Annotated in this window: 44 protein-coding genes (2 of these 44 only partly in view); 24 read left to right on the top strand and 20 right to left on the bottom strand. The window is 64.6% G+C overall.

Annotated elements, in window-relative coordinates:
- From K1X11_RS15020 to recA, 5 genes are all read right to left on the bottom strand, one after another.
- Positions 1–2,064: the 5' portion of an ABC transporter permease gene (locus K1X11_RS15020; protein ID WP_221031632.1), read on the bottom strand. 300 nt of this gene lie to the left of the window's left edge; only the first 2,064 of its 2,364 coding nucleotides appear in the window; the start codon lies at positions 2,062–2,064; the stop codon falls past the left edge of the window.
- A 128-nt stretch (positions 2,065–2,192) separates the two neighbouring features.
- Positions 2,193–2,912, bottom strand: a complete 720-nt coding sequence (locus K1X11_RS15025; RefSeq protein ID WP_324725995.1) for an ABC transporter ATP-binding protein — start codon at positions 2,910–2,912, stop codon at positions 2,193–2,195.
- A 95-nt stretch (positions 2,913–3,007) separates the two neighbouring features.
- On the bottom strand, positions 3,008–3,481 hold the full coding sequence (locus K1X11_RS15030) for a PDZ domain-containing protein (RefSeq protein WP_324725996.1): 474 nt from the start codon (positions 3,479–3,481) through the stop codon (positions 3,008–3,010).
- The gene (locus K1X11_RS15035; RefSeq protein ID WP_221031635.1) at positions 3,396–4,268 is read right to left on the bottom strand and encodes a tetratricopeptide repeat protein; all 873 of its coding nucleotides are present in this window, start codon (positions 4,266–4,268) and stop codon (positions 3,396–3,398) included. Before K1X11_RS15035 ends, K1X11_RS15030 begins: the two co-directional genes overlap by 86 nt.
- A complete protein-coding gene (recA, locus tag K1X11_RS15040; RefSeq protein ID WP_221031636.1) occupies positions 4,258–5,340 on the bottom strand; it encodes a recombinase RecA in 1,083 nt (360 codons plus the stop codon). The genes K1X11_RS15035 and recA overlap by 11 nt, the downstream gene beginning before the upstream one ends.
- Positions 5,341–5,699: 359 nt before the next feature.
- Between recA and K1X11_RS15045 the strand changes: the two genes are divergently transcribed.
- From K1X11_RS15045 to K1X11_RS15075, 7 genes are all read left to right on the top strand, one after another.
- Complete coding sequence (locus K1X11_RS15045) at positions 5,700–6,035, top strand: glutaredoxin family protein (RefSeq protein ID WP_221031637.1); 336 nt, start codon at positions 5,700–5,702, stop codon at positions 6,033–6,035.
- 149 nt (positions 6,036–6,184) lie between these two features.
- Complete coding sequence (gene gltB, locus K1X11_RS15050) at positions 6,185–10,732, top strand: glutamate synthase large subunit (protein ID WP_221031638.1); 4,548 nt, start codon at positions 6,185–6,187, stop codon at positions 10,730–10,732.
- Positions 10,733–10,899: 167 nt separating this feature from the next.
- On the top strand, positions 10,900–12,084 hold the full coding sequence (locus K1X11_RS15055) for an MFS transporter (protein ID WP_221031639.1): 1,185 nt from the start codon (positions 10,900–10,902) through the stop codon (positions 12,082–12,084).
- A 31-nt stretch (positions 12,085–12,115) separates the two neighbouring features.
- Positions 12,116–12,928, top strand: coding sequence for an amidohydrolase family protein (locus K1X11_RS15060; RefSeq protein ID WP_221031640.1), 813 nt, complete (start codon positions 12,116–12,118; stop codon positions 12,926–12,928).
- Between the two features lie 164 nt (positions 12,929–13,092).
- Complete coding sequence (locus tag K1X11_RS15065) at positions 13,093–14,601, top strand: GH1 family beta-glucosidase (RefSeq protein WP_221031641.1); 1,509 nt, start codon at positions 13,093–13,095, stop codon at positions 14,599–14,601.
- Positions 14,602–14,649: 48 nt separating this feature from the next.
- Positions 14,650–14,982 carry a pyrimidine/purine nucleoside phosphorylase gene (gene ppnP / locus K1X11_RS15070; protein WP_221031642.1) on the top strand — a complete coding sequence of 111 codons (333 nt, stop codon included), beginning with the start codon at positions 14,650–14,652 and terminating at the stop codon, positions 14,980–14,982.
- A 25-nt stretch (positions 14,983–15,007) separates the two neighbouring features.
- Complete coding sequence (locus tag K1X11_RS15075; RefSeq protein ID WP_221031643.1) at positions 15,008–15,472, top strand: DUF5069 domain-containing protein; 465 nt, start codon at positions 15,008–15,010, stop codon at positions 15,470–15,472.
- A gap of 134 nt (positions 15,473–15,606) precedes the next feature.
- Here the strand turns inward: K1X11_RS15075 and K1X11_RS15080 are convergent, their stop codons facing one another.
- Both K1X11_RS15080 and K1X11_RS15085 read right to left on the bottom strand, forming a co-directional pair.
- Positions 15,607–16,638 (bottom strand): WD40/YVTN/BNR-like repeat-containing protein, encoded by a 1,032-nt coding sequence (locus K1X11_RS15080; protein ID WP_221031644.1) that lies wholly within the window; start codon positions 16,636–16,638, stop codon positions 15,607–15,609.
- Positions 16,635–18,554 (bottom strand): hypothetical protein, encoded by a 1,920-nt coding sequence (locus K1X11_RS15085; RefSeq protein ID WP_221031645.1) that lies wholly within the window; start codon positions 18,552–18,554, stop codon positions 16,635–16,637. Before K1X11_RS15085 ends, K1X11_RS15080 begins: the two co-directional genes overlap by 4 nt.
- A gap of 127 nt (positions 18,555–18,681) precedes the next feature.
- On the opposite strand from K1X11_RS15085, the gene K1X11_RS15090 reads away from it, so the two are divergent.
- A complete protein-coding gene (locus K1X11_RS15090) occupies positions 18,682–20,301 on the top strand; it encodes a bifunctional GNAT family N-acetyltransferase/carbon-nitrogen hydrolase family protein (RefSeq protein ID WP_221031646.1) in 1,620 nt (539 codons plus the stop codon).
- Positions 20,302–20,377: 76 nt separating this feature from the next.
- Entirely contained in the window at positions 20,378–20,863 is a 486-nt protein-coding gene (locus K1X11_RS15095; protein ID WP_324725997.1) for a hypothetical protein, read from the top strand.
- 452 nt (positions 20,864–21,315) lie between these two features.
- Here K1X11_RS15095 and K1X11_RS15100 read toward each other — a convergent pair whose 3' ends face one another.
- Complete coding sequence (locus K1X11_RS15100; protein WP_221031648.1) at positions 21,316–21,570, bottom strand: hypothetical protein; 255 nt, start codon at positions 21,568–21,570, stop codon at positions 21,316–21,318.
- A 267-nt stretch (positions 21,571–21,837) separates the two neighbouring features.
- Between K1X11_RS15100 and K1X11_RS15105 the strand changes: the two genes are divergently transcribed.
- Positions 21,838–22,260 carry a hypothetical protein gene (locus tag K1X11_RS15105; RefSeq protein ID WP_221031649.1) on the top strand — a complete coding sequence of 141 codons (423 nt, stop codon included), beginning with the start codon at positions 21,838–21,840 and terminating at the stop codon, positions 22,258–22,260.
- An 18-nt stretch (positions 22,261–22,278) separates the two neighbouring features.
- Here the strand turns inward: K1X11_RS15105 and K1X11_RS15110 are convergent, their stop codons facing one another.
- Together K1X11_RS15110 and K1X11_RS15115 are read right to left on the bottom strand one after the other, a co-directional pair.
- On the bottom strand, positions 22,279–23,265 hold the full coding sequence (locus tag K1X11_RS15110; protein ID WP_324725998.1) for a sodium:calcium symporter: 987 nt from the start codon (positions 23,263–23,265) through the stop codon (positions 22,279–22,281).
- 180 nt (positions 23,266–23,445) lie between these two features.
- On the bottom strand, positions 23,446–24,171 hold the full coding sequence (locus tag K1X11_RS15115) for a lipoyl protein ligase domain-containing protein (protein WP_221031650.1): 726 nt from the start codon (positions 24,169–24,171) through the stop codon (positions 23,446–23,448).
- A gap of 131 nt (positions 24,172–24,302) precedes the next feature.
- Here K1X11_RS15115 and K1X11_RS15120 point away from each other — a divergent pair, with 131 nt between their 5' ends.
- Entirely contained in the window at positions 24,303–25,859 is a 1,557-nt protein-coding gene (locus K1X11_RS15120) for a response regulator (protein ID WP_221031651.1), read from the top strand.
- 34 nt (positions 25,860–25,893) lie between these two features.
- Here K1X11_RS15120 and K1X11_RS15125 read toward each other — a convergent pair whose 3' ends face one another.
- From K1X11_RS15125 to pdxH, 3 genes are read right to left on the bottom strand one after another with little or no spacing between them, the layout of a single operon-like run.
- A complete protein-coding gene (locus tag K1X11_RS15125; protein WP_221031652.1) occupies positions 25,894–26,394 on the bottom strand; it encodes a SixA phosphatase family protein in 501 nt (166 codons plus the stop codon).
- A 9-nt stretch (positions 26,395–26,403) separates the two neighbouring features.
- Positions 26,404–27,972, bottom strand: a complete 1,569-nt coding sequence (locus K1X11_RS15130) for an ATP-binding protein (protein WP_221031653.1) — start codon at positions 27,970–27,972, stop codon at positions 26,404–26,406.
- Between the two features lie 16 nt (positions 27,973–27,988).
- Complete coding sequence (pdxH, locus tag K1X11_RS15135; protein ID WP_221031654.1) at positions 27,989–28,627, bottom strand: pyridoxamine 5'-phosphate oxidase; 639 nt, start codon at positions 28,625–28,627, stop codon at positions 27,989–27,991.
- A 135-nt stretch (positions 28,628–28,762) separates the two neighbouring features.
- Here pdxH and K1X11_RS15140 point away from each other — a divergent pair, with 135 nt between their 5' ends.
- The 7 genes from K1X11_RS15140 to K1X11_RS15170 all read left to right on the top strand — a co-directional run bounded on the left by K1X11_RS15140 (position 28,763) and on the right by K1X11_RS15170 (position 37,935).
- Positions 28,763–30,013 (top strand): M20 family metallopeptidase, encoded by a 1,251-nt coding sequence (locus K1X11_RS15140; RefSeq protein WP_221031655.1) that lies wholly within the window; start codon positions 28,763–28,765, stop codon positions 30,011–30,013.
- Positions 30,014–30,296: 283 nt separating this feature from the next.
- Positions 30,297–31,118 carry a histidinol-phosphatase gene (locus tag K1X11_RS15145; protein WP_225919505.1) on the top strand — a complete coding sequence of 274 codons (822 nt, stop codon included), beginning with the start codon at positions 30,297–30,299 and terminating at the stop codon, positions 31,116–31,118.
- A gap of 81 nt (positions 31,119–31,199) precedes the next feature.
- Positions 31,200–32,306: a dual-specificity RNA methyltransferase RlmN gene (gene rlmN, locus K1X11_RS15150; RefSeq protein ID WP_221031656.1), complete on the top strand. Its 1,107-nt coding sequence runs from the start codon at positions 31,200–31,202 to the stop codon at positions 32,304–32,306.
- 460 nt (positions 32,307–32,766) lie between these two features.
- Positions 32,767–34,650 (top strand): DUF4209 domain-containing protein, encoded by a 1,884-nt coding sequence (locus K1X11_RS15155; RefSeq protein WP_221031657.1) that lies wholly within the window; start codon positions 32,767–32,769, stop codon positions 34,648–34,650.
- A gap of 40 nt (positions 34,651–34,690) precedes the next feature.
- Positions 34,691–36,772, top strand: coding sequence for a GmrSD restriction endonuclease domain-containing protein (locus K1X11_RS15160; RefSeq protein WP_221031658.1), 2,082 nt, complete (start codon positions 34,691–34,693; stop codon positions 36,770–36,772).
- Positions 36,773–36,888: 116 nt separating this feature from the next.
- Entirely contained in the window at positions 36,889–37,383 is a 495-nt protein-coding gene (locus K1X11_RS15165) for an RES family NAD+ phosphorylase (RefSeq protein ID WP_221031659.1), read from the top strand.
- Positions 37,384–37,446: 63 nt separating this feature from the next.
- The gene (locus K1X11_RS15170) at positions 37,447–37,935 is read left to right on the top strand and encodes a hypothetical protein (protein ID WP_221031660.1); all 489 of its coding nucleotides are present in this window, start codon (positions 37,447–37,449) and stop codon (positions 37,933–37,935) included.
- Between the two features lie 193 nt (positions 37,936–38,128).
- On the opposite strand, the gene K1X11_RS15175 is transcribed toward K1X11_RS15170, so the two are convergent.
- Complete coding sequence (locus K1X11_RS15175; RefSeq protein ID WP_221031661.1) at positions 38,129–39,742, bottom strand: cation:proton antiporter family protein; 1,614 nt, start codon at positions 39,740–39,742, stop codon at positions 38,129–38,131.
- Positions 39,743–40,142: 400 nt separating this feature from the next.
- On the opposite strand from K1X11_RS15175, the gene K1X11_RS15180 reads away from it, so the two are divergent.
- Together K1X11_RS15180 and K1X11_RS15185 are read left to right on the top strand one after the other, a co-directional pair.
- Positions 40,143–43,118, top strand: a complete 2,976-nt coding sequence (locus K1X11_RS15180) for a glycosyl hydrolase family 28-related protein (RefSeq protein ID WP_221031662.1) — start codon at positions 40,143–40,145, stop codon at positions 43,116–43,118.
- Positions 43,119–43,283: 165 nt separating this feature from the next.
- Complete coding sequence (locus K1X11_RS15185; RefSeq protein ID WP_324725999.1) at positions 43,284–43,937, top strand: CpXC domain-containing protein; 654 nt, start codon at positions 43,284–43,286, stop codon at positions 43,935–43,937.
- Positions 43,938–44,082: 145 nt separating this feature from the next.
- Here K1X11_RS15185 and K1X11_RS15190 read toward each other — a convergent pair whose 3' ends face one another.
- Positions 44,083–45,135, bottom strand: coding sequence for a 3-deoxy-7-phosphoheptulonate synthase (locus K1X11_RS15190; RefSeq protein ID WP_221031664.1), 1,053 nt, complete (start codon positions 45,133–45,135; stop codon positions 44,083–44,085).
- A 115-nt stretch (positions 45,136–45,250) separates the two neighbouring features.
- Positions 45,251–45,454 (bottom strand): hypothetical protein, encoded by a 204-nt coding sequence (locus tag K1X11_RS15195; protein ID WP_221031665.1) that lies wholly within the window; start codon positions 45,452–45,454, stop codon positions 45,251–45,253.
- 187 nt (positions 45,455–45,641) lie between these two features.
- On the opposite strand from K1X11_RS15195, the gene K1X11_RS15200 reads away from it, so the two are divergent.
- The 3 genes from K1X11_RS15200 (at position 45,642) to K1X11_RS15210 (ending at position 52,245) form a co-directional block, all read left to right on the top strand.
- A complete protein-coding gene (locus tag K1X11_RS15200; RefSeq protein WP_221031666.1) occupies positions 45,642–48,299 on the top strand; it encodes a serine/threonine-protein kinase in 2,658 nt (885 codons plus the stop codon).
- Positions 48,300–48,544: 245 nt separating this feature from the next.
- Positions 48,545–49,213, top strand: coding sequence for an RNA polymerase sigma factor (locus tag K1X11_RS15205; protein WP_221031667.1), 669 nt, complete (start codon positions 48,545–48,547; stop codon positions 49,211–49,213).
- Between the two features lie 104 nt (positions 49,214–49,317).
- A complete protein-coding gene (locus tag K1X11_RS15210) occupies positions 49,318–52,245 on the top strand; it encodes a protein kinase domain-containing protein (protein WP_221031668.1) in 2,928 nt (975 codons plus the stop codon).
- Positions 52,246–52,267: 22 nt separating this feature from the next.
- Here K1X11_RS15210 and K1X11_RS15215 read toward each other — a convergent pair whose 3' ends face one another.
- The 4 genes from K1X11_RS15215 to K1X11_RS15230 form a co-directional block, all read right to left on the bottom strand.
- Positions 52,268–52,966, bottom strand: a complete 699-nt coding sequence (locus K1X11_RS15215) for a hypothetical protein (RefSeq protein WP_221031669.1) — start codon at positions 52,964–52,966, stop codon at positions 52,268–52,270.
- 123 nt (positions 52,967–53,089) lie between these two features.
- Positions 53,090–53,353 carry a hypothetical protein gene (locus K1X11_RS15220; RefSeq protein ID WP_221031670.1) on the bottom strand — a complete coding sequence of 88 codons (264 nt, stop codon included), beginning with the start codon at positions 53,351–53,353 and terminating at the stop codon, positions 53,090–53,092.
- A gap of 58 nt (positions 53,354–53,411) precedes the next feature.
- A complete protein-coding gene (locus tag K1X11_RS15225) occupies positions 53,412–54,950 on the bottom strand; it encodes a hypothetical protein (protein WP_221031671.1) in 1,539 nt (512 codons plus the stop codon).
- 130 nt (positions 54,951–55,080) lie between these two features.
- Complete coding sequence (locus K1X11_RS15230) at positions 55,081–56,445, bottom strand: hypothetical protein (RefSeq protein ID WP_221031672.1); 1,365 nt, start codon at positions 56,443–56,445, stop codon at positions 55,081–55,083.
- A gap of 233 nt (positions 56,446–56,678) precedes the next feature.
- Between K1X11_RS15230 and K1X11_RS15235 the strand changes: the two genes are divergently transcribed.
- Positions 56,679–57,671 carry the 5' portion of a Dyp-type peroxidase gene (locus K1X11_RS15235; RefSeq protein ID WP_221031673.1) on the top strand. Its footprint extends 417 nt past the window's final position, so the window shows 993 of its 1,410 coding nt (coding positions 1–993); the start codon lies at positions 56,679–56,681; the stop codon falls past the right edge of the window.

Consider the following 57,671-nt stretch of genomic DNA (forward strand, 5'->3'; position numbering starts at 1 on the left):
TTCGCGGGCGCGCTCGGAGAGCGCGATGCGGGCGCTGTTGTAGACGATGCCAAAGGCGACGATGGTGGCGAAGGTCGAGTAGAGCACCTGCAACATGCCGATACTTTCGGCGGTGGTGTCGCGGAAGCTCTGCCGCATGGCGTCTTTGATGACGACCCCGGAGGCTTGCGGGGTGTCCTTGAGTTCGCGCATGAAGCGCGGCCAGTCATCGCGGGCGACCGTCATGAAGGCGCCGGAGATGCGATCGCCTTCACCGAGGGCGCGGTTGAGCGCGTCGAGTCGCATGTAGGCGGCGATGCCGGCAAAGTCATCGGCGAAGGCGGCGACTGTAGTGGAAAACTGGCGACGTTTGCCCTGCAGCACTTTGATGGTGATGGGGTCGCCGGGGCGCACCTGCAACGCGTCGCCCAAGGTGCGGGAAATGATCACGCCCTCAGCAGGGAGGGTGAGAGGCTCTTGGTTGGGACCGAGCACGCGGTTGAGGTGGCCGTCGGCGGAGAGACCGTTGAGTCCGAGACGACGGGTGCGATGACCGGAAATGAGTTCCACGGACACGCCACGAAAGGGCTCGGCTCGCACCACGCCGGGGAGTTGGGCGAAATCATGCACGGCGCGCAGCGGACCGGGTTCGACGAGCGAGACGGTGACGGACTGCCGCTGCACGACGTCCCATTGGAAATCGAGCACGAAGCGGATGCCGTCGCGAAAGGCGTTGGGGATGATCAGAATGCCGGTGGCCATGGCGAGCGCGATGGCGGTGAAGCAGGCCTGCCACGGTTTACGCTCCAGGTTGCGCAGGGACATGCGCAGCGTGACGGAGAACCAGCGGGAGATGCCGGCGCGCTCCACGAGAGAGGGGCGAAAGCTCGCGGGCGGCTCGGGACGCATCGCTTCGGCGGGAGCGAGACGCACGACCTTGCGCACCGCACCAGCCACACCGAGCAGGGCGGCGGCGGAGCTGGCGATCAACGCGCCGAGGATGGCGCCGGTGGCGGGCACAAACTCCAGCTGCGGGAAGCGGAAGAACAGGTGATACATATCCACCAGTTGATAGCCGAAGGCGAAACCGCCGAGCGCGCCGAGCAGCGTGCCCACCACCACGATGGCGAGGGCGAATTTGATGAAGTGCCATGCGATGGTGCGGTGGTTAAAACCGAAGGCCTTGAGAACCGCGATCTGTTCGCGTTGCAGCGCGATCTGTCGGCTCATCACCGAGTGGGTCATGAACGCGGCGACGCTGAGGAAGACCAAGGGGAAGCCGAACGAGAGGCCTTCGAGCACGCGGATTTCGTCGCTCACGCGCACATCGGAGGGATGGTCGTCGCGGCCGTAGGCACCGAGGCCGCCGTAGGGTTCGAGGATGCGATCGAGCTCGGCGATGACGCCGGAATCGGACGCTCCCGGAGCGAGGGTGAGGGCGACGGTGTTGAAGGCGCCCTCGAGGTTGAAGGCCTCGGCGAGTTCCTGTTCGCGCATCCAGAAAATGCCGAAGGTTTTGTTGTCGGGCAGAGCGGAACCGGGTGGTGCTTCGAAGACGTATTGCGGGGCGAGCACGATGCCGGCGATGCGCAATTCGAGTCGGCTGCCGTTGAGCACGGCGGCGATGCGGTCGCCGGGCTGGAGGTCGTTGGCTCCGGCGAAGGCTTCGCTGACGAGCACCTCGTGGTGGCTCGTTGTATCCAAAAGTTGGCCACGCCGGAGGTAGAGTTGATGCAAGACCTGCGGGCGTCGGTCAGGGAGGGAGTTGATGAGCCCGGAAGCGGGGGCGACGACGGCCGGGAGATCGAGGGTGACGCGCACCTCAATGCTGGTTTCGAGGGCGGCGACGCCGGGGATGGCTGCGAGTTCGTCGCGCACGCTGTCGGGCGCGCGTTTGAGGGCGGCGAAGACTTCGCCGAAGTGGTGTTGCTCGTAGTAGCCGTCGCGCGCGGTGTTGAGCGATTTGATCAGGCTGCGCGTCATGATCATCATTGCGAGTCCGCAAGCCATGACGAGGGCGACGGCGAGGGCCTGCGATTTCAACGCGCGCAGGTCGCGCAGCAGTTTCAGATCGAGCAGGTCCATGAGCAGAAGACGGGTAGGGCGTGACCGCCGGGCGCGCCGTCGGTGGTAATGGCGTCGGAGGGGCAGGGGGGCGGTCGGCCCGGCGGTCCGACCCTATCTTGGCATTGCGGCGCGTTTGTCGTCATCGGCTACCATTCCAGTTCGCTCACGGGGCGCGGGGAGGGATTGAGGCGCGGTTCGCTGAGGTGGCCGTCGGACATGGTAAATACGCGGTCGGCCATCTCGGCGAGGATGGCGTTGTGGGTGATGACCACGGTGAGGGTGCCGAGCTCGCGGTTGATGCGCTGGATGGCTTCGAGCACGAGGATGCCGGTCTTCACATCGAGCGCGCCGGTGGGTTCGTCGCAGAGCAGGATCTCGGGTCGTTTGGCGATGGCGCGGGCAATGGCGACGCGTTGTTGTTCTCCGCCGGAAAGCTGAGCGGGGAAGTGGTGCGCGCGGGCGCTGAGGCCGACGAGATCGAGCGCCTCGGCCGGGTCCATCGGGTCGCGGGCGATCTCGGTGATGAGGCCGATGTTTTCGCGGGCGGTGAGTGACGGGATGAGGTTGTAGAACTGAAAGACGAAACCGACGACGTCGCGGCGATAGGCGGTGAGGCCGGCCTCATCGGCGCGACCGACGTCCCAGCCGCGGTAGTGGAGCGAACCGCCGGTGGGGGTATCGAGGCCGCCGACGAGATTGAGCAGGGTGGATTTGCCGGAGCCGGAAGCGCCCAGGAGGACAACGAGCTCGCCGCCGGGCAGATCGAGGTCGACCTCACGGAGCGCGCGCACTGCGGCGTGTCCGGTGCCGTAGGTTTTGCTCAGGCGACGGGCCACCAACAACGAAGAGGCGTCAGGCGTGCTCACAAACCTGCAGCCAAGTTGCACTGCGCGTCTGGCGCAAGCGTGACGCCGGGATGGACGCGAGATAGCGAACCGGTCTGGGCGGCGCGACGTGCCGGCTAGTTTGCCGGTGGGGTCTGCAGGATGATGGGGAGCATTTTGTCGCGGCGGCGGATCTCGAGTTTCACCGACTCGTCGTGGCCGAGGGTGAAGGCGGCGGTGATCTGCTTTTGCGTCATGTCCAAGGTCAGTTGACTATTGATCGCGATGATCTCGTCGCGGCGCCGCAGGCCGCAGCGGTCGGCGATGCCACCGCGGGTGATCCTGGTCACGTAAATGGGTTTGTTACTGTCGGCGGGTTGGGAAACCGCGAAGCCGAGCACGACGTGGCGCTCCGTGTTCACGTCGACGCGATCCAGTTCAACGACGGTGTCGTCCTCGCTGGCGCGACCGATGGTGGGCGCCAGGGCGAGACAAAGCGGAAGCAGCAGCGCGAGGGTGAGGCGCTTAGTTTTGGTCGTCGTTGGCCTGAGGGTCCGGCGCGGGGGTCGGAGTCGGCGGAGGAGGAGGGGGAAGCGAGATCGTGGGGACACCGATCGAAGGTGAGGTTGGGGATACGGAGGGGAGGGAAGGGGAGGTCGGACCGCCGATGGTCGGCTTGGGCAGAGTGACCTTGGTCGGAGCCGGGGCAACGGGCGGAGCGAAGCTGCGGTCGGGTTCCGGTGCGGAGGCGGCCACATCGCCACGCGGATCGAGTTTGCCGAGCTCAGCCTTGAGGGTCTCGAGGCGGGCTTCGGCTTTGGTGATGCGGTCGGGATACTTGCGCAGACGGTGTTTAACCTGATCGACGGAGCTTTCGCCGATGCCGTTTTCGGCGCCGAGCATGAGCCAGGCGAGGCCTTCGGTGTAATCGCGTTTCACGCCGCGGCCGCTCACATACATGGCGCCGACGTTGTGCATGGCGGTGTTGTTGCCGGCGGCGGCGGCGCGACGGTAGAGATCGAGGGCCTTGGTGTAATCCTGCGGCTGATTGAGCAGGCCGTCGTGGGCGATCTTGCCGAGGCGGAAGAGGGCCTCGTGATCACCGTCGGCGGCGAGTTCGCGCAGGATGGTGAGGGCTTGGGCGGGGTCGGCGTCGACTTTGCCCGGGTAACCCTCCTCCAGCATGATGGCATAGTGAAGGCGGGCGGCGGGATTGCCGGCCTTGGCGGCGGCGATCATCTCGTCGACGTCGGTCCAGGAGACACCGCCGCCTTCGGTGGAGAGCAGGATGGGTCCGCCGTCGGATTGCGCCGACAGGGGGAGGGCAGGCCACGCCAGCGCGAGGCCGGCGAGGCTGGAAACGGTGACGAGGAAGCGACGGGGAGTCTTAGGACTCATCCTTGTCGGCTTCTTCGCCGGTGACGCTGGTGCCGCCGGTGACATTCACTTTGGCGTAGACGGCGTCCATGACCTCCTTGGCGAGCTCGGGCTTTTCCTTGAGCGTGGCCTTGGCGGCGTCGCGGCCCTGGCCGATGAGGTCGCCCTTGTAGGAGATCCAGGCACCGCGTTTCTCGAGGACCTTGTGTTCGAGACCGAGGTCGAGGACGGAGCCGGTGGTCGAGATGCCCTCGTCATACATGATGTCGAACTCGCACTCGGTGAAGGGGGCGGCGACCTTGTTTTTGACGATCTTGATCTTGGTGCGGTTGCCGATGACCTTGCCGTCGGGCTGCTTGAGCTGCTCACGGCGGCGGATGTCGATGCGGACGGAGGAGAAGAACTTGAGGGCGCGACCGCCGGGGGTGGTTTCGGGGGAGCCGAACATCACGCCGATCTTTTCGCGGATCTGGTTGGTGAAGATGCACACGCACTTGGTCTTGTTGACCACGGCGGTGAGGCGGCGCATGGCCTGCGACATGAGGCGGGCCTGGGAGCCGACGGTGGCGTCGCCCATCTGGCCGTCGAGTTCGGCCTTGGAGACGAGGGCGGCGACGGAGTCGATGACGATGACGTCGATGGCGTTGGAGCGAATGAGGGTCTCGGCGATGTTGAGCGCGTCCTCACCGGAGTCGGGTTGGGAGACGAGCAGGTCGTCGAGGTTCACGCCGACGACGCGGGAGTATTTTGGGTCGAGGGCGTGCTCGACGTCGATGAAGGCCGCGAGGCCGCCCTTGCGTTGGGCTTCGGCGATGACGCTCAAACAGAAGGTGGTCTTACCGGAGGATTCGGGACCGTAGATTTCCACGATGCGGCCGCGGGGCAGGCCACCCACGCCGAGGGCGAGGTCGATGGCGAGCGAGCCGGTGGAGATCGTCTCGACCTGCATGCGGGTGTTGTCGCCCAGACGCATGATGGAGCCCTCGCCGAATTGCTTGGTGATGGCGCTGATGGCGAGGTCGACGTTCTTGCGGGCGGCGACTTCGGTGGTGGGGGCGGCGGCGGTGGTTTTGGCGGGGGCGGAACGGGCCATGGAACAGGAAATAGCGGGTTGATGGTGACGGAAATGCGGCGAAACGATGCCGCTTTGACTAAAGAAACGAACCGTGGCGCGGGAATCTTTCAGCGCAAGCGCGGACGCGGGACGTTTGCGGCGAAAAAAGCACGAAAGGATGCTCGAACCTTGCCTGAGCGGGCGGGGGAAGGACCGTCCTCCGGAGCGGTGCGCTGGATCGGAAAACCCGGTCGGGCCGGTGGCTTAGGAGATCAGCCCTGCTCGTCAGCTCCATTAATGAAGGAAATAAGGGGAACTATCCGCTTGATAGGTCCGAAACCCGCTCTTTATTTCCCGGGACTTTTGTCCCGGTTCACACCCAAGCAAATATCTGTCCTATGAAGATCAAAGCCTACCTTAAGCCTCATTGCGGATGGTCGATGGGCGTCCGCGCCATCATGCAGAAGTATGGCCTCCAGTATGAGGACATCGACATCATCAACAACCGCGACAACTACGCCGAGATGGTCCAGAAGTCCGGTCAGCCGCTCTCGCCCTGTGTCGAGATCGACGGCGTGATGCTGGCCGATGTGTCCGGCGAGGAAGTGGAGAATTACATGCTCTCCAATGAACTGGTGAAACCGACCGAAAAAGGAACCGACGTGGCCACCAACGCCGGCTGCTCCGACGAGGAGCACGAGAAGATGGCCTCCCAGACGATTCGGTTCTTCTAAGCGAGGTCACGCCCAGCTTCCACTCTCCGGGGCCGGACTCGCTTTTAGCGACCGGCCTTTTTTATCCCCACGCGAGACCGCGTCCTCGGCGTGGCTCCTGCTCCTTCTCTCCCCGACTTACTGCCAGTTCACCCTCTCCAGCACTTACTATGGCTCAATTGATTCCGTCCCCGCTCTACCATCCTGACCAAGAGCACGACGCCTGTGGCGTCGGCTTCATCGCTAAAATGACGGGCGAGCGTAGTTACGACGTCATCAGCCGGGCGGTCGCCGCCCTCAAGGCGCTGGCGCACCGCGGGGCGATCGACGCCGATGCCGTGACCGGCGACGGCGCGGGTCTGCTCACCCAGATCCCGGTTGAGCTCCTGCGCGAGCATTTGGAAGGCAAGGGCAAGAACCTCTTCGCCGATGAGGACCTCGGCGTGGGTATGATCTTCCTGCCGCGCAACGACGACTACGCCCAGTCGCACTGCAAGAAGATCGTGAAAGAGGCCGTCGAGGCCGAGGGTCTCGCTTGGCTCGGTTGGCGCAACGTTCCCACCTCCAACTCCTGCCTCGGCCGCAAGGCCATCGAGACGGAGCCGGTGATCGTCCAGGCCCTCGTGGGCCGTCCCGAGGAAGTCGACGCCGACGAATACGAGCGCAAGCTGTTCCTCGTTCAGAAGATGGCCGAGCGAAAGGTCAGCGAGGAGAACGTGAAGGGCTTCTACATCTGCTCCTTCTCGTCGCGCACCATCGTTTACAAGGGCATGCTCACGCCGCAGCAGATCCGGAAGTATTTCCTCGATCTGAAGTCGCCCAAGTTCACCAGCGCCTACGCCATCTTCCACCAGCGCTACTCGACCAACACCTTCCCGATGTGGCATCTCGCCCACCCGTTCCGCATGGTGGCGCACAACGGCGAGATCAACACCATCCGCGGCAACCGCAACCTGATGCGCGCCCGCGAGAACTCGCCCTTCCACGGCGTGTGGGGCGATCGCTACGACGACCTCAAGCCGCTCGTCCAGCCGCACGGTTCCGACTCCGCCACCTTCGACAACGCCCTGCATCTGCTCACCCTCGGCGGCCGCAATCCCCTGCACGCTGCCATGATGATGATGCCGCCGGCGTGGGAAACCGACGACGACCTCTCCGACGAGGCCAAAGCCTTCTTCCGCTATCACGCCACCATGATGGAGCCGTGGGACGGTCCGGCTGCCGTGGCCTTCACCGATGGCAAACTCATCGGCGCCTCCCTCGACCGCAACGGTCTGCGTCCCGCCCGCTACAAGATCTATGACGACGGTTACGTCATCCTCGCCTCCGAGGCCGGCCTCGTCTTCGACTTCCCGGGCAAGGTCGTGGAAGCCGGCCGTCTCGGCCCCGGCCGCATGATCGCGATCGATCTCGCCGAAAAGCGCTTCTACCACGACGACGAGATCAAGGCCAAGTTCACCGCCGACCCGCTCTTCAAGCAGTGGTGCGAGGAACACCTCGTGGACCTTCACACCGCCGCCGGTGCCGACACCGCCGGTGCGCCCGACGCCGCCGACTCCACGCCCGCCCAGATCGCCTTTGGTTACGAGAGCGACGAAATGGAGATGGTCATGGCCCCGCTCGCCGAGGGCAAGGAACCGACCGGCTCCATGGGTGAGGACACCCCGCTGGCCGTGCTCTCCCGCCGCCCGCGTCTCCTCTACAACTACTTCAAGCAACTCTTCGCCCAGGTCACCAACCCGCCCATCGACTCGATCCGCGAAAAAGCGGTCATGTCGATTTCGATGTTCATCGGCGGCCGCCTCGGCCTCTTCGAGGAGCTGCCCAAGACCGCCGGCCTGCTCGAAGTCGATACGCCCGTCCTGCTCGATCACGAACTCGCCGCCATCGATGGCATTGAGTTCATGAAGGACCGTGTCGCCCGCCTCTCGGTGCTCTTCGACGCCGCCGCTGGTCCCGCCGCGCTCGAGCCCGCCATCAAGGCGCTCTGCGAAGCCGCCGTGAAGGCCGTCGCCGAGGATCGCGCCAAGGTCGTCATCCTCTCCGACCGCGGCGTCTGCGCCGAAAAGGTCGCCGCGCCCATGCTGCTCGCCGCCGGTGCCGTGCATCAGGCCCTTGTCCGCGCCGGTCTGCGCACCAAGTGCGACATCATCGCCGAGACCGGTGAGGCCCGTGAGGTCCATCAAATTGCCTGCCTCCTCGGCATGGGCGTCAACGCGGTGAATCCCTACCTCGCGCTCGAGATCGTGGCCAAGCTCGCCCCCGAAGGCATCGAGCCCGCCACCGCCCGCGCCAACTACGTCACCGCCATCGGGGCCGGTCTGCGCAAGATCATGGCCAAGATGGGCATCTCGACCCTCTTCAGCTACCGCGGCGCGCAGATCTTCGAAGCCCTCGGCGTCTCCCGCAAAGTCATCGACGAGTGCTTCACCGGCGTGCCGTCGCCCATCGGCGGTGTGGGTTACGCCCAGATCGCCGAGGCCACCCTCGTGCGTCACAGCCGCGCTTTCCCGCAGCTCGATTCGGCCGACCCGGACAACGCTGGCACCGACACCACCCCGGCGCTCCAAGCCGAGGGTTACTACAAGGTCAACAAGCGCGGCGATGGCGAATACCACGCTTGGAGCCCCAAGCTCATCGCCTCGATGAACAAGTTCAACCGTGCCGGCGACTACGACGCTTACCAGCCGTGGAAGACCGAGGCCGACGAGCATCAACCCGTCGCGTTGAAGGACTTGCTCCAAATCCGTTTCCCGGCCGAAGGCATCGACCTCGACGAGGTCGAGGGCATCGAAGACATCCGCAAGCGTTTCACCACCGCCGGCATGTCCATGGGCGCACTCTCCAAGGAAGCGCACGAAGCCCTCGCCATCGCCATGAACCGCATCGGCGGCAAGTCCAACTCCGGTGAGGGCGGCGAAGATCCCGAGCGCTTCTCGGTGCGCGAGAACGGTGACCTCGCCAACTCCGCCATCAAGCAGGTCGCGTCCGGCCGCTTTGGTGTCACCGCCGAATACCTGGCCAACGCCAAGGAGATCGAGATCAAGATGGCGCAGGGCGCGAAGCCCGGTGAGGGCGGCCAGCTGCCCGGCCACAAGGTCACGCCGATGATCGCCACGCTGCGCTACTCCGTGCCGGGCGTGACGCTCATCTCGCCGCCGCCGCACCACGACATCTACTCCATCGAGGACCTCGCCCAGCTCATCTTCGACCTCAAGGAGGTCAACCCGCGCGCCAAGGTCTGCGTGAAGCTCGTGTCCTCCTCCGGTGTCGGCACCGTCGCCGCCGGTGTAGCCAAGGCCTACGCCGACGTCGTGCTCGTTTCCGGTCACGATGGTGGCACCGGCGCCTCGCCGCTCGCCTCGATCAAGAACGCCGGCTCCGCCTGGGAAATCGGTGTCGCCGAAGCCCACCAGGTGCTCATGCAAAACGGCCTGCGCGGTCGCATTACCCTGCGCACCGATGGCGGCATGAAGACCGGCCGCGACATCATCATCGCCGCGCTGCTCGGCGCCGAGGAGTTCAACTTCGGCACCGCCGCGCTCATCGCCGCCGGCTGCGCCATGTTCCGTGTTTGCCATCTGAATACATGCCCGGTCGGCGTTGCCACCCAGCGCGAGGACCTGCGCGCCAAGTTCCGCGGCAAGCCCGAGAACGTGATCAATTTCTTCAACGCCGTTGCCGAAGACGTGCGCCAATACCTGGCCAAGCTCGGTGCCCGCTCGATCAACGAGATCATCGGCCGCGTCGACCTGCTCTCGCAGATCGACGATCCGGTGAACCCGAAGACCAAGTTCATCAACCTCAGCGGTCTGCTCCACAACCCGGATCCCTCCGGCGAGTCCGAGCGTTACCACACCCGCGAGCGCAACGAGCGTTTCGGCAACGAGGGTTCGCTCGACGAGGCCATCCTGCAGGAAGCCCGCGACGTGATTCTCGGCAAGTCCGCCCGTCTCGTCGCCCGCTACAAGGTCACCAACGTCAACCGCGACGTCGGCACCCACCTCTCCGGCCAGATTGCTTACCAGAAGGGCAACGCCGGTCTCGCCCCCGGGACCATCGACCTCACCTTCACGGGCTCGGCCGGTCAGTCCTTTGGCACCTTCCTGGTCAACGGCGTGCGCCTCACCCTCAACGGCGAAGCCAACGACTACGTCGGCAAGGGCATGGCCGGTGGTGAGATCATCATCCGCCCGCGCCCGACCTCGACCTTCGCCTGGCACCAGCAGTCCATCGTCGGCAACACCTGCCTCTTCGGCGCCACCGGTGGTCACCTCTTCGCGGCGGGTCGTTCGGGTGAACGCTTCGGTGTGCGCAACTCCGGTGCCACCGCGGTGGTCGAAGGCGTGGGCGACCACGGCTGCGAATACATGACCGGTGGTCTCATCGTCGTGCTCGGTCCGACCGGTCGCAACTTCGGTGCCGGCATGAGCGGTGGTCTCGCCTTCATCTACGATGAGGAGGGCAAGTTTGAGGGTCGCATCAACCCGGCCATGATCGGGGTGGAGCGCCTCTCCGACGAAGAGGAAATTGCCAGCCTCGCCCAGCTCGTGAGTGTGCACGCCACCGCCACCGGTTCGCCGCACGCCGCCGCGCTGCTCAAGGATTGGGACAACGTCGTGCCGAAGTTCTGGAAGGTCGTGCCGCACCCGCCGACCCCCGAAACGCCCAAGGCGCTCTACCGCTTCGACGAGGAAAAGATCCCCGCCATCGCCTGAGCTACGCCGGCGTAGTTTAAAAGCCAATACACTCTCCACGGGCGCCCCGCAACGGGCGCCCGTTTTGTTGGGCGGGCACGGTGGCCGGTCCCATCGGACGGTGTGTGGCCGCCCTGGTGTGCGGCCGCGAGTTGCCTCTCCGCCCAAACGACCGCACTGTTCCCGCCATGCCCACGCGTTGGAAATTTGCCCTGCTGTATTTCAGCGAAGGCGCGCCGATTGGTTTCCTGTGGTGGGGATTGCCCACGCTCTTGCGGCAGGACGACGTGGCGGTCGAACGCATCGCCGCGCTTACCGCGACCCTCGCTTTGCCGTGGACGCTCAAGTTCCTCTGGGCGCCGCTGGTCGACGCCTGCCGAAGTTCACGCTGGGGCTTTAAGCATTGGGCGGGCGCGGCGCAGCTGGGCATGGGCGCGTGTTTGTTGCCGCTCATCTGGATCGATCCGGCGACGCACTTCGGTGTGTGGTTTGGACTGCTGCTGACGCACGCGGTGTGCGCCGCCACGCAGGACGTCGCCATCGATGCGCTGGCCATCAACGCGGTCGAATCGACGGAGCGTGGCAGCCTCAACGCTGCCATGCAGATCGGCATGCTCGGCGGCCGCAGTCTCTTTGGCGGCGGTGCGATTGTTTTGGTCGGGTGGGGTGGTTGGCCGGTGCTGTTTGGCGCGTTGCTGACCGCGATCTGGTTGTCGTTGCTGGTCTTGTGGCGCGGGGTGGAGGAGCCACCAAAAGCCGAGGGGGAATCGCGGCGCTTCTGGACGACCTTGCGCGCCGGTTTTTCGCGGCGCACGACGTGGCTCGGACTCGGCTTCGCGCTCATCGCGGGCGCGGGTTTTGAAACGGTGGGCGCGCTGGCCGGACCGTTGTTGGTGGACCACGCGGCGTCGAGTGGCACGGTCGCGACCTTCTTCGCTTTTCCGGTGGTGATCGCCATGGCGATCGGCGGTTGGGTGGGCGGACGTTGGAGTGACCGCGGTCCGCGGCCGGTGCGCGCGGGCATTGCGCTCGTCGCGCTCACGCTGGCGGTGCTACTGGTCGCACTCGCGGCCAAGAGCGGCGCGAGTGTGCCGCTGCTCATCACGACGTTGGTGGTGGTGTATCTCACCATCGGCGCGTTCACCGCGATTTCCTACGCCTTGTTCATGGACCTCACCGATCCCGCACTCGGCGCGACGCAGTTCAGCACCTTCATGGCCGCGACCAACGGCTGCGAAGTCTGGGCGGTGGCGGCGGGCGGCCTCTTGGTCGGCCGACTCGGCTACGGTCCCGGCTTCAGCCTGATGGCCCTGGCCGGACTCCTCGGTTTGGCGGTGTTGTGGGCGCTGACGCGAAAAGCGCGCACCGCTTGAGTCGAACGCGGTCCAACCTTACCACTGCTTTATGATCGTCGACTGCCATACCCACCTCAATCACTACGACGAAACCACGACCTCGCCGCTGCAGGCGCGTTACGAGGAACTGCAGGAGTCGCTCGCGTTCAACAAAGTCGACTACGCGCTCATCCTCACGTCCTACAAAGTGAATGAGCACCGGCCTTCGACGCGGGAGGTGGTGGAGCTCACCGCCGATAACCCGAAGATGGGCGTCGTCGCCGGCGTGAGTTTCCTCAATTACCGCGAGCGGGATCTGCGCGAGTTGGCCGACTACCTGAAAGACGGCCTCGTCAAAGGCCTGAAGCTCTACCCGGGCTACGAACCGTTTTATCCCTACGATTCCCGTTGCCGCGTGCTCTACGATCTGGCGCAGGAGTTTGATGTGCCGGTGATGATTCACACCGGCGACACCTACTCGCCGCGCGCCAAGGTGCGTTTCGCGCATCCGCTCGCGGTTGATGACGTGGCGGTGGATTTTCCGGAGCTCAAACTGGTGATCTGTCATGTAGGGAATCCGTGGATACGCGACGCCATGGAGGTGGTTTACAAAAACAAGAACGCCCACACCGACATCTCCGGTTTCGTGCTCGGGGACTTCACCGAGCGTTTTGAGAAGTTCATGCTCGAGCAGGTGAAGGACATGATCCTCTACGCCGGTGACCCCAACTACCTGCTCTACGGCACGGACTGGCCGATCTGCCGCATGCGCACCTACCTCAAGTTTGTGCGTGGTTTGGAGCTGCCCGAGGCGCACTACGAAAAGCTCATGTGGAAGAACGCGAACCGGCTGTTTAAGCTCGGTTTGGAAGCGGAGGGTTAAGGGCCACCTGTGTAGCAACAAGGGCCGCCGCTTGCGGCGTGCCGTGGGTCCGGTCGGTAGGATGCGGCGCGCCGCAAGCGGCGGCCCTACACGGGCAAGACCCCCTCGAATGGGGGAGAGCGCGGCGGTTGATCCGGTGGCGGCGCACCGTCACGCTTTGCGCCATGTCCCAAACCCCTGCTGCTGCCGCGCTGTCCCGTCGTCGTTTCCTGCAATCCTCCGCGCTCGCCACGGGCGCCCTCGTTGCCGCGCCCGCCGTTCACGGCGCGACCCCGGCCCCGGCCCCGACCGGCGCGGGTGCCGATTGCACGCACTTCCCGGCCAACTTCATGTGGGGCGCAGCGACGTCGTCTTACCAGATCGAAGGCGCTGCCGAGATCGATGGTCGCAAGCCGTCCATTTGGGACACTTTCGCCCGCACGCCCGGCAAGGTGCACAACGGCGACACCGGTGACGTGGCGATCGATCACTACCACCGCTTCCGCGAAGACGTGAAGCTCATGGCCGATCTCGGCGTGAAGCACTACCGTTTCAGCATCGCCTGGCCGCGGGTGATTCCGGATGGCCGCGGGGCACTGAATGCCAAGGGCGTCGATTTCTACAAACGACTCCTCGATGCCTTGCAGGAGCACGGTATCGAGCCGGCCGTTACGCTCTACCACTGGGACCTGCCGCAGACCCTGCAGGACGAATACCGCGGTTGGGAAGACCGTCGCATCGTCGACGATTTCACCGCCTACGCCGAAGCCATGGGCAAGGCGTTGGGCGATCGCGTGCCACGTTGGTTCACGCTCAACGAGGTCAGCACCTTCGCCATGATCGGTTATGGCGTGGGATACCCGGGGCACCACGCGCCTGGCGTCGAGTTGCCTGATCGCGCCGCCCTGCATCGCGGCATCTTTCATGCCGTGCTCGCCCACGGTCGCGGCGTGCAGGCGCTCCGCGCCACCTGCAAAGCCGACGCCCAGATTGGGATCGCGGAGAACTATCACGCCTACGCGCCGATCATTGAAACCGAGGAACACATCGCGGCCGCGCACCGCGCCTTTGCCCTCGATGAGGCCAACGCGTCCATCATCATGCCCATCCTCACCGGTCGCTATAACCCGGAGTGGGTGGAGAAGATGAACGGTGCCGCGCCGCAGGCGACCGACGCCGAGTTGAAGGACATCGGCACCCCCATCGATATTCTGGGCTTCAACTGCTACCACGGCGGTTACGCTCAGGCGGCCGACAATGCCGCCGGCTTTGACGTCGTGCCGACCCCACGCGCCTTCCCGCGGATGAACATTTCCTGGCTCACCGTGACGCCGGAGGCGATCTACTGGGGCATTCGCCAAATCGCCGACGTGGCCGGCCAGCCCGACCTTCCGATCGTGATCAGCGAAAACGGCTGTGCCGACGCCGCCGAAGCCAACAGCGCCGGCCTCGTGCGGGACATCGATCGCATCATGTATCTGCGCCAATACCTCGGTTACGTGCAGCGCGCGGTGCGCGAAGGGTATTCGATCGCCGGATACTTCCCCTGGAGTCTGGCCGACAACTTCGAGTGGGCGGAAGGTTACGCCAAACGTTTCGGCATGGTGCACGTCGACTTCGAGACGCAGAAGCGCACGCCCAAGCTCAGCTACCACTGGTTCCAGGAAGTCATCCGCCAGCGTCGGGTGGTTTAAAACATCACGCTTGCCGCTCCGGTGCGGCTGGCCTCTGTTGGGCCTCCCATGTCGCACCCTGCTTCCTTCTCCGACGTCACCGTCGACACCAAGGCCAATGTCTATTTCGACGGCGCTGTCGTTTCGCACACCGTGCACTTCGCCGATGGCTCCAAGAAGACCCTAGGTCTCATCCGTCCCGGCACCTACCACTTCGGCACCGCCGCCGCGGAGCGTATGGAGATCGTGGCCGGCGCCTGCTCGATCGTCCTCGATGGCACGACCGAGTCCGCCGACTACGCCGGTGACACCTTCTTTGATGTGCCGGCCAACAGCGGCTTCACCATCACCGTCGCCGCGGGCGGTGAGTTTTGCGAATACATCTGCTCTTACCTGAGCTGACCCCGACCCCAATCCCGCTCCCGCCATGGCCAAGTCGAAACCCATTCCCGGTTCCACCGGTGAGGTGCTCACCTCGCTGCCGTCCCCCTACCTGCCGCACCCGGCGACCGGCTTGCTCTACCTGCCGCGCATGATCGCGAAGTGCCGCTACGTGCAGCAGCACGGCGAGCTGCCCAAGAGCTATCGCAAAAACTACAAACGCGGGCTCGATCGTTTCCTGTCGATGCATCTGGGCGTGGATCCGGTCCAGATCGAGGAGGCGGTGCACAGCGCGGCCGACGACGCCGAGCTCGATGCCAAACTCCTCGCGCTCTTCCCCGACGATGTGCGCGCGGCCAAGTGGAATCGCGAGCTGGTGCAAAAGGGCATGACTGAAGCCGGTCGCGAATTCCTCGCCGAGGCGCTGGGCAACATGGGCTGCAACGATCGGGTGGGCGAAATCATCAGCGTGCCCGACCTGATCGATTTCGACGAAGGTCGGATCGAGTAGCCGGCGCGGTGGCGCCGGAAATCCCAATCACCAACGGGTCAAATCCCAAGCTCAGGCGCGGTCGGCCCGGCGGGCCGACCCTACCTTAAACTTAACCTTCGACCTTAAACTAAGGCTCGGTCGGAGGCCCGAGCCTACGGCAGCGGCAGGAAGCCGAGGTCGTTGGTCAGGGCACCGTCGACGCCGCCATCCTGCCAGCCGGCCGCGTCGTTGAGGTCGTTCCAGACGACGCCTTCCTCGAAGGTGCCGGTCCACAGCACGCCGGACTTTTCCGGATGGAAGGTGAGGGTGAGCACGTTGGGGCTGGGCAGGCCGTCGTTGGTCTGGGCCCACGTTTTGCCGCCGTCGCGTGAAACCCATACGCCGACGTCCCAGCCGCCCACGGCGAGGGTGTTGGCATCGGTCGGATCGACGGCCACGGCGTAGAGGTTGGCGTCGGCCAATTGCGGCGCGACCTGGTGCCAGGATTTGCCGTCGTCGGTGGAGAGCCAGGCGCCGGTGCCTTCGGTGCCGACCAGCCACACACCGCTGTCGGGCGCGCCGTGGCGCACGCGCAGGATATTGCGAGCGGGCACGGCTTCGACGCGATGCCAGGAATCGGCGCCGTCGGTGGAGAGGTAGAGCCCGGAGGCGTTGCCCAGCAGCAGGCGCTGCGGGTGGGCCGGATCGAGGGCGAAGGAGCGGGTGAAGTGCTCCGGCAGGCCGGTGTCGACGAAGGTCCAGGTCTCGCCGCCGTCGCGGGAGCGCCAGGGGCCCCAGCCGGTGGCGGCGTAAACCGTGTCGCCGTCGGTCGGATCGATCTCGATCTCGTAAACGTCGCTGATGCGCCAGTCGGTGACCATGCGCCAGGAGCGACCGCCATCGAGCGAGCGCACGATGCCGTTACCGCAGGCGAGGAAGATGCGGCTGTCGTCGGCGGGATCGACCGCGGCGCTGTTGACGGCCTGGATCTTCGGGCCGAAGGAGTGCCACTCGCCGCTGGCGGCGCGCACGAAAACGCCCGCGTCGGTCGGGATGGAGGAGTTCTGCTGCGCCTTGGTGAAGGCGGCGGCCATGAACAGCTTGGGCGAGGTTTCGGCGGCGGCGGTCAACGCCGTGGTGACCGTGGCGGCGGCGACAGCGAGACCGAGGGAGGCGTGGAGTCGGGAGAGAGTGAAACGCTTCATGGGGCCAGCGGGACGATGCGGGTGGTGGTGGCGGAGGCGTCGAAATCGAGCTCGCGGCGTTCGGTGCCGAAGCGGATTTCGAGTTGGTGGCTTTCGCGGGCGGCCTGGGCGAAGGGCCCGTCGAAGAGCGGCCAGGACTCGTAGGGGAGCGGCTCGCCGTCGATCAACGGACGCTCGCCGTAGGTGCCGGAGAGCACCGTGCCGTCGAGACTGGTGAAGGTCACGGTCGGCGTGGGTTCGGTGGCGAAGTCGAGCGGCAGGGCTTTGACCGCCGTTTGGAAGTCGGCAAAGGAGGCGTAGGCCGAGACCGGGGCGACTTGGACGACGTAACCGTTCTTCGGATACTCGCTCACGCGCACCCGGTGGCCGGCGCCCCATTCGTCGTGACGGGCGCTGATCCAGGCACCGGCGCCGCCGGCGAGCAGGCCGGTCCAGTCGGAGGGACGCCACTCGCCGGGTTGGAAGGGACGGTAGGCGATGTAGGTCGGACCGCCGATGGCGAAGATCCAGCCGGAGTCGTCTTCGGTGACTTCCGCGAGGTCGCGGGAGAAGAAGGTGTTGAGGTGTTGGAAGGGCGCGTCGGGCGCGATGTCGTAGAGACCGATGAGGGCCGACTTGGATTGGAAGACCTGCTCGTAGGGCGAGCCGCTCATCATTTTGTCGGGCGACGTATAGTCGACTTTGGAGCGGGCGATGAGATCGACCACGTCGTCCCACTCGGCGCCGAAATACATGGTGCCTTCCTTGGCCGAGTAGTGCGGGTGGAGAGCGAAGAAGGTGTTGGCGATGCCGAGCGGTTTTTCCTCAAACCAGTTGAGGCTCCAGGTCTGTTGTTGGATGGGTTGGAGCAGGCCGCCTTGACTGGAACCGAGCAGATAGTCCGGCGTGACGTAGCTGTATTTGTAGACCGGCGTGGTCATGTGGTCCTCGATCTCAAAGGCGTCGGGACCGGCGTGGCGCATGCGCCAGCGGGTGCGTTTGAGTTCGCGGTGCTCGTAGGGCACATCGCGGTAGGTGGCGATGCGTTGGAGGATGGGCGGCGGGGTCCAACCGCTGAGCGCCACGATGAGGGCGGAGCCATTGAGAGTGAGTTCGTGTTGATCCCAGAGCAACCAGGCGAGGGCGCTCGAGGCACCGAGCGCGGGTTGCATGGCGTGCTTCGGGTAGATGCGGCTGTGGGCGCCGCCGTAAACGCCGCCGATGTTTTCCACCGCGAAGTCGAGCAGTTCATACTCGAGCATCATGGTGGCCTGTTGGCGAAGTTCCGGGTCTTCGCACCAACCGGCGAGCAGGCCGAGGGCGGAGACGTAGGGATCGATGTAGTTGGGCGAGTCGTATTCGCCGCGGCCGTAGGCGGTGGTGATCTTGATCCAGTCGAGGATGTATTCCTTGGCTTCGGCGCGGTTCTCGGCGGAGGACTTGCCGTTATACCAAGCCTCGGGCGGCAGGTCGGACCAGGTCTCGGCGGCGAGGTAGAGGCTGGCGTAATACATCAGCCAATGGTTCTCGGTGTCGCCGCGGAAGGGGAAGTAGGTGCGCCAGGCCTCGCGGATAACCGCCCAGTCGGACGGTGCGAGATGGGGCTCACCGGCCTTCATTACGAGCACCATGGGATACATCCAGAACATGGCGCCGGAGGGTTCCTTGGTGAGTTCGCGCAGACGATGGCGGGCCCACTCGAGATTGGTGCCGCGGGCGAAGTTGGCGGCGACCCAGGGGAGACTGCCCCACTCGGGGTTGTCGGCTTGGGTGCGCTCGATGTAACGATTGATGAGCTGCTCGCTCCGCGCGTGATAAGCGGCGGAGATCTCGCCGTCGCTGGGCGCAGTGGGTGGGGTGGCGCGAAGGGCGCAGCTACCGGCGACGATGAAAGCGAGCAGGAGAGCAATCCGGGGGAAGGGAGACTTTCCTGGCATGATAGCCGAACTTGGGTGCGGCGACCGAGCTGGGGAAGTGAAAGTGGAATGAAAGTTTCCGGCGCGCTCCGCGTGGCTGCTTCGCGGCGCCGATTGACCGCAGTCCAAGTCCGGCTATGGTCCGGCCATGTCGAAAGCCAAAGCCACTGCCCCTGCGAAGGTTACGGTCCGCCGCGCAACCCTGCGGGACATCCCCGCGCTCGTTAAGCTCAACATCGCCGCCTACCCGGTGCTCGCCGACGAGAACGTGGTCTGGGGCGAGGCGCACTTGGCCCACCACCTGCGCGTGTTTCCGCAAGGCCAGTTTGTGGCCGAGGTGAAGGGCAAGATCGTCGGCGCGGCGTCGACGCTGGTGGTCGATCTGGGGCCGGATCCGCTGCGCAATCACACCTGGTCGGGCATCACCGACAGCGGTTATTTCAACAACCACGACCTCAACGGCGATACCCTCTATGGCGCCGATGTGTATGTGCACCCGAAGGCGCGTGGACTCGGCGTGGGCGCGGCGCTCTACGATGCACGCCGCAAACTCTGCAAACGACTCAACAAGCGGCGCATCCTGGCGGGCGGTCGTCTGTGGAACTACCAGGATCATGCGGAGAAGTTCTCCCCGCAGGAATACGCCGAGCGCGTCGCGGCCGGTGAGTTCCGCGATCTCGTGCTGAGTTTCCAACTTCGTGAGGGGTTCCAGTTGCGCGGCGTGATGCCGAACTACCTGCGCGATCCCAACAGCCACAACCACGCCAGCCTCATCGAGTGGCTCAATCCCGACTACCGGCCGGCCAAGACCGGTGCGCGCAAGGTGCGGGTGGCCTGCGTGCAATACCAGATGCGCAAGATCAGCTCGTTTTCGGACTTCGCGCGACAGGTGACCTACTTCACCGACGTGGCGGCCGACAGCGATGCCGACTACGTGTTGTTTCCCGAGCTCTTCACCGTCGAATTGCTTTCGACCACCCACACCAAGTCGCCGCAGGAGGGCATGAAGCGCCTGGCCAAGCTCACGCCGAAGGTCGTCGGCCTCCTGCAAAGCCTGGCCGTCAAATACGGCGTCACGATCATCGGCGGCAGCCACCCGACCAGAGTGGGCAAGGAGCTGCAGAACATCTGCACGGTTTGCCTGCCCGACGGCAGCATCCACGAGCAGCCCAAGCTGCACATCACGCCGAACGAAAGCCACTGGTGGGGCATCACGGGCGGCAACTCCCTGCAGGTAATCGACACCCCCGGGGCCAAGATCGGTGTGCTCATCTGCTACGACTCGGAGTTTCCCGAAGCGGCGCGTCATTTGGCCGACCACGGCGCCGAGATCCTCTTCGTGCCCTTCTGCACCAACGACCGCAAAGGTTACCTGCGCGTGCGCTACTGCTGTCAGGCGCGGGCGGTGGAGAACCAGGTCTACGTCGCACTCGCCGGCAATGTGGGCAACCTGCCTGACGTCGAGAATATGGACGTGAACTACGCGCAGGCCGCCGTGTTCACGCCGTCGGACTACGCCTTTGCCCGCGACGGCATTGCCGCCGAAGCCGATTCCAACGAAGAGACGGTGCTCATCTGCGACCTCGATCTCGACGACCTGCATGAAGCACGTGAACTCGGCACAGTGACGCCGCGACTCGATCGCCGCGAAGACTTGTTCAAGATGACCTCCCACGTCGTCGTCCCCAAGGGCGCGGTGATCGACCCGATCGGTCCACTCGGCACCCAGCGTGGTTGGAGCAGCGAGGTGAATCCGGAAGGCGGTTGAGGTCGAGGGGGGGGCGATGTCGGGCGTGAAGCCCGACCCACACTCTGGTGCGCCCTTCTGTTGTGGGTCGGGCTTTATGCCCGACTACCTATTGTGGCGTTATCTGAACCGGTGTCTGCAGCGCGCGGCACTGCGTAGTTTGCGGCATTGCCAAAACGGCGGCGGGGCTTTCGGTTGCTGGGCTATGGTCAAAGGTCAACGCGTCGTCTGCATCAACGACACCTTCTCCGATATGATTCGGGCGCTCTACAAGCAGCTCCCGACGAAGGGGGAGACCTATACCATTCGCGAAGTGTTTCTCGGCCGCGAAAAGGTGGTGAAGGGAGGCGACTCCGCGACGGTGGGATTGCTGCTGGAGGAGATTCACAATCCGCCGGATCCCTTTCACGCCGAGCAACAGGAACTCGGGTTCACGTCCGAACGGTTCGCGCCACTCGAGGAGCTGCCGCCGGAAGAGGCCTCGGCTTACGCCGAAGGTGAAGCCGAATTTGAACTCGTCGGACCGGGCAATGGTGCCGGCGGATCGCCCGACAAAGGTCCACTGAAGTGGGACCTGAATTGATTGAGGTAGAGCCGGCTGCAGCCGGCTCTTTTTTGGGGCGGGCAGGAGCGGTGTCGGAGACGAAGGTGGAGTGCGGTGCGGTGACTCATCCGCTTGGAACGACGCCGGCTGAAGCCGGCGCCACGAGATCGGCGTTCGGTGGGTAGGGCAGTGGTTGTAGCCGGGCGCGGTGAGCCCGGTGGCGTTTTGAGGTGGACCGTCGGCGCGGAGGACCGAGGTCAACGACCTCGGCTACAGCGGAGGGGAGCGTTGCTACGTGATGGGTGTTCGGTGGGATGCGCAGAGGCTTCCAGCCTCTGCCACAGTGGCCGCGGCTTCCAGCCGCGGTGATGTGCTCGGAAACGAAGTGGCCTGCATCGCGTGTTCGCGTGAGGCGTTGCTGGGTGTGCGCACAAAAAAGCAGCCGCTCGTTTCCGAGCGGCTGCTTAGGATGTTGGATCTGGTGAAGGAGCTTACTTCTTCTTGGCAGCGGCCTTCTTGGCCGGGGCCTTCTTAGCAACCTTCTTAGCCGGAGCCTTCTTAGCGGGTGCCGGTTTGGCAGCGGCCTTCTTGGCCGGAGCCTTTTTGGCAGCCTTCTTGGCCGGCGCCTTCTTAGCAACGGCCTTCTTAGCCGGGGCCTTCTTGGCGGGGGCCTTCTTGGCCGGGGCTTTCTTCGCCGGTGCCTTCTTGGCAGCGGCCTTCTTCACCGTCTTCTTGGCTTTAGCCATAGCAGTCTCCTTTTTGGGGATCGTAGTGTTGGTTCTGATCTATCGTTCGGGGTGTTTTGTTCCGCCGAACACTTGGCGCACCATGCGCCGCGTGTCCTGAGAATCAAACACTTGGAATCAATTGCAAGTATCCAGTGATACGAGCTTGCAGATTTCTGTGCGGTGTTTCAGCCCACCCAAATGGGCTCATATCCAATTAATGGATACGTCGGTCCGCGGTTGTGAGCGGGCTTGCCCCGGGGCGGGAAAGTGGCATCAGCATGGAGCATGAACCTGACCGATGCCCGCACCCTGATCACCCGTTGTGCTGAAAGAATGGATACGCTGGGCGGCGGCGTGGTCTTTGATGAATGGGCGGTCGTCACCCTCGGAGCGGGCGGAGCGAAGCTCGCCGCCTATGCGGGGCCGCGGGTGGAATCGTTTCGGCGACGCTTCAACGCCGACATCCGTCCCCTGCAGGCCGAACTGGAAGGGCGGCAGCTGCAGGTGGGTGAGTTTGCCTTTGCCCCGCAGGCCGAGGGCACCGCTTACGATGCCTGTGTGCGCATCGGTCGTGGCGCTTACCTGTGGTGGAACAACACACAGGCGACGTTGGAAGATATCCGCGCGCGTGGGTCGTGGCTGCCGGCGCAAAAGGTGTTCGCTGATTTGTGCGAAGTGTTCCGCAGCGATCCGCTGGAGCAGGAGTAGGGGGGGCGGACACCGTTCTCAGGCGATGAGGCCGGTGTAGACGAACCACGCGTAAGCCACGACGAGTCCCGCCGCGATCGGTCGCGGCAAACGACCCACGGTGAGCAGACAGATGCCATGCACGAGCACGGCCCCGCCGAGAATGATGACGGCGGTTTGAAAAAAGTCGGGCAGCGGCACGGGTTGCAGCACGGCGAAGAGACCGAGACAGAGCGGGATGCAGATGTGGCCGTCGCCGACTTGGGAGCTGTAAACGATATCCGCGCGCCGACGCCATGCGTAGTAGAACGCGAGCAGGGCGTTGGGCAGCACGAGCAGCCAGCCGGTGATCCAGCCGAGGTTGGCGGCGCTGAAGAAACCGGAGTCGGCGGCGCTCAAGTAGGCGACCAACCCATCGAGGCTTTCGTAGATGACCCAGCCGCTGAGTGCGATGAGCACGAGGTCGATGTAGAAGCGCCAGCCGAACGAGCCGCCGCGGCGCACGTTGTCCTTGAGCACGTCGAAGACCTGGAAGCACTGCCAAAAGAGAAACACGCCGATAAGGGCGAGGCCGTCGCCACGATCGAGTTGACCATCGCGACCGAGGGCCCAGGTGAGGCCGGTGAAAAACAGCACGGCGGCCAGGGTGAGTAGCAGCGCGAGGCGACTGAGCTGTTGGGTGCGACGCTGCGATTTGCCGCCTTTATTCGCGACAATGTGCAGCGGCCAGATGAGGGCGGGCAGGCCGAGCAGCAAGGTGAGGTTGGTCGTGTTGTTGACCAGGCTGTTGACCATGATCTCGACGGGCGCGCCTTGGTCGCGCCAGAGCAGAAAGACGAAGACGAGGTTACCCAATCCCGAACAGTAGGGCACGATGAGCGTGCCGAGCGCGGTGCCGTCGAGGCCCTGCTGCAGCATGGCTTCGAGCCGCCAGATCATCAGCCACGACGCGAGCAGGAAGAGCACCGTGAAGGTGGCCGGATGCACGATGCCAAGCTGGTCGATGAGATCGTAGAGCGGATGCACGGGAGGGTGGTCTTACAGAAGGTAACGAAGGGGGCGAAGGGCTGGGAGGCAGGGTGATTTTTTAGAACGGTGGTCGTCGTGGCTGCACGACGATGGTTGGAGCGATGGCGGGTGAGCTCATGCTGCTCTTCGTTTCCTCTTGGTTGAAACAGCGTTGGAGTGGGGCGTGCGCCTTGCGTCTCAGCGACGTTCGATCCACTCGGGGGTGGCGTAAGATTCGGCGAGCGGGTCGAGGGCTTCGTCCCAGAGCTCAGGCCAAGTGGATTCGTGCGCTTCGGCGGCGAGCAACGTGGCGAGGGCGGCGGTGAAGTCGCCGTGGAAGAGTTCCCAGTCGATTTCGCCGACGGCGCCGCGGGCGATGGAGCCTTGGAACAACAGCCCGTGCTTGGAGCGTTTTTGGGCGGCGCCGGCGAGCTTGGCGCCGGTCGTCGCATGAATGACGTCGTGCAACTCCGGTTTGGTGAAACAGACGCCGGGTCCGGGGGCGTCGTCGTCGCAGGGTTCGCAGTGTTCTTTGAGTTCGGCCGCGACGCCTTGGCGGGTGAGGCAGTCGGTGACGGCGCGATGGATGGCGGCGTAGGCTACGGTGGCACGCGCGTCGCCGAGATCGTGACCGCGCGGAATGACCAGCGCATAGGTCCAATCGTCGCGATGGTCGACGACCCCGCCGCCAGTGGGACGCCGACAGAGTTCGAAGTCGCTGGCCGTGATGGTGGCATCAACCGGCAACTGTTCCCGCACCCAGGCGATCTTTTGGCTGTAGCCAAAGGTGATGGCCGGGCGGTGCCAGCCGTAGTGGCGAAAGCGGGCGTGGTCACGCTGCGGGTAGTGCTGCAGCAGCAACAGATCGGCGGCCATGTTGGCGGCGGCGGAATCGGAGCGGGAACTGAGGAGGTCAAAAACCATGGCGGAAGGAAGCGCGTTGGCGGGTGAACGCAGGGTAGAGGAGTAGGGTGGGAGAAGGCGCGCAAGCCGCAGCTCCGCAATGGAGGCAGTTTGCGATTGGCGTGGGCGGTAATTCGTAGATTGCTCGACGCGTGACTCCCGAAGATGCCCCAGAGCCGGCTCCCCCGCAGGTGATTGCGAGGTCATTGGCGTGGGTGGCGGGAGCGAGTGCGGGCGGAGCGGGGGCGTTGGCGCTGGTCCTGGTCGATCGTGGAGCGGAGTTGGCGGCTTGGAGTGTGTTGGGCTTGGGGGTGGGTCTGGCTGGTGGCCTCACTTACGTGCGCTCGTTGGCCCGGATCCACGCCGAACGAAAGTCACGGATGCGATTGCAGGCGGAGGCCGAGGTGCAGCACCTGGCCCTGGAGAAGGCGTTGTTGCAGCTGGACGAAGCAAAGGTGGCGGCGCGCGCGGCGGAGCGGCATGCCGCGCGGGCGCGTGAGTTGGAGGAGCGGATTCTGGCGCTGCAGTCGCAGGCGGCGCTCGGACGCATGGCGGGTGGGGTGGCCCACAGTTTTAACAACATGCTCGTGGGCATCATGGGTTACGCCAGCGCGGTGGAGGAGGTGAATCACCTCACGCCATCGGAGATGCGGCAATACTTGTCGCAGATCAACGCGGCCAGTCAGCGGGCTTCGGCGTTGTGCTTTCAATTGATGGTGGCGGCCGGTCGACGATCGGCCGATGCGGAGGTGGTGTTTCTGCGCCGGTTTCGCGCGGAGATCGAACCCCTGCTCAGTGCCTGCGTCGGACGCGGGGCGGCGCTCACGCTCGAGCTCTCGCCGAATTTGCCGCGCGTGCGTTGCGATCTCGGCGGGCTGCAAATCGCGTTGGCCAACCTCACCTTCAACGCTCTGGATGCGATCGCGGGTCAGGGGGGGCAGCTCACGCTCACCATCGAGGCCACCACGCTGGATGCGTCGCACATCGGGATGACGCCGGAGATGACGACGATCGAGCCGGGACCCTATGTGCGGTTTCGGCTACAGGACGACGGCGTGGGTATTTCCGCGGAGGTGAAGCCACAGATTTTTGCGCCATTTTTCAGCACCAAATCGGGCCGCTTGGGGTTGGGCCTGACTGCGGTCGCGCGGTGGGCGCGCAAGCTGCATGGCGGACTGTTGGTGGAGGCGGTCGAACCGCGCGGCACGCGGGTCGAGTTGTTCCTGCCGGCGCTGCCGGGCTCCGATGATCCGGCCGACAATACGCAGGCGCCGTTTGAGAAAACGCGGGTGGAGAACGAGGAGGCATCCGCCGGGCCCGAACCCGCCGCGGCGGTGGCCAATCGGCGCGTGCTGTTTGTGGATGACGACCAGACGGTGCGCGATCTCGCGGCAATGCTCATTCGTCAGCTCGGTCTGGAGGTGGTGTGTGCGAGTGACGGTCACATGGCCGAAGCGCTGTTGCGGGAGCACGCGCCGGTGGGTTTGGCGATGGTCGACTACTCGATGCCGGGACGCGACGGAGTGGATACCATTCAAGCGCTGCGTCAGGTGCAGCCGGGGCTGCGGGTGGTGTTGATCTCAGGCTCGATGAAGTCGGAGATCGATAACCTCGCCACGGTGGAGCCGTTGGTGGGCTTTTTGCAGAAGCCGTTTAACTACACCGCGGTCAAAGGCCTGCTGCTGAAACTGATGGGCGGGCAGAGCTGAGCGAGGGGAGCGTGTCTCCCGGATCGCCGGCGGTTCAGGTCTCGGGGATGAGCAACGGCGGCAGGTGCCAGTCGACGCGCCAGCGGGGCAGGGTGGTGGCGCTGTGGGTCTTGTCGGAGCGGCGCAGACACAGCACGGCGGCTTTCTTAAAATGGAAGAGGCTGGGGCTGGCGCGGTTGCTCACGAGCAGGCTGGCCAGGCAACCGAGGTGGGGTTCGTGGCCGACCAGGGCGATGTCATGCACGGGTGGATACGCCGCGAGGCGGGTCGCCATCAGGGTCGGCGCGTCGCCGGGGAGCAGGCCGTCGGTCTCGACCAGCGGGGCATCGATCTCCAGGCCGGTGACAAGCGCGTTGGCGGTTTCGTAGGCGCGTCGCAGCGGACTGTGCCAGACTTGGCCCGGGCGCAGGTGGGCGTTGTGGCGGAAGAAGGAGGCGACGTGGGCGGTCTGTTGGCGGCCGCGTTCACTGAGGGCGCGCAGGGCATCCGTGGCGGCGGCTTCGGCGTGAGCGTGACGGATGAGGAAGAGGCGCATGGGGAAAACCTAAAGGGCCGCGTCGAGGAGCTGCCGCACGCTGTTGAGCAGCGCGCTCAGCGCGAACGGTTTGGGCAGGGTCTGCTGTTGGGCGAGCGGGATAAAATCGACGCGATGGGCCTCCCGGTGCGGGGTGCAGAGCACGCGCAAGCCGGCGTGGTGGGCGTGCAGCTCGCGCAGCATGTTGAAGATATCGTCGGAGGGATCGGCGGTATCGACGATCACGAGATGGGGGGCATTGACGTGGCGTTTGACCTCGATGAGGCCGGCGGCGGGAGAGGACGCCTCCATGACATCGTAGCCGTCGGCAGTGAGGATGCCGCTCACCATCTTGCGCACGACGGTGTCCTCTTCGACGACCAACAAGGTTTCGCGGCCGCGGGTGGAGGGCAGGGGGGCGAGGGGGCCGGTTGAGCCGGCGGCTTCCTCCTGCACGAAGGGCAGGTAGATCTCGAAGGTGGTGCCTTGGCCGGGTGCGCTCTGCACGAGGATGTGACCGTTGCTCTGCTGCACGACGCCGTAAACGAGCGCGAGGCCGAGGCCGGTGCCCATGCCCTCATCCTTGGTGGTGAAGAACGGTTCGAATAGGACGGCCTGCGTGGCGTCGTCCATGCCGCAGCCATTGTCACTCACGGTGAGCACGACGTAGTGACCGGGGCGCAGGTCGGTGAGGCGGCGGTTGTAGCCGGGTTCGACGGAGCGGTTTTTGGTGGTGATAACCACGCGACCGGTGGGGCGGGTGGCGTCGCGGGCGTTGAGCACGAGGTTGAGCAGGACCTGCTGCAACTGGGTGGGATCGACGCGGATGTTGCCGACCTCGTCATCGAGCGAGAGTTCGAGAGAGCGCTCTTCGCCGAGGAGGCGGCTGAGGATGTCGGCGTTTTCGCGCACCAGGCGGTTGGGGGAAATCACGCGCGGGTCGAGCGCCTGGCGTCGACCGAAGGCGAGCAACTGGCGCACGAGACCGGAGGCGCGTTGCCCGGCCTGATGGATCTCGAGCACCTCGCGCTTGGCTTTGGGGTTGTCGCCGATCGAGTGCTGCAGGATCTCGCAGTAACCGTTGATGACGGAGAGCAGGTTGTTGAAGTCGTGGGCCACGCCGCCGGCCAGACGGCCGACCGCATCGAGGCGTTGGGCGTGGACGAGTGCTTCCTGCAGTCGGCGCTGTGCCGTCTGATCACTGTAGGTGATGATGAGATGGGTGAGACGACCGCGCGCGTCGCGCAGCGGGGAAATCGTCCAGGCGCAGTAGAGGTGGTGGCCTTGTTTGGTGAGCACGTAACCCTCTGACGTGAGCGGCTCGGCGTCGGGCAGGGAGGCGATCCATTCGCGCAGGGCGGTGAGATCGGCGGGCGTGGGATGCAGGCGAGCATGGCCACGCCCACTCAACTCGCGGGCGGTGTATCCGGTGATCCGGCACAGCGCGGGATTGGCGTGCAGGACGCGCAGGCCGGTGCGACCGAGCTTGGGTTCGGCGATGAGCACGCCCTCGGTGAGGTTGTCGAACACCCCCTGCAGGAGAGTGGGCGACGGGGCCGCCGACTTGGCGGAAGCGGACTTGGATGATTTGGCGGACACCGGCAATGCGGCCCCGTCAGGGGGCGAGTCGTTCGATGATCCAACGATCCTGCTCGCGTCGGTAGCGCAGGCGGTCGTGCAAGCGGCTGGGGCGACCCTGCCAGAATTCGATGGCGGTGGGTGCGACCCGATAACCACCCCAATGCGGCGGCGGCGGGATGGGTTGCCCCGCGAAACGGGCTTCGGCGGCCTGGCGGGCGGACTCCAGCACTTCGCGGCCGGAAACGACATCGCTTTGCGGGGAAGCCCACGCGCCGATCTGGCTGCCGATCGGGCGCGATTGGAAATAGGCGGTCGTCTCCTCGCGGGAGACCTGGGTGACGCTGCCATAGACTTTCACCTGCCGTTCGAGCGCGAGCCACGGAAAGACGAGGCAGGCCTGAGGGTTGGCAGCGAGTTCGCGGCCCTTGCGGCTTTCGTAGTTGGTGAAGAACACGAATCCACGGTCGTCGAAGCCCTTGAGTAACACCGTGCGGGCGGACGGCATGCCGTCGGGCGTGGCGGTGGCGACGGTCATCGCATTGGGCTCCAACACGCCGCCGCCATGGGCTTCGTCGAACCAGCGGCCAAACTGGTCAAACGGATCCGCGGCCAGGTCGGATTCGCTCAGGCCGGCGAGGGTGTAGTCTTTGCGCAATGCGGCGAGATCGGGCATGTTCGGGGCCGACGCTGGCCCGCCCGTCCGGACCTGTCAAAAGCTACTCTTTACAACTGTAGTAGGAGGGTCGCCACAGATTGGAGTTTCGTTGCGCGATCGGACGGCGCAGGCTGGCCGCGCGAAACCGCCCTTATGAGCACGCCTTCCCTCTCCTCTTTTCTCGATCAAAGCGCCGACCGCCTCACCACCCTGCTCCGCGAGCTGGTGCAGTGCGACACCACCAATCCGCCCGGGCGCAACTATGATGCGATGACCCATCTGCTGGTGGATCGGCTGGCCGAGACGGGTCTGAGCGCGCGCCGCCTCAACGTCCCCAAAGCCAAACAACGCGAGGCCCTGCCGCCGGCGCAGTGGGACTACCCGCGCTACAACGTGCTCGGCAAATGGAAGGTGCCCGGCGCGAAGCGCACCCTGCACTTCAACGCCCACTACGACGTGGTCCCGGTATCCGGAAAGTGGCGACACGGTGACCCCTTCGGTGGTCAGGTGGACCGTGGCTGGATCTATGGTCGCGGCACGGCCGACATGAAGGGCTCCATCGCCTCGCTCCTGCTGGCGCTCCAGGCGCTGCGCGCCGCCGGTGTGAAACCCAACCTCAACGTCGAGGTATCCTTCACCGCCGACGAAGAAACCGACTCGGTGCTGGGCTCGGAGTGGCTGGTGCGCCATGCGCCGATCTCACCCGACTATGCGGTTGTCATGGAGGGCGGCGAAGGGGCCGAAGTTTGCTGCGGCCACAACGGCGTGACCTGGCTGGAGGTCGTGGTGCACGGCAAGGCGGCGCACGGCTCGCAACCCGAGAAGGGGGTGAATGCCTTGGAAAAAATGTCCGCACTTGTGCTTGCGTTGGGCGACTACAAACAGCGCCTCGCGGAGCGCACCTTCACCGCGCCCGATGGCACCGTTATGCGCCCCACCATGAACCTCGGTGGCGAGTTTGCCCAGGGGCCGGGCGGCAAGATCAACACCGTGCCGTCCGAGGGCCGTTTCACCATCGATCGCCGCGTGTTGGCGATCGAGACGGCGGCCGGCGCCGAGAAGGAGTTGCGCGCGGAGCTCAAGCGCGCCGCAGCATCGATCCCGGGTTGCCGCATCACCATCAACAAGATCTCCGAAAACCACCCGTGCTTCAGCGCACCGGAAGGGCCGTTTTTCGCCACCATGGCGGAGTGCGTGCAAACGGTGCGACGCGCGCCCACGACCTTCAGCGTTTCGAGCGGCTTCAACGACATGCACTTCTTCTCCGCCGAGTGCGGCATCCCCACGCTGGGCTACGGCCCGGGCGGCGTGGACTACCACGCCATCGACGAACGGGCGAAGGTGAAGGACCTGATCAACTGCGCCAAAATCTACGCGCGCCTGCTGACGACCTTCGAAGGCTGAGGTAGCGGCGCGCTGCGCCGCCACTCTTTCTTGTTAGGGTGTGTCTGGGAAAGCCGAGGTGCCCGCAAGCCCTGCTCCCAAGGCACTAAGCGGCCGTGTAGCCCGCGTTCGGTGGGGTTCCGGCCAGCGGGGAGAACGATAAAGATAAAGAGAAAGAAGAAAGATGGGAGCGGAGTTTCTAGGGTTTCACAGACACACCCTTGGTGATGCGGTGACGGAGCAGAGCTTCTAAGCCCACCCATCGCTTGCGCGGTGCGCATACGTCCTGCTTGTTGGTCGAATCTTGCCTACACCGCTCCTTTACGAATCCCACTGCCACACGCCGTTGTGCAACCATGCCGAGGGCGAGCCGCCCGAGTATGCCGAGGCCGCTCTGCGGGCCGGGCTGAAGGGCATCATCTTCACCTGTCATTGTCCGCTCCCCGATGGCGTCAGCGCGTCGGTGCGCATGTCGCCGATCCAATACGAGTTTTATCACCAAATGATCGCACGCACTCGCGAGCAATTTGCGGATCGGCTCGATGTGCGGGCCGGCTTGGAGAGCGACTACTATCCCGGCGTCGAACCGTGGTTGGAAAACCTGCACGCCCGGCGGCCGCTCAACCACGTGTTGGGTTCGATTCACCCGCAGTTGAAGGACTACCGCGACCGCTACTTCACCGGTGGCGTCTTCGCCTACCAGCAGCTCTATTTTGACCACCTCGCACAGGCCGCCGAGACCGGCCTCTTCGATACGCTGGCGCATCCGGATTTGATTAAAAACATGCCGCCGAGCGAGTGGCGCTGGGAGCGCATCGTGCCCTACATCGAACGTGCGCTCGACCGCATCGCGGCGACGGGCGTGGCGATGGAGCTCAACACCAGCGGGGCGTTGAAAGCGTTGCCCGAAATGAATCCCGGCAAGTCCATGCTGCAGCTCATGCACGCGCGCGGCATCCCGGTGGTGATCGGCGCCGATGCGCACGTGCCGACGCGGGTGGGTGACGGTTACGTTGAAGCACTGCAGACCCTGCGTGACGTCGGCTACACCGAGGTGAACTATTTCCTCGAGCGCCAACGCCAGAGCGTGTCCATCGCCGACGCGCTGGCGTCGCTGCAAGGGTAGGGTGGTTTCTGGGGGCGTCGTCGGAATGGCGCCGTCACTTTTTCGTGTCCATTCGGCGCGAAATCGCACCAATTGGCGCCCGTGACCGCTCCCAGCACCTCTCCACTTTCCCTTCTCGGCCTGACTCGGGCGGAGCTGGGTGAGCTTGTTTCGGACTGGGGTTTTAAGACTGTCCATGCCGGCAAGATCTGGCGGCATCTCTACCTGGAGGGTCGCACCGACTGGGAGGCGATTTACGGCCTGCCCGGGGAGTTGTGCAGAAAGCTCTATGCGGAGACGACGGCGGAGCTGTTGCCCATCGCGCGGGAGACGCATTCCAGCGACGGATTCACCCGCAAATACCTGCTCGCGCTGCATGACGGTCACAAGATTGAGACGGTGCTGATGCGCTACTCGGGTCGGGTGACGGCCTGTGTGAGTTCGCAGGTCGGTTGCGCGATGGGCTGTGTGTTTTGTGCGACGGGGCAGATGGGTTATACGCGCCACCTCACCACGGCCGAAATCGTGGCGCAGACTCTGCACGTCGATCGCATCCTGCGGGAGACCGCGCCGGAGACGCCGGCGCTGGCGGAGTCGGATCATGACTCGCCGCACCATCGCCACGAACGCCTGCGCAACATCGTGCTCATGGGCATGGGCGAACCGCTGCACAACTATGACGCGGTGATCAAAGCCACCCAGATCCTGCGTGAACCCGGCGGCCTCGCGCTCGGCGCGAAGAAGATCACGCTCAGCACGGTGGGCGTGGTGCCGGGGATCCTGCGCCTGGCGGAGGAACGGCAGCCGATTTACCTCGCGGTCTCACTGCATGCGGCGACGCAGGAAAAGCGCGCGGCCATCGTGCCGGCGGCGCGCAAGTGGAAGCTCGATCAGCTCATGGACGCCTGCCGCTATTATGCGGAAAGAATGCAGCGCCGCATCTTCTTTGAGTGGACCCTGATCGAGGGCGAAAACGACCGTCCGGAGGACGCGCATGCGGTGGGCCAACTCCTGCAAACCGTGCCGGGTCAGGTGAACCTGATCCCCTTGAATCCAACAAATGGATACGCCGGCCAGCCCAGCGACAACACCGCGGCCAAACGATTTCAGGAGATCCTCGCCACCTACGGGTTGCCGAGCACCATCCGCCAACGCCGCGGCATCGACATCGCCGCCGGCTGCGGCCAACTGGCCTCCGCGGAAGGATAAGCCCAAAGACGGAGCGGCCCACATCGCGGCCACCCTGTTCGGTTCTGTAGGGCCGTCGCTTGCGACGTGCCGCAGTGTGACGGGATAGCGTGCCGTTCCGCCTGCGCCGAGGCTACGGCGGACAAGGAGACGGCAGCCCTACATGCAGGAGCGGCCCATTTCAGTTTTGCCTTCCCGTCACTGATTTGCGTCGCTCGCCGGACGTTGCCCCGACTCTGGCCTGGCCGGGAAACCCCGCACCGCACCATGCCCCCCGACCCGTTCATTTCCGGACAACAGTCCCGAACAATACTGGCGTGCAACTCTGCGCGTCGAGTTGGGCCGTTCAAGACAAGGACGCGATCAATTTCAGCGCGGACGAAGGTCAGGTCGTGCGCGAATATACTACCGCCGCCCTCCTCGCCCGCATTCGCACCGAACGAGAAAAGCAACCCGATCATCAGAGAAAACCGATCCCCGTATGAGCGAAGAAACCGAGGAACCTGAGGAACGATTCAACGTAACCGCCGAGGCCCTTCGCGAATATGACTGGGCGTCGGTTATCGACTCCTGCGAGCGGAAGGAATGTTTCCACTACTACGAACGCCTCAGCGCAGAATCCGCAAAACTTGATACAAGGGGAGACAAGTTAGGGGGCCGAGTCTTCGCACTGCTTTCGGTGGTCGCTTCGTTTCACGCCAACTACGACGCTTCTGGAAACCCTTACGGCTCCATGTGGAGTGGATTCAACGGTCGTCGTTCTCTCAACGCTGAGGATTTGACTGAGCGAGACCTAGCGGCCCTGGCGGGAGTCGTAGACGAGATTACTGACCCGGAGCTTCGAGCCCGAGTTGCCGATGTCCTTTGGGTTACCAAACGAAACTTCAAAACCGCCAAGTCTGCAATCGTCGCCTTCCTTGAGTCGGCTGAACGGTTGAAAACAAACGACATGTGGCCTCCTTATTCTGACCGGCTGACACGGGCGGCACAGATCGCGGCAAAAAAGGGATTCGAATCCGAAAAGGCGGACGTCTTGCAGGCGATCGAAGCATCAATCACAGAGCACGCAACCGATCTCAAATCAGGTCTTCTTTGTGACCGTCTGATGGGAATCATGGTCGTTCTGAAGGCGGGAAATATGCCGGAATACGCGGGTCTATCGGAGAAACTTGCCCGGCAGTTTTCGGAACAAGGAAACTGGCATTTCGCCGAGGTTTATTGGGAGCGAGCGGAGCTTTGGCACCGGAGGGCGAAGAATGAAGCTGAGGTCCTGAGGTGCCGAATTGCACGAGGTGAGTGCTACGTTTCACGGGCTGAGGCTGGCCCGGTCGGACGGGGAACCAACTACATGTATTCGGCCCACTGGATGGGTAGGGCTGTGGAAATGCTGCGGTCGGCAAAAGCTGCTTCTGAACGAGTTGCAGCCGTAAACAAACGGTTTCTTGAGCTACAGAAGCTTAGTCTCGGCGAAATGGGTCGGGTGGAGGTTCCTGTGGACGAATTGCCCGGATTTCGTGAGGAGGAGCAGAAAGCCCGAAAAGCTGCTGCTGAGCGCGTTCGGGGTGTTGATTTCCCGACCGCGATCGCGCGGTTCGCCCTGATCAACAGACCTACCTCAGTAGAGGGAATGAAAGAGCAATACGCAAAGACTGCGGAAAGCGCTCCCCTGATGCACATTATCGGGGCCTCCGCTATCGATCGAAGTGGGATGACGACGGATCGAATCCCCGCACGACTTCCTCGCGAAGACGATCAGAATGACGAGGCAGCTCGCAAGCAAATGGTCCAGCAGGCCCAAATCGTGAACTGGCCCCTACGAGTCGCGTGGCAGATCAACCCAGCTAGGGAAGCCATCCGCGGCGAACATGGAGTTCGCCTACGAGATCTCTGGTTTCTGGTTGAAAACAATCCCTTTATTCCAGCTGGCCACGAGGGGATTGTTCTTCGCGGCATCCAAGCCGGATTCTGCGGCGACTGGCTAACGGCAATGCATCTGCTGGTGCCGCAAGTTGAGGCGTCTATCCGGCACGTGCTGCAGCAACGCGGAGTGGTCACCTCCACGATGGATGGCGAAGGGCTGCAGAAGGAACTCGATCTGAACCAGCTCCTTTGGATGAAGGAGGTCGAAGAAGTTTTCGGGCTAGATGTTCTGTTCGACCTGAGGGGGATCCTTATTGAGCGGTTCGGTCACAACCTCCGTAACGAACTCGCGCACGGATTGCTTCCCGAAGGAGGGTGCTATCACCCAGCGACTGAGTATCTCTGGTGGCTTCTACTCCACATCTACTGGAGAGGTTTTCATTTCGTCCAGACTTACGAGGTCGATCACCTCGGAAACCATCTGCCTCCCGAGAAAAAGTCTTAGTTCAATACTAGACGTTTAGACCCTAAACCACCTTCACCCCATGAAAGCCCAGGACCTCCAATTCACCCAACTGCTGGAAGGCTCCAAGCAGTTCATCATTCCCATCTTTCAGCGCACCTACAGTTGGGAGTTGGCGCATTGTCAGCAGCTCTGGAACGACATAGTTCGAGTCGGACGCAGTGCTGAACTCAACAGCCACTTCATCGGCTCCGCCGTCTACATTCCCGAAACCAATGTCGACGCCGCCATTCCGCGATGGCTGGTTATCGATGGCCAGCAGCGTATCACGACCATGACGCTGTTTCTGATCGCTTTGAAGCGTCGCTTGGAGGCGGGGGGAATGGATGATCCCGTTTCCGCAGCGCAGGTGGAGGACCTCTACCTGCGCAATCGTTATGGCAAGGGCGAGGCGGCTTATCGACTGTTGCTCACGCGCACCGATAAGGAAACGCTCATTCAATTGATCGACGGCAAGGAGCCACCAGAGGAGGAAGGGTCCCTCCGGATCATCGAGAATTTTCGTTTCTTCACGTCTCAGCTGGCCAGCGTCGATGTGGGCGAGGTCTGGAAGGGAATCAAGAAGCTCATGATCGTGGATGTCTGCCTACAGCAAGGGATCGACAATCCGCAGATGATCTTCGAGAGCATGAACTCGACCGGGAAGGCGCTGACTCAGGCGGACCTGATCCGGAATTTCGTGCTCATGGGGCTAGCCCATGAACACCAAACCCGTCTCTACACCGACTATTGGCGCCCCATGGAGGTGGAGTTCGGCGCGGTGAACTACATCAACGAATTCGACGAGTTTATGCGCTACTACCTCGTCATTCATACCGGCAATGTGCGGATCCGTCGGGGGGATGTGTATGACGAGTTCAAGGGCTACTCCCGGAAGCATGAGGTTGAACCGTTGCTCGAATCCCTGAGGGAGTTCGCCGGTTACTACTGCCGCATCGCCTTGGGCACCGAGAAGGATGCCGCTCTCGCTGCGGCGTTTCACGACATCCGCGAGCTGCGAGCCGATGTCTGCTACCCCATGCTGATGGAGCTGTATCAGGATTTTCGGCACGATCGCCTCTCGCACGATGAGTTTGTCGAGGTGGTGCGTATGGTCGAAAGCTATGTCTTCCGGCGGGCGGTTTGCGATATCCCCACCAACTCGCTGCGCCAAACCTTCGCGACGTTTACGCGGCGGGTGAAAAAAGACCGCTACGTCGAGAGCGTTAAAGCGGCGTTTCTGCTCTTACCGTCCTACCGTCGGCTGCCGACCGACGCCGAGTTCATCCGTCAGATCCAAGTGCGCAACCTCTACAAGTTTAATCGCCGGTCCTACTGGCTGCGGCGGTTTGAAAACCACGGACGCAAGGAACGCGTGCAAGTCCAGGACTATACTATCGAACACATTATGCCCCAGAACGAGGACTTGAACGCCCAATGGCGAGCAGATCTCGGGGAGGAATGGCAGCGGATTCACACGCAATATTTGCACACCTTGGGGAACCTGACGCTCACCGGTTACAACTCGGAATACAGCGACCGTTCTTTCCCCGAAAAGCGCGATATGGAAGGTGGATTCAGGTATAGCCCTCTGAAGTTGAATCAAGGTCTGGGTTCTTGCGAAATCTGGAACGAGTCCGCGATCCAAGAGCGGGCAAAGCGACTGGCTGAAATTGCGGCAGAAATCTGGCAGGCGCCGAAGCTTTGGCAGGACCTTTTGGAGGCCTACAAACCGGCTCCCCCCAAGGGAGCTAACTACTCTATCGCAGATCACCCGAATCTGGCCGGGGGGATAACCCGGGAACTCTTCGAAGCGTTCCGCAAGGAGGTGTTGGCATTGGATGAGTGTGTCACCGAGGAATTCCTCAAGCTCTACGTCGCCTATAAGGCCGAAACAAATTTTGTGGATATTGTGCCACAGTCGAAGGGGCTTCGACTCAGCTTGAATCTGCCGTTCCCGGAAATCGACGACCCCCGCAAACTTTGTCGCGATGTGACCGATCTCGGGCGTTGGGGCAACGGAGACGTCGAGGTCCGGTTAGAACGGATGGAGGATCTCGCCTACGTTGTCGGCCTGGCACGACAAGCATTGGAACGACAACTGGGTGACGAGCCGGCAGAGTGAAAAGCTATTCAGTGAAATCACTTTCACCGCATCCCCAGTTCAGTCGGCTCAAGCGAGAGTTGCGAAAGATCGCGCCCCAGCACGCGGAAGCTTGGGAGCGCCCAGTTTTTCGCTGTGTGGAGCCCAAGTGGGCTCATCCGAAGTATCTGATCGCGGGTGTGGGAACGCGGATTCACGGGAGCCGTTGGATGCCTCGCGGAGTCGCTTCCGCAGTCTACGCGGCATCGACCGAAGCCATTGCGCTGAAGGAAGCGCGGCACAACTTCAGTCGCTACGGCATTCAACCGCGTCAGAAGCCGCGGGTCTTGGTTGAGGTCGACCTGCGATTGAGTGCAGTCGTGGCCCTGCCCGCTTTGGTTGAAGCGCTGCCTGGCATCGTCTTGGCTGAACTATTGGCCGAGTCTTGGGAGGCGGTGAACGACCGGGACTCCGAGTCACTTTCCCAAGCCTTGGGTCGCTGTCTTTGGGATCTTGGTTACGAAGGACTGCGGGTGACTTCGGCCCGGGATGCCAGAGGGCAAAACCTGGTTTGGTTTCCTGACCGTCTACGCCCGGGGAGCTCAGCCTCGATCTGCGGGGAAGAAGAACTCAACCGTTGGATCGCAACCTGACATGCAGAAGTGCATGTATTGTGTTGCGCCTTCCGATGGTCCGTTCCATGGGTGTGGCCTGCGATGAAAACCAAGAAAGCAGTCAAGAAGGCGACGACGAAGCGGGCCATGACCAAGACTCCCGTGAAAAAGGCGGTTAAGAAGGCCATCGCCAAGAAAGCAGCGGCCAAGGTTCGCGGCGCTCCAATGGCATTGAGCGGCGACTACGCGCTTGGGCCTTCCCGCGTCGATACCTTCGCGGTGAAGGAATTCTGCCAACGCTTTCAGATGGTTCGACCGGACCTCACGCGCCTCACTGGTTTTTCGCTGCGGTCGGTCGACAAATGGGCGGCCGGCGAGGAACCGGGCAACCCCGCCAAGAAGCAGCTGAAGGAATTGGTGCGTCTCTTCGATGCCCTCGCCGAGCTGATGGAATCGAAAGATGTCGGCCCCTGGCTCAAGGCTCCCAATCCTGCCTTTGCGCAATCAACGCCTTTGCAGATCATCGAGCGGGGCGAGATCGACCGTATCTGGCGCATGATATATCAGCTCGAAACCGGCGAGCCGGCATGAGCTGACTCATCCCGTCGTGAGGAGGGCGGCTTTGCGGTGAGGGGCGAGGGAAGCGTTACGCACTGGGACGACGCGGTCCGGAGGTTTGTTGGCCTTTGGCGGTGAGACGGTGCCGAGGCAGGGGTGCCTCGGCCACGGAAGGTGCGGGGAGAAAGAGAAAGATAAAGAGGAAAGAGAAAGAGGGTGTGGGCGGTTACTCCTCCCGGGGGCGGAGGGGGTTGGCTAGGTCGGGGCGTTGTTGGGTGAAGACGTGGTGGACGTGGTCGGCGAAACCGGAGCCGGCTTCGGCGTAGAGGTTGAAGGCGGTGTCGAGGCCGAGGCGGCGGAGCTCCTTCACTTCGTCATCAAACTTGCCGGTCGCCGCCACGACGCCTTCGAAGCCGTGGCGTTTGAGCGACTCGGCGGCGTGCACGTTGGCGCTGTGTTTGGGCATGGCGAGGACGACGAGGTCGAGGTTCTCCTTGGCACAGACCCGGGTCCAAAAGTCGGAGTCGGTGGCGTCGGCGAGCAGGACCTTGCGGTCGGCGCGGAGGTGGTGCTCCACCGCGGCGGGGTCGCGGTCGAAACCGATCACCTTACCCGGGAAGCGGTGTTGCAGGGTGCGGTAGGCGGCGATGCCAACGCGGCCCATGCCGAAGATGCCGATGCGTTCGCCGGCGGTTTGGATGGGCAGGTCGTCGGGGTGCTGGCCCTTGGTCTCGAACTTTTTGAGGAAGTTGCTGATGGGGTCGTAGAGCTCGTCGGCTTTGCGAGTGAGCGGGGCGACGAGTAGGATGCTGGCGGAGAGCGAGAGGGCCATGGCGACAAGCCAGTCGCTGCTGATCCAGTCTTTGCCGACGGCGAGGGCGAGCACGATGAGGCCAAACTCACTGTAGGTCGACAGGGTCAGGCCCGACATCCAGGCGGTGCGGGCGCGGAGGTGAAAGCGGGTGAGCAGGAAGAAGAAGGCCAGGCTTTTGAGCGGCAGCAGGAGGAGCAGAAATGCGGCCCAGAGCACGGCCGACAGGGTGATCGCGCCCTGCAGTCCGATCTGCAGGAAGAAGCCAACGAGGAGCAGGTCGGTGAGACCGGCGAGGGATTTGCCGAGCTCCTTGGCTTTGGGGTGGGATCCGACGAGCACGCCGATGAAGAGGGCACCGAGGTCGGCTTTGAGGCCGACGGCGGTGAAGCCTTCGGCGCCGAGCACGAGGGCAAGGAAGAGGCCGCAGAGGGTGATCATCTCGCCGTGGCCGGAGCGGCCGATGAGGGCCTGTATCCATTTTCTACCGACAAGGAGCGCGGCCAGCAGCGGCAGGGCCCAGAGGGTGGGGATCTTGCCGGTGGAGAAGGTGAGGAAGAGGACGGCGAGGATGTCCTGCATGATGAGCACACCGATGGCGATGCGGCCGTGCATGGCGCCCATGTCGCCGCTGTCGTTGAGGCTTTTGACGGCGAAGACGGTGCTGGAAAAGCTGAGGGCAAAGGCGACCAGCAGCGCGGTGTTCCAGTCCATGCCGGCGGCGTGCCCGAGCAGCGCGCCGACGCCGACGAGGGCGGGCGTGAAAAGCAGCAGGACGATGAGCGTGTGCAGGGAGGTGCCGGCCCAGATCTCGGGGCGGGCGAGCGTGCGCAGGCGGAGTTTCACGCCGATGCTGAAGAGCATGAGGGTGACGCCGAGGTTGGCGATGGCGTCGAGGGCGGCGCCGCCGGTTTTGCCCAGGGCCTGGAGAACGAAGCCGGAGATCAGAAAGCCGACGAGCGGGGGCAGGCGAAACTGTTGGGCGAGCAGGCCGAAGAAGAAAGCGACCGCCAGTAAGAGGGCATCCATGCGACGACAGAAGCTACTTATGTGCCCTTGGCCAGTCGGGGTGGGTGGTTGGGGAGGATGGGGGCACGGGGAGATGGAATGGGGCTCTTTAGTCTTTCTCTTTATCTTTCTTCTTTCTCCCCACGGAGCGGATGGGTTTTGGCCGGCGGGGATAAAGAGAAAGATAAAGAGGAAAGTGAAAGATTGGGGGGGGGCTAATGTTGTAGGGCCGTCGCTTGCGACGTGCCGCAGTGTGACGGGATAGGCGGGAGCCGAGAGGCACGGGCGGCGTGCCGCAAGCGGCAGCCCTACATGCACGCACGCGGACGGTCCGGGGGGCCGTCCCTCCTTTGGTTGTGCATAAAATTGCATTGATGTGTTTCGCGGATGGGGGCAGGGGTGGGGGAACCCCTTTTGCTTTATGGTATCCCCTCGTTGGTTGGTTGGTGTGGTCTTGGTCTGTGTCCTCGGATCGGTCGCGGTGCGCGCCGGTGCGTCTTATTATGGGGAGGCCCCGGCGGATCCGGCGGCGGTGGTGTTGCGACCCGGGGCGTTTGGCGCGGTGGGGGATGGCGTGGCCGATGATACGGCGGCGCTGCAGGCGGCGGTGAATGCGGTGCAGGAGCAGACGGTGCGGGGAGTGGTATTGGTCGAGCAGGGGCGTTACCGGCTCACCGACACGGTGCATGTGTGGGCGGGGATTCGCTTGATCGGGTATGGACCCGAACGGCCGGTGTTGGTGTTGGGCGAGGCGACGCCGGGTTTTGATGAGGCGGAGAGTCGTTACCTGCTGCACTACACGTCGTATCGGCCGGAGGAGGGCGGGGAGATTCGGGATGCAAATCCGGGGACGTTTTACAGCGCGTTCAGCAACATCGATGTGGAGATCGGCGCGGGCAATCTGGGCGCAGTGGGCATTCGTTCGCACTGGGCGCAGCATGGGTTCATCGCGCATGCGCGCTTCACGCTGACCTCGGGCAAGGCGGCGGTGGAGGAGGTCGGCAATACGATCTTCGACTGCGAATTTATCGGCGGTGATTATGGTCTGCTGACCGGCAAGCCGTCGCCGAGCTGGCCGTTTACGCTGCTCGATGCGCGCTTTTCCGGTCAGCGGGTGGCGGCGATCCGCACGGAGGAGGCGGGCATGACGATCGTGCGCGGTCACTTTGCCGACGTGCCGACGGTGGTGACGATCAATCCGGAGCGATCAGAGGAGTTGTTTGTGCAGGACTCGCGGTTTGAGCGCGTAAGTGGACCGGCGATCGTGGTGAGCGAGGTGGCCAATGCGCGCACGCAGGTGAACCTGCAGAACGTCGTATGTGAAGCGGTGCCGGAGTTGGTGCGGTTGCGCGAGACGGGTAAGGTGGTGGCGGGCCTGTATCCGGAGGATCCCTACATGGTGGAGCGGTTTTCGCACGGGCTGCATCTGGCGGGCGTGGGGGCGGAGCCGGAGATCAAAACCGTGCTGGAGGCGCGACCGGTGGCGGAGTTGCCGGAGTTGCCGACGAGTGATTTGCCGGCGGTGCCGGCGGTGGCGACATGGTTTAACGTGAAGGACGCGGGAGCGGTGGGTGATGGCGTGACCGATGACACGGCGGCGATCCGCGCGGCGATCGTGGCGCATCGCACGGTGTTTTTCCCGGCGGGGCGGTATGTGGTGAGCGATACGCTGACGCTGCGGGAGGATTCGGTGTTGGTCGGGCTGAGTCCAATCACGACGCAGATCGCGCTGCGCGATCATGCGCGGGCGTTTTGGGGTGAGGGCGCGGATGAACGGGACCCGGCGGAGGTTACGGGTTGGGCGGCGCGCTTTCCGGTCGATCATGGCACGGGCGCGCCGAAGGCCTTGATCGAATCGGCCCGCGGAGGCGCGGCGATTTTGAGTGGGCTGGGTGTCGACCCCGGGGACAATCCGCGGGCGGTGGCGGTGTTGTGGCGAGCGGGGGAACATTCGTTGGTCGACGACGTGAAGTTCTTGGGCGGTCACGGCACTTATCTGCCGGATGGCACAGCGGTGCCGGCTTATAATGAATTTCGCACGGCGGATGGGAATCCGCGGCGGGCGTGGGACCGGCAATACGCCAGCCTGTGGGTGACCGATGGCGGCGGCGGCACCTTCCATGATTTGTGGACGGCGAGTCCGTATGCGGCGGCGGGCATGGTGGTGAGCGACACGCGCACGCCGGGGCGGCTTTATGCGATGTCGAGTGAGCATCACGTGCGGGCGGAGGTGGTGGTGCGACGGGCGGCGAATTGGTCGTTTTATGCGCTGCAGTTTGAAGAGGAGCGATTGGAGGGACCGGCGGCGCTGCCCTTGGAGATCGCGGACAGTGAGAACCTGCTCTTCGTGAACACTTACGTCTACCGGGTGATGTCGACCTACTCGCCGTTTCCCACGGGTATCCAGATTTCGGATTCAAGTAATGTGCGGTTCCGTGGGATCCATGCCTACAGTCCGAGCAAGTTTACCGCCGATGCGACGGTGCGGGATGTGGGCACGGGCGCGGTGGTGTGGTCGCGCGAGATTGCGTGGCTCGATGTCGAGGTGTCGGCGCAGGATGAAGCGGAGGTGGTGGAGGTGACGCCGCACACGGTGGTGGCTGCAGGGTTCAACAACGCGGATGGGTTGGTGAGCGACGCGGTGGGCAACGTGTTGTGGGTCGATGCGCGGTGGCAGCGGATCTGGCGCTGGGAGGCGGCGTCGGGACGCGTGCGGTTGTTGCGCGACGAGCCGTTGGAGCCGGTGGCGCTGGCGGTGGCGGCGAATGGCGAGGTGCTGGTGGTGACGCGCGTGGGCACGGTGTATGCGTTTGATCCGGAGCGACCGGAGCAGGCGATCACGGTGTTGGCGCCGGAGCCGGCGGCGGCGCGACCGGGCGCAACGGCGTGGGTGCCGAGTTCACGGTGGCGCGACGCGCATGATTTCCTCGAGCGCACGATGGTGGCGGCGCCGTGGCATTACGTGTCACCGGATGGCTCGATCTTCATTCCGGCGGAGGATGCGTTTGTGCAGGCCGGGTCGTTTCACTCGAACTATTCGACGATTGATTTGATCCGTTGCTATGGGCTGACGCCGGTGGTGGACGGGCGGCCGACGGCGGTGGCGGATGAGTTTGGTCAGCGCACGTTTTTGTTTGAGACGCACGATGCGGCGGGGGTGTTGGGCGCGCCGCGCTTGCTGGTCGAGGAGGGCGAAGCCACAGCGATCACGGGGCCCGATGGCCGGGTGTATGTGGCGGCGGGCGTGATCTTCGTTTACGAGCCGGATGGCACGGAGGTGCGGCGAATCGTCTTGCCGCAACGGCCGACGAGTCTGGCGTTTGGTGGTAAGGATGGCCGCGTGTTGGTGGTGGGGGCGCGCGACAAGGTTTACGCGGTGGAGGTGAGGGTGGAGTAGGGTTTGGGGCTCTTTAGTCTTTCTCTTTATCTTTCTTCTTTCTCCCCGCGGAGCGGATGGATTTCGGCCGGCGGGGATAAAGAGAAAGATAAAGAGGAAAGAGAAAGATGGGGGCTGGGGCTCGGGCGTTGCGTTGTGGGGAGCGAGGGGCTTGGTGTGGGCGTTGTGAGTCAGTCTGCTGTTACTCAAATTTCCTGTCCCAGTTGCGGGCACGATCAGGACTTCACGTTGTGGAACTCGATCAACGTGGGCTTGGATCCCGACAAAAAGTCCGCGTTGAAGAACGGGTCTTTGACGCGGTTCACGTGCGCGAAGTGCGCGCATGAGACCGATGTGAATTACCCGATCCTATATCACGATCCGGCGCACGCGTTCATGGTGTGGCTGCACGTGGGGGAGGGAGAGGTCGATACGGACACGCTGCCCGGCGGGGAGGTGCTGGAGGGGTATCACCTGCGGGTGGTGGCCTCTCGCAATGCGCTCATCGAGAAGACCCATGTGTTGGAGCAGGGTTTGGACGACCGGGTGATGGAGCTGTTCAAGGCGCTCATGCGGCGGGACCACAACAACGTGCCGGAAGGCGAGCTGTTGTTTGCGGGCACCGGGACCGGTCAGCAGGACGTGGAGGAGCTGCAGTTTGCCGTCGTGGCGGCGGGCGGCACGCAGTTCATCGGCGCGACGCGCAAAGCTTATGATGACTATGCGGCGGTGTTGACGCGGGTGGCGGACGCGGAGCCGCTGGAGGTCGGCAAGTGGTATGCGGTGGACCAGGCGTATGCCCGGCAACTCATCGCGCGGCATCTGCCGGAGGCGGGGTAAGGGGCGAAGGCGAGGTGGCGGTGCCGAGGCAGGGATGCCTCGGCCACGGGGAGGGGGGCTCTTTATCTTTCCTCTTTCTCCCCGGGGAGCGGATGGGTTTCGGCCGGCGGGGATAAAGAGAAAGATAAAGAGGAAAGAGAAAGAGTTAGGCGTGGCGGCGGGCTTTGACGGACTCGGCGAGTTGGGTGAGGACGGGGAGGGTTTTTTCCCAGGAGAGGCAGGCGTCGGTGATGCTTTGGCCGTAGTTGAGCGGGGTGGCGTCGATGGGCTGGTTGCCGCCGAGGAGGTGGCTTTCGAGCATGACGCCGGTGAGGGCGCGGTCGCCGGCGGCGATGCGGGTGGCGAGGTCGGCGGCGACGGCGGGTTGGCGCTCGGGGTCTTTGCCGCTGTTGGCGTGGCTGCAGTCGACCATGACGTGCGGGGGCAGGTGATGTTTTTCCAGGAGGGCAACGGCTTCGGCGACGTGCTCGGCGCTGAAGTTGGGTCCGGCGGTGCCGCCGCGGAGCACGAGGTGGGTGTCGGGGTTGCCGGTGGTGCCCATGATGGCGGGGGCGCCCTCGCGGGTGAGGGTGGAAAACCAGTGGGGCTGGGCGGCGGAGCGGATGGCGTCGATGGCGACCTGCAGGTTGCCGTCGGTGCGGTTCTTGAGGCCGACGGGCATGGAGAGGCCGGAGGTGAGTTCGCGGTGGACCTGGCTCTCGACGGTGCGGGCGCCGATGGCGGCCCAGCTGATGGCGTCGGCGTAGTATTGGCCCAGGGTGGTGTCGAGGAACTCGGTCGCGATGGGCAGGCCGGTGGCGGTGATATCGACGAGGAGTTGGCGGGCGAGGCGCAGGCCGTGGTTGACGCGGTAGGAGTTGTCGCGGTCGGGGTCGTTGATGAGGCCCTTCCAGCCGACGACGGTGCGGGGTTTTTCGAAATAGACGCGCATGACGACGAGCAGGTCGTCGCGGTGACGCTCGGCGGCGGCGGCGAGATGGGCAGCGTAGTCGAGGGCGGCGGCCGGGTCGTGGATCGAGCAGGGACCGGTGATGACGAGCAGGCGGTCGTCCTCGCCGCGCATGATGGCGGCGACCTCGCGGCGGGCGGCGTTGACGCGGGCGGCGGAGGACTCGGGCAGGGGCAGTTCCTCGGCGAGCACGCCGGGAGCGATGAGCGGTTTGGTGGCGCGGATGCGCAGGTCGGCAGTCTGAGGCATGGAACAGCCCGACTATCGGCCGGGGGAGGCCGGTTTGGGAATGCTGAATTCAGCCGGTGGCGCGGCTGGCCGACGAGAGGAGGCGTTTCGGCCCGGTGACGTTGCGCTAACTAATTCACTGGCGGTCGCGCGAGGAGGAGGAGGAGCGGCGGCGGGCGCGGTGTTCGCGCTCGGCGCGTTCCTCCTTGGCGCGTTCTTCGGCGGTCGGCCACCGCAGCTCCGGCGGGTATTGAATGCGACGGATGCGCCAAGCTGTGATGGCCATCGCGATTGCGACGGCCAATCCGATTGCCCCGATCGTGAGGAGCGTGTCGTTCATCTGAGAGGTATACGCGGCTGAGGGTTGACGAAGGGGATGCCGGCCAGCGGCTTAGGGAAATGTCGCGGATTGCATGCAGATGCAACCTTTTAGGTTTATGGCTAAGGTGTAGACCCTACCCCACGCAGGGATTTGGCCCTGAGGGCGCACTCAGGTGCGCGTATTTTGTGCCGAAGGACTGAATGATATGCCCGACGCAGACCTCTCTACCCCTCCGACTCTCGACGTCGATTCCCCCAGCGAAAGCACGGGGTCGGCGCGTGGTGGATTGGTGCCGGGGCAGACCTGGCAGGGGCGCTATGTGATTGAGCGGGAATTGCCGGCCTCGGGCGGTGGGCCGGTGTTTGCGGGCGTGCGCAAAGAGGACGGCGTGCCGGTGCGGTTGCGGCGTTTGGCGGCGTCGGCGGATTCCGAGACGCGGCGGCAGGTGTGGCAGGCGTTGAGTGAGCCGCCGTTGCCGGGTGGGCCGGTGTTGCTGGAATCGGTCGTCGAGGACGAAGGCCGGGTGGAGGTGTGGCAGCCGGTGGAGGGGCCGACCTTGGAGGAGCGTTTGGCGACGGCGAAGTTGGTTACCGAAGAGGTGGCGGAGCTGGTCGGGCCGTTGGCGCGTTCGCTGGCGGCGTTGCACGAGCGGGATTTGGTTTATCTGCAACTGAGTGCGGAGCGGGTGGTGCTGGCGGATTCGCATCTCGGGGATGCGCGGCTGACGCGGGTGGAGATGGCGACGCCGGTGGAGGCCGGGGGCAATTTGGTGTCGGTGCCGACGGATGTGACGCGGGTGCCGCCGGAGGCGTTGGGGCTTTACCGAATGAAGGCGGATGAGGGGTTGAAGGCGTGGGACTGGTGGACGCTCGGGCGGCTGATTCAGGAGCTGTGGCTGGGGCACACCGTGATGGCGCATGCCTTGGGGCGGGATCTGCCGCGCAGCAACGAGGCGGTGCGCAAACACGCCGAGGTGATGCTGAAGGAGGAGAACACCAAGGATCCGCGGGCGGGTGGCGTGGAGCACATGACGGATCTGCCGGTGCAGGTGAAAACGCTGTTGCGCGGCCTGCTGACGTCGGTGCGCGAGGCGCGTTGGGGGGCGAAGGAAGTGCGGGCGTGGCTCGATGGGCAGACGGTGCCGGAGCGTTACGATCTGCCGCGATCGACGATATTGGTGCGCTTTCATGACGAGCAGCTGACGGTGGCGGAGACGGCGGTGCGGCTGCTGCAACCGCAGCACTGGCGCGAAGGCGTGGCGTGGTGGGCGGCCGACACGGCGCCGACCGGATCGTTGCCGGAGGTGTTGGTGAAGACGCGCACGGCGCTGCATCGGGAGCGAGAGTGGTTGGAGGAGGTGCGCGAGGCGGCGAAGACGAGTGGTTTCAAAAAAGTGCCGGACGAGATCGCGCATGAGATCCTCAGTGCGGTGGCGTGGGTGGGTATCGCGGGCGGCAGCACGCGGTTTCGGTGGCGCGGCGAAGAGATCGGCCCGGATCTGGCGGCCGACGTTTTGGCCGAGGAGGACGGGCTCGAGCGGCTGCAGGCGTTGTTGGCCAAACCAGTGATCACGCTGGTGAAACGGGTGGATGCGAACTCGGCCTGGTTGCTCGACACCTGGGCGCGGCAAATCGAGGAGGTGCGGGTGCTGGCGGCGAAGCATAAGTGGGTCGGGGCGAATGCGGCGACGCAGGCCAAGCTGGTGAAGCTGGCGCTCACGGATGCGGCGGATCTGGACCGACGCTTTGCGGAGGCGCGGTTGAAATACCGGCTGTCGACGGATGAAGAGGTGCAGGCGATGTTTGGTGCGCCGAATCCGCCGGGGCCGATGCTGGCCGTGTTGGCGCTGAGTTTTGAGTCGCCGGATGCCTGCGGTTATTTGACGCACGAAGCGTGGCGCGAGCAGGAGCTGGCGCGGCTGCGCGAAAAGGCGGAAGGACTGGTGGACGCGCTTGTCATGGTAGACCTGATACAAGTGCTGAAGCGCGGGTTGCCGGTGTTTGCGCCGATGTGGGTTTGGGCGACCTGTCTGGTGCTCACGCTCGGCGTGACGGCGTTGTTTTGGCCGGGGTGGACGGGCTTGGGCACGATCGGCGGACTCGCGATCGGGTTGCTGGTGCTGCGCCGTCTGCTGCGTCCGCTGGTGCGCGAAGCCAGTGGCATGGAGACGGAGGAGCGTTGGTCGTGGGCGGCGGCGATGAATACGGCGATACGGCGCGGGCGGGCGGCGTTGGGGGGCGGCTCGTTGACGACGGCGGCGCGGTTGCGCACGGCGCTGGCGCGGGTGAATCAGGACATGTTGAAACTCGCGGGCGATGCGGAGATCGAGTTGGTGGCGGAGCGGGGCACGGACGACCGTCTGCGCTACGCGGCGTGGGGCAGTTGGTTGGGGCTGGTGGTGGTGATGAGCGGAGTGTCCTGGCAGGCGGTGCAGCCGCAATGGAGTCCGGGGTGGTCGGCCGGAGAGTGGCGTAAGGAATTTGAAGCGTTGGCCGTGGGGTTTGGGTTGATGGAACCGCCGGAGCCGGAGGTGGAGGTGGTGAAGATCGCGTGGCCGCATCCGACGACGGGCGAAGGCCGCGGCGTGACTTATGAGGAACGGGAGGGGGCGACCGAGGCGCAGCGGGCGCGGGCTGAGGCGTTCATTGCCGAAGTGCAGCGGCTCTACCTGCCGGAGAGTTTGGGTGGCATCGTGGCCATCAATGTCGCAGTGGAAGGCGTGGGTGGCGCGGAGTTGATGCTCATCGATGTGGCGGCCGGGAAACCTCTCAACGGGCTGGTTTACGAAATGAATTATCTCCCACTGCGAGGCACCTGGATGAAGATGGCGAACCGCGATGTGCTGTTTTTGAACGGGCTGTAGTGGGGTGCGGGATGCGGGATGCGGGATGCGGGATGCGGGATGCGGGATGCGGGATGCGGGATGCGGGATGCGGGATGCGGGATGCGGGATGCGGGATGCGGGATGCGGGATGCGGGATGCGGGATGCGGAGGGTGGGGAGAAAGAGAAAGATAAAGAATAAAGAGAAAGAGTTGGGGGGGAGAATTTGCGGGCGGTGGGGGTGAAGTGGGTGTAAGGGCTGCGAGGTCCCCGTCGTTTTCTTGGTATGAATGAAGAAACCCCCGACTCCGCTGCTCCGGTGCCCGAAGAGACGCGCTCGGCCTTGCGCACTCGACCCACGTTGTTGTTTCGTCTGCGCGATTGGCGGGACCAAGCCACGTGGCGGGAGTTCTACGCGTTGTATGAGCGATATGTGTATCGGTATGCGCGGGGGGCGGGCTTAAACCACCACGAAGCGGAGGATTTGGTGCAGGACGTTTTTGCGAAAGTGGCGGACCGGATCGGCGACTTTGAAAGCCGGGAGCAGCGCGGTTCGTTTCGGCGTTGGTTGGGCAACCTGGTGCGCTGGCGCATCGTCGATTTGCGGCGGCGGCAACAGCGGCGGCCGGGCGAGAGTCATTCGGTATCGGCGGCTCCCTTTGATGAGATGGCCGATGCGCCGCCGGCGGAGATGTGGGAAGGTGACTCGGCCGAAGCGGAACGTTGGGAAACGGAATGGCAGCAGCGGGTGGTGGATGTGGCGATGAGTCGCTTGTCGCGCCAGGTCTCACCGGAGCATCTGCAGGTGTTTCAACTGCGACACCAGAAGGGGTGGAGCCTCATTCGTATCTCGCGGGAGTTGGGGGTGGGTTTGGCCAATGCCTACGCGATCAATAGTCGGTTGACCAAACGCCTAAAGACGGAGGTCGAGCGACTGAGCACAGAGCTGCTCTAGATGGTTCTGGGAAGGCCCGGACAGGCAGGATGGAGAAGGACCGCGGGCTACGCGGATGAGATTTGATTGCGCTGGGCGGCACGGGTCCGGCTTGGTGATCGGCCGTGAATCGTCCTACCCCGGAAGCACCTCCACGGATCCCCGATTACGAGATGCTGCGCCGCATTGGGGGCGGGAGCTATGGGTCGGTGTGGTTGGCGCGCACGGCGACGGGAATCTATCGCGCGGTGAAGGTGGTGTGGCGGGACGGCTTTGAGGACGCGGAGCCTTACGAGCGGGAGTTTCGTGGGCTGCGGGAGTTTGAGCGGGTGTCGCTGACGGAGGCGCGGCAACTGGCGTTGCTGCATGTGGGGCGGCGCGATGAAGAGCGGTTTTTCTACTACGTCATGGAGTTGGCCGACGACGTGGAGCGTGGCCGTGAAATCGATCCGGACAGTTACCGTCCGCTCACGCTACGCGAGATGCCGCGGAGTGGACCGCTGTCGGTCGAGCGGGTGGTGCAGCTGGGGGTGGAGTTGGCGCGGGGTCTGGCGGTGTTGCACGATCGGGAGTTGGTGCATCGCGACATCAAGCCGTCGAACGTGATCGTGGTGAACGGCGAGCCGAAGTTGGCGGACATCGGTTTGGTGGCGTCTTCGACCCTGGCGCTCACGTTTGTGGGCACCGAGGGGTTTGTCGCGCCGGAGGGGCCGGGGTCGCCGGCGGGGGATGTGTATGCGTTGGGCAAGGTGCTCTACGAATTGGCGACGGGCTTGGATCGTCTGCGGTTTCCGGAGTTGCCGGAGGGGTTTACGGAGCGGCGGGACCGGCTGGCGTTTTTGGAGCTCAACGCAGTGATTCTGCGGGCGTGTGAACCGGATCTAAAGCGGCGGCATCCGGATGCGCGGGCGTTGTTGGAGGACTTGCTGATGGTGCAGGCGGGCAAGTCGGTGCGGCGGTTGCGGGCGGCCGAGCGCGGGTTGGCGCGGGCGTTGCAGGTTGTGGTGGTTTTGGCGGCGGTGGCGGCGGTCGCGGGCGGTGGCGCGTGGGTGGCGTGGAGTCGGGCGCAACACGAAATGGCGTTGCGATCGGAGGCGGAGGCGGAGCGCGATGCTTTGGCGCGGCGCATGCACTATGCGGGTTTGATGGCGCAGGCCTCGCGGGCGGTGGAGCGGGGGGAGATGGGGTTTGCGCGATCGATTTTGGCGGAGGCGCGGAGCTTGTTCGAGGTGGACCAGGAGGTGCCGTTGGAGTGGCGGTTGTTGCGGGGGCAGGCAGAGGGGGAGGCGGAGCGTTTTCTGCGGGCGGCGGGGGCGCCGGTGAAGCGTCTGGTGCTGCGGCCGGATGGCGCGGAGTTGGCGGCGTTTGATCTGGAGAACGGCGTGGTGTTGCTGGACGCAGAGACCGGGGCGGAGCGAGGGCGCCTGGCCGGAGCGGCGGATCTGGGGGGCTACGCGGCGGATGGTCGCGGGCTGTGGGGCGTAGACGAGGCGGGGAGGCCGACTTACTGGGAGACTGCTTCAGGGGAGGCCAAATCGGCCGACTACGACGGCGGGTTTTTGTGGCCGCTCAGCGGGGAGCAGTATGGTGGTTTTCTGGGCGTGGAACGCGTGTCGCCGGGACGGAGGATTGTCTGGGATGGCGCGGGGGGCGTGCGGGAGCTGGGCAGGTTGCTGCCGGACGATGGGGAAGACTGGAAACTGTTTCGGGCGGAGGCGGACGAAGGAGGGCGGCGCGGGGTGGTGGCCTGGGTGGCGGGGGATGCGGCGACGGCGACTTTTTTGATCACTGCCTGGCGGGGAGACGACGTGTGGTCGACCGCGGCGCGGGTGCGACCGGGGAGTGTGGCGTGGTTTGAAGCAGCGGGCGAAGCACCGGCGGTGGAGTGGGCGAATGATTTGAATGGCCAGTGGGAGCGGTGGACGCCGGGCGCCGGTGTGCCGCAGGTGCAGAGAGGCGAGTTGGGGGAGAACAGCAGCGTGCGTTTTGCGGGACCGGGCGGTCGGGGTGTGCGGCGGGCGGTGGGTTCGCATTGGGAGTGGGTCGGTCCGGATGGCGCGATGCGAACGCTGCGCGGGCACGGCGGTAAAGCGATGGAGTGGGAGGAGGATGAAGCGGGGCAGCGGGCGTATTCGGCGAGTGAGACCGGGGAGATCATCCGGTGGAGTTTGCGTGAGGGCCTCGCGGCGCAGGAGGCGCTGCCATCGGCGGCGCTGCGGGTGCAGTTTACGGCTGGCGGTAGCCGACTGCTCGTGCCGTCGAAGGAGGGCGGCGTCCGGGTGTGGTCGATTCCGGATCGGGCGTGGGTGGATACGTGGGAGGCGCTGGGCGCGCCGTTGGCAGTCGAGGATGGCCGGGCGTGGGGTGTCGACGCGAGCGGTTGTCGGATTGTGGGCTGTGATGACCGGACAGGGGCGGTGAATTGGAGCCCGGCGGAGGCGGGCAAAGCGCTGGCCCTGTTGCAGGTGGGGGTGGCGCCCGCGGGCCAGGGGTGGGTGTATTCAAAAAGTGATCACACGGTGTGGGTTGGAGGACCTGAGCTGCCGAGCCCGCGGTGGGTGACGTCGGTGACGGGTTACCGGTGGGCGCTAAATCTTGATCGGAACCTGGCCCACCTTTGGTGCACGGGGGGCGACGGCCGATTGGAGTGTCATGATCTGAGTGCGGGAACGATCCAGTGGTCCCGCCCCCTGCCGACGCTGGCGGCCGATGTGGTGCTGTCGCCGGATGAGAAGGAAGTAGCGGCGGCGCTGGAGAACGGCGAGGTGTGGTTTTGGGAAGCGGCGTCGGGGCGGTTGTTGAGGCGGTTGCAGTCGGGCACGGCGGCGGCCGAGGTGTTGTTGTATTCAATAAATGGAGACCGCTTGTTGGTGGGGGGCAACGATGGCACGGTGCAGGTGTTTGAAACCGAGACGTGGTCCCACGTGGTGGCGTTGGCCACCGGGGGGGAGGCGGCGCTGGGTCGGATGGTGCTGGCGCCGGGTGATGAGGCGCTCGCGGTGGTCGACCAAAAAGGCCGGTTCGCCGTGTTGACGGCGAAACCGGCCCGATAGCTTTGGTGGTGGTGGGGCGCGATCAGGGATTGTCGCCGCCGGAGCCGCCCGGGGGGATGGGCGGGGGGACGTTGTGGTGACCGGTTTTCATCTCCGGCACGAAGGTGTCGGTTGCGGGCGGAGCGGTTTGGATGAGTGCGGCGTCGAGGCCGACATCGGCGAAGAAGGTGCGGGTCGAAAACTCCACGTAGATGGCGAAGGTGTCGGACTGCGGGTTGATCATCTCCACGGAGTCGGCGACGACCGGGTCGAAGGCATCGACTTTGTAGCTGGTGCTGCCGGTGTCTTTTAGGATGGCCGGCAGGGTTTTCCAGACGGTGTGGCCGGAGGCATCGGTGGTGGCGAGTTGGTAGTCGACGGGCCAGCCGGCGATGGCGGGTCCGTCGATGAGTTCGACGGTGTGGGTGGGGCTTTGGATGCCGAGGTTGGCGAGGCTGAGGGCCTGGCGTTTGGCGACGGAAAATTTGGTGAGATCGACCTTCACCAAGTAGCGATAGACGTCGTCCTGGCCGGGGACTTCGAGGCGGTGTTGCAGGACATAGGCGACAGTGACGGTTTCGTGGGCGTCGTCATCCACCACCATTTCGTAGGTGGCCTCGGCGGACTTGGTTTTGAGATGGTTGTGGGGCTCCACGTTGGTGTGAGCGTGAAGGGGGTTGAAGAGGAGGACGGAGCTGGCGCTGAGAAGCAGCGTGCGGAGGACGGACGTGGTTTTGTTCATGGGATAGGAGGCGTGTTTTGACGCAGCACGAGGGTATCCGAACTCCCCGGGTGGCGGGGGGCGCGGTTGCGACGACTAGAACGCGGTGCGCTCTGCTCTCCTGACAAAAAACTCTACCCAGTTTTAGGGTGCAGCGGTGTCGCTGGCGGCGGGCGGAACTTCATCCCACTCGTGCACCTGCAGGGTGTGGCCGGCGAGGAGGGTGCCGCGGGCGCGCACGGTTTTGCCGACGAGCGGGGCGAGTTCCGGGTCGATGCCGAAGGCGAGGCCGGCGGGCCGCCGCATCAGGTATTCCTGTTGGCCGGTGACCAGCACGAGGGCGTCGCGTTCGCTCTTGGAGCCAAGCGCGAAGGGTTTTTTCACGACGGTGCCCTGAATCTCCGACATGGGTGTATTGGTGCGAGCATGACGCGCGGTTGGCAACGTCAAGTGGGTGCCGGCGGGCTCAGCGACTGCAGAGGTGTTGGACGGCGACGATCTCGCCGGCGGCGTCTTCGATGGCGAGGACGGCGGAGAGTTGGAGCGGGCGACCGGCTTCCGGGTGCGGGGAGGGCTCGAAGGCGATGTGAAAGGCCCGGGGTGGCGCGGTGCGCAGGGCGTGGGCGACGCCGCGGGCTTTGGCGAGGGTCGAGCCTGGTTCGCGGATCGGGTAGGTGAGCACGCGCAGCAAGCGCGGCGGCTTCGCGTGGAAGATGGCGCGCACCTTTTTGAGGAGGCGGGGCGACGGAGTGGTGTCATCGAGCGCGCCGGCCACGGCCTGGGTTTTTTGCAGGGTGAGGCCTTGCTGGTGGGCGAGGTAGCGGCGCGATTTGGTCGCGAAGTTGGGGTCCTCCGTCAGGGTGGCATCGGCGGGGCGTTTGACCGGGTGGATGGAGGGGTCGCCCAGTAGGTTAAATTGAGCGAGGGTTTTGAGTTCGAAGGGGCTGAGGGCGGCGCTGCCGGCGACGAATTGGGTGCGGGCTTCGAGGGTGGAGCGGCCGAGTGAGGCGCCGGCGCGCAGGGCTTGGAAAAAGGAGATGCAGATGAGGTCGGCGAGGGCGTTGCCCTGGCGGGGGCCGTAGGCGATCGTGCTACTGCCGAGGTAGCCGTAGGCGCCTTCCTGGAGGTAGGTTTGACAGAGGGGGAGCGTGCCGAGCGCGCTGGTGGTGGGGTCGAAGAGTTCCGCGCCGTAGCAGCATTCGGCGGCGGTGACGGTGCCGCGGGTGATGTGGCCGGCCAGGAGGCTGGCGTCGTGGGCGACGGGCATGGCGTGTGACGGGGACTCGCCGTAGAAGCGAGGGTCGGAGGGGGCGCCGTGGCAGTTGATGAAATGGGATTTGGGGCGGAGTTGGGGCGGCGTCCAATTGGGTCCGGCGGGCGGGGATTGATGTGGGCGGGCCGGAGAGCCGAAGGCATTGCTCAGGCTGAGCTGGGTGGATGCCTGCCAGATCTGGGCGGTGAGGCCGAAGGGTTGGTCGTAGGCCTTGGCGGGCTGCGAGGTCCAGCGGCTCTGGCGTTTGATCAAGGCGGCGAAGGCGCGGGCGTCGTGGCTGCCGGTGACGTCGGGTAGGCGGCCGACGACGCGGCTCGGGCCGACAAATTGGGTGATGTCCTGAGCGTAGGAGGTGTTGCAGGCGTAGGGAAGGTCGCTGGGGACAAATTGATCGGGATCGGGGGAGCGCCGCGGGCGGTAGAGGGGGTTGTGCAGCTGTTGGTGGGGGAGCACATCCGGGGCGCCGAGGATGAGCAGGTAGTCGGGGGCGTGGTGGGCGTAGATCGCGTCGATGGCGGCCTTGGTCTGGCGCTCGGTGGCGGGGATCGAGACGGGGCGGCCGCCGACCGCGGTCATGCTGGTCGGGTCGTCGAGGTAGATGATTTGGGTCGAAAGGTGGCGGCGGGCGTCGGCTTGGATCAGGGTCTGGAGGGCGGTGTCGATGCGGGTCAGACCGGCGGCATACTTCGCCTGCAAGGCGGCGCGGTGGGAGACAATGATCTTTGTCGGCATGGCGGGGTAGGGAAGGGGGCGGTGGTTCGGACCGGAAAACGCGCGCGGGGTGGGGGCGCTGACAAAAAAAAGCCCCGTCCCGGCGGGGGCCGGTGGCGGGGCGGAAAAAGCGGGGCAGACGGAGGTGGGGTTAGAACCCGAGGTGGGCGCGGGCGGCGGCGACGGTGTCGTCGTCGGTGGGCAGGGCGTCGAGGGCGGGTGCGTCGCTGTTGAGGCGGGAGGCGCGATCGGCGAGGGTGAGGGTGCTGAGGGCCGCGGCGGTGCCGGAGGCCGGATCGGCGAGGGGGGCGGGCAGCGGCGCGAGTTGTTCGCGGGGCAGCACGCCCTTGTCGGCGAGGAAGGTGGAGAGCGAGGTGCCGAGGGAGTCGATCCAAGCGGTGGCGCTGGCGGGCGGGGCGTAGGGGAGACCGTCGGCTTCCTTCCACTCAAAGAAGAAGCGGAGTTGTTGGTGGAGTTTGGCGAGTTCGGCGTCGGCGGTGGCGGGGGTCCACTGGGCTTCGAAGCTCTTGCGCTCGCGGAAGCCTTTGATCTCCCAGAGGCGCAGTTGGAGTTGGAAGTCGCCGTCCTGTTCGCGGAGGGCGCCGGTGACGACGTAGTCGAGGGGGCCGCCGCTGGTGTCGATGAGTTGGCGGATGTTGTCGCCGGTCCAGGCGTTGGGGAAGAGGGCGTAGTGGGCCTGTTCCTTGAGGCCGACGGCGGCGATGGTGGTGTATTGGCTGGAGAAATACAGGGTCTCGGCGAGCCAGAGGGGGAGGCCGCGGGTGAAGCGGCCGAGGGCCTCTTCGGGTTGCTCGGAGCGTTTCTCGAAATCGGGGGTGTCGAGCAGGGAGAGTTGGGCGAAGGCGACGCGTTTGGTGGCGCCTGCTTTGTTGGGGAGCAGGCCGGGCAGGTCTTCGAGGCCGTAGGACCAGATGGGTTTGGAGATGGAGACCAGGTTGATGTGGTGCTCGCGGTTGCCCGGGCTGGCGGTGGTGCCGCGGGAGCCGCGGTTGGCCATGAGTTCGCCGATGGCGTTGGAGAAGCCCCAGAGGCGTTCCTCGAGCTCGGGTTTTTGGAGGGCGAAGAGCAGGTCGAGCACGTGTTGGGCGGACTCGGGGTCGCCGAGGGCGAGGTAGGCCTGGAGGAGGTTGATGCCGGTGGCGGGGCCGTGGCGATCGGCGTCGTAGCGCGGGGCGATGAGCTCGGGGATGAGGGCGATGTTGCCGGTGGCGCCGCAGTCGCCGGAGATGCGCACGAGCACGTCGGGGCGGTCGCCGGCGGTGGAGTTGAGGATCTCCTCGTAGATTTCCTTGGCGCCATCGGTGTTGCGCACCTCGAGCTGTTCGAGGGCGGTGGCGAGTTTGGGGCCGACGGGTCCGATGTCGGCCGCGGGAGCGGGGGCCGGCTCCGGATCCGGATCGGCGGGGGCCGCGGGCGGCGGCGTGGGTGAGCTGCCGTTGGGGGCGGGGCGGGATGGTTTGGCGGATTTGCCGAGCAGGCGGTCGAAGAAACCCATGGGGAGTTTTGAACGAGGGGATGCGGGAGCTGGCGACAGGAAAGTGATGGGGGGAGGGTGGGGGATGGGAGGTTTTCCCGGCAGCTGGGCGGGATTTCCCGGCCGGGCAGTGGTGTGCCTGTGGCATGCTAGGCACGTGTCCGAGACCTTGTTAGATTATTGGCATATGCTTGCATCTGGCTTGGTTGGTGCTGGTCCGACCGGACACGCTTGCCCCTTTCCTACCCCTTCCGATGCCGAATGACTTTCTAGAGCGGGATCGCTTTACGGCGACCGAAGAGTCGAAGCTGCTGCACGATCTGCAGTGCAACATCCTCGCGCCGCATCGTCGCGTGCACAGTGCCCACCTGTTGATCGGTTTGCCGTCGGATGGGGCGCAGGCGCGACGTTATGTGGGGGAGTGGTCGGATCGGGTGACGCGGGCGAGTGAGGTTGCGGAGGACCAGGCGAAACGCACACGAACGTTGAAGCGATGGGGGTGGTGGAATGTCGCGTGGACGGGTCGGTGGAGAATCCGGGTGGGCAAAGCGGTGGGTTGGGATCGGTTGGCCGAGTCGGAGCCCCGACCGGCGCTGAAACGGGGGTTGGTGCGTTCTTTCATGGTGTCCCATGGGGCGTTGCGGGCGGATCGGCTGGGGCGAAGCGAAGAGATCCCGTTGGTGGAGACCGAATTTCGCGCGCTGACTGGTGCGGGCGAGACGGAGCCGATGAGCTGGTCGGCGGGAGCGTGGGAACGACCGTTCAGAGGTAACCAGATCGAGGCGCAGATCCTGTTGGCGAGCGATGATCTCGACGAATTGAAGGAGGCGGTGGCGGCTGAGCAGACCCGATTGGAGACGGGGGACATGGACGGGCGGGTGTTGCAGACGTTGTGGGGGTATGTGGCGAGAGATCGGGAGCGTCGACCGGTCGAGCATTTTGGGTTTGTTGATGGGGTGAGTAACCCGGAGGTGCTCGAGTCGGAGTATCGGTGGGCGACCCGGCGTCACGGCGTTTACCGACCGCGTTTTCCGCTGAAGAGCTTTCTGTTTGAGCTAAACGGAAGTCCGGGCCGCTACGCCTCTTTCCAGGTGTTGCAGAAGATCGAGCAGCACGTGGGGCGTTTTCGGCAGCTATCGCAGCTGGAACAGGAAGCGATGGTGGGGCGGAAAGCGGACGGAACGCCCCTGGAGGCGATGGGGCCCGGTGGCATCAATGATTTTGTCTACGATTTTGAGGCGTCGAAA

This window comes from Actomonas aquatica (assembly GCF_019679435.2).
GTDB lineage: Bacteria > Verrucomicrobiota > Verrucomicrobiia > Opitutales > Opitutaceae > Actomonas > Actomonas aquatica.

What these genes read in the sequence shown, in the direction of transcription:
- recA (WP_221031636.1), bottom strand. Translation starts at nt 5,340, where the DNA reads ATGGCCCGTTCCGCCCCCGCCAAAACCACCGCCGCCGCCCCCACCACC.
- gltB (WP_221031638.1), top strand. Translation starts at nt 6,185, where the DNA reads ATGGCTCAATTGATTCCGTCCCCGCTCTACCATCCTGACCAAGAGCAC.
- K1X11_RS15100 (WP_221031648.1), bottom strand. Translation starts at nt 21,570, where the DNA reads ATGGCTAAAGCCAAGAAGACGGTGAAGAAGGCCGCTGCCAAGAAGGCA.
- K1X11_RS15035 (WP_221031635.1), bottom strand. Translation starts at nt 4,268, where the DNA reads ATGAGTCCTAAGACTCCCCGTCGCTTCCTCGTCACCGTTTCCAGCCTC.
- K1X11_RS15160 (WP_221031658.1), top strand. Translation starts at nt 34,691, where the DNA reads ATGAAAGCCCAGGACCTCCAATTCACCCAACTGCTGGAAGGCTCCAAG.
- pdxH (WP_221031654.1), bottom strand. Translation starts at nt 28,627, where the DNA reads ATGCCCGATCTCGCCGCATTGCGCAAAGACTACACCCTCGCCGGCCTG.
- K1X11_RS15095 (WP_324725997.1), top strand. Translation starts at nt 20,378, where the DNA reads ATGCCCGACTACCTATTGTGGCGTTATCTGAACCGGTGTCTGCAGCGC.
- K1X11_RS15155 (WP_221031657.1), top strand. Translation starts at nt 32,767, where the DNA reads ATGAGCGAAGAAACCGAGGAACCTGAGGAACGATTCAACGTAACCGCC.
- K1X11_RS15085 (WP_221031645.1), bottom strand. Translation starts at nt 18,554, where the DNA reads ATGCCAGGAAAGTCTCCCTTCCCCCGGATTGCTCTCCTGCTCGCTTTC.
- K1X11_RS15105 (WP_221031649.1), top strand. Translation starts at nt 21,838, where the DNA reads ATGAACCTGACCGATGCCCGCACCCTGATCACCCGTTGTGCTGAAAGA.
- K1X11_RS15080 (WP_221031644.1), bottom strand. Translation starts at nt 16,638, where the DNA reads ATGAAGCGTTTCACTCTCTCCCGACTCCACGCCTCCCTCGGTCTCGCT.
- K1X11_RS15230 (WP_221031672.1), bottom strand. Translation starts at nt 56,445, where the DNA reads ATGGGTTTCTTCGACCGCCTGCTCGGCAAATCCGCCAAACCATCCCGC.
- K1X11_RS15075 (WP_221031643.1), top strand. Translation starts at nt 15,008, where the DNA reads ATGGCCAAGTCGAAACCCATTCCCGGTTCCACCGGTGAGGTGCTCACC.
- K1X11_RS15180 (WP_221031662.1), top strand. Translation starts at nt 40,143, where the DNA reads ATGGTATCCCCTCGTTGGTTGGTTGGTGTGGTCTTGGTCTGTGTCCTC.
- K1X11_RS15215 (WP_221031669.1), bottom strand. Translation starts at nt 52,966, where the DNA reads ATGAACAAAACCACGTCCGTCCTCCGCACGCTGCTTCTCAGCGCCAGC.
- K1X11_RS15045 (WP_221031637.1), top strand. Translation starts at nt 5,700, where the DNA reads ATGAAGATCAAAGCCTACCTTAAGCCTCATTGCGGATGGTCGATGGGC.
- K1X11_RS15140 (WP_221031655.1), top strand. Translation starts at nt 28,763, where the DNA reads ATGAGCACGCCTTCCCTCTCCTCTTTTCTCGATCAAAGCGCCGACCGC.
- K1X11_RS15115 (WP_221031650.1), bottom strand. Translation starts at nt 24,171, where the DNA reads ATGGTTTTTGACCTCCTCAGTTCCCGCTCCGATTCCGCCGCCGCCAAC.
- K1X11_RS15065 (WP_221031641.1), top strand. Translation starts at nt 13,093, where the DNA reads ATGTCCCAAACCCCTGCTGCTGCCGCGCTGTCCCGTCGTCGTTTCCTG.
- K1X11_RS15060 (WP_221031640.1), top strand. Translation starts at nt 12,116, where the DNA reads ATGATCGTCGACTGCCATACCCACCTCAATCACTACGACGAAACCACG.
- K1X11_RS15200 (WP_221031666.1), top strand. Translation starts at nt 45,642, where the DNA reads ATGCCCGACGCAGACCTCTCTACCCCTCCGACTCTCGACGTCGATTCC.
- K1X11_RS15195 (WP_221031665.1), bottom strand. Translation starts at nt 45,454, where the DNA reads ATGAACGACACGCTCCTCACGATCGGGGCAATCGGATTGGCCGTCGCA.
- K1X11_RS15175 (WP_221031661.1), bottom strand. Translation starts at nt 39,742, where the DNA reads ATGGATGCCCTCTTACTGGCGGTCGCTTTCTTCTTCGGCCTGCTCGCC.
- K1X11_RS15055 (WP_221031639.1), top strand. Translation starts at nt 10,900, where the DNA reads ATGCCCACGCGTTGGAAATTTGCCCTGCTGTATTTCAGCGAAGGCGCG.
- K1X11_RS15170 (WP_221031660.1), top strand. Translation starts at nt 37,447, where the DNA reads ATGAAAACCAAGAAAGCAGTCAAGAAGGCGACGACGAAGCGGGCCATG.
- K1X11_RS15090 (WP_221031646.1), top strand. Translation starts at nt 18,682, where the DNA reads ATGTCGAAAGCCAAAGCCACTGCCCCTGCGAAGGTTACGGTCCGCCGC.
- K1X11_RS15190 (WP_221031664.1), bottom strand. Translation starts at nt 45,135, where the DNA reads ATGCCTCAGACTGCCGACCTGCGCATCCGCGCCACCAAACCGCTCATC.
- K1X11_RS15225 (WP_221031671.1), bottom strand. Translation starts at nt 54,950, where the DNA reads ATGCCGACAAAGATCATTGTCTCCCACCGCGCCGCCTTGCAGGCGAAG.
- K1X11_RS15125 (WP_221031652.1), bottom strand. Translation starts at nt 26,394, where the DNA reads ATGCGCCTCTTCCTCATCCGTCACGCTCACGCCGAAGCCGCCGCCACG.
- ppnP (WP_221031642.1), top strand. Translation starts at nt 14,650, where the DNA reads ATGTCGCACCCTGCTTCCTTCTCCGACGTCACCGTCGACACCAAGGCC.
- K1X11_RS15205 (WP_221031667.1), top strand. Translation starts at nt 48,545, where the DNA reads ATGAATGAAGAAACCCCCGACTCCGCTGCTCCGGTGCCCGAAGAGACG.
- K1X11_RS15220 (WP_221031670.1), bottom strand. Translation starts at nt 53,353, where the DNA reads ATGTCGGAGATTCAGGGCACCGTCGTGAAAAAACCCTTCGCGCTTGGC.